Origin of the sequence: Rugosimonospora africana, from assembly GCF_016862975.1 — a bacterium.
GTDB lineage: Bacteria > Actinomycetota > Actinomycetes > Mycobacteriales > Micromonosporaceae > Rugosimonospora > Rugosimonospora africana.
In genome coordinates, this window is record NZ_BONZ01000009.1 from 114054 (window position 1) to 171268 (window position 57215).

The 57215-nt window shown below is 70.5% G+C and carries 52 protein-coding genes, 1 tRNA gene and 2 pseudogenes (2 of these 55 cut by a window edge); 31 read left to right on the top strand and 24 right to left on the bottom strand.

Annotated features, from left to right (window positions below; all coding sequences use genetic code 11):
* Window positions 1-655, bottom strand: the 5' portion of a protein-coding gene (locus tag Raf01_RS04435) for a GNAT family N-acetyltransferase (protein ID WP_203916415.1). 335 nt of this gene lie to the left of the window's left edge; only the first 655 of its 990 coding nucleotides appear in the window; it begins with the start codon at window positions 653-655; the stop codon falls past the left edge of the window.
* A gap of 82 nt (window positions 656-737) precedes the next feature.
* On the opposite strand from Raf01_RS04435, the gene fdxA reads away from it, so the two are divergent.
* The 3 genes from fdxA to Raf01_RS04445 all read left to right on the top strand — a co-directional run bounded on the left by fdxA (window position 738) and on the right by Raf01_RS04445 (window position 2915).
* Window positions 738-1064, top strand: a complete 327-nt coding sequence (fdxA, locus tag Raf01_RS49365) for a ferredoxin (protein ID WP_239133366.1) — start codon at window positions 738-740, stop codon at window positions 1062-1064.
* Window positions 1065-1162: 98 nt separating this feature from the next.
* Complete coding sequence (gene dapC / locus Raf01_RS04440; protein WP_239133375.1) at window positions 1163-2221, top strand: succinyldiaminopimelate transaminase; 1059 nt, start codon at window positions 1163-1165, stop codon at window positions 2219-2221.
* Window positions 2222-2231: 10 nt separating this feature from the next.
* Window positions 2232-2915, top strand: coding sequence for an SIMPL domain-containing protein (locus Raf01_RS04445; RefSeq protein ID WP_203916417.1), 684 nt, complete (start codon window positions 2232-2234; stop codon window positions 2913-2915).
* A 148-nt stretch (window positions 2916-3063) separates the two neighbouring features.
* Here the strand turns inward: Raf01_RS04445 and dapD are convergent, their stop codons facing one another.
* Window positions 3064-3993, bottom strand: a complete 930-nt coding sequence (gene dapD, locus Raf01_RS04450) for a 2,3,4,5-tetrahydropyridine-2,6-dicarboxylate N-succinyltransferase (RefSeq protein ID WP_203916479.1) — start codon at window positions 3991-3993, stop codon at window positions 3064-3066.
* Between the two features lie 59 nt (window positions 3994-4052).
* On the opposite strand from dapD, the gene dapE reads away from it, so the two are divergent.
* From dapE to nudC, 9 genes and pseudogenes are all read left to right on the top strand, one after another.
* A complete protein-coding gene (dapE, locus tag Raf01_RS04455) occupies window positions 4053-5132 on the top strand; it encodes a succinyl-diaminopimelate desuccinylase (RefSeq protein WP_203916480.1) in 1080 nt (359 codons plus the stop codon).
* 375 nt (window positions 5133-5507) lie between these two features.
* Window positions 5508-6329: an LOG family protein gene (locus tag Raf01_RS04460; protein WP_203916418.1), complete on the top strand. Its 822-nt coding sequence runs from the start codon at window positions 5508-5510 to the stop codon at window positions 6327-6329.
* Between the two features lie 160 nt (window positions 6330-6489).
* Window positions 6490-10086, top strand: a complete 3597-nt coding sequence (locus Raf01_RS04465; RefSeq protein ID WP_203916419.1) for an ATP-dependent helicase — start codon at window positions 6490-6492, stop codon at window positions 10084-10086.
* Window positions 10086-13589 carry an ATP-dependent helicase gene (locus Raf01_RS04470; RefSeq protein ID WP_203916420.1) on the top strand — a complete coding sequence of 1168 codons (3504 nt, stop codon included), beginning with the start codon at window positions 10086-10088 and terminating at the stop codon, window positions 13587-13589. The genes Raf01_RS04465 and Raf01_RS04470 overlap by 1 nt, the downstream gene beginning before the upstream one ends.
* A gap of 68 nt (window positions 13590-13657) precedes the next feature.
* A complete protein-coding gene (locus tag Raf01_RS04475) occupies window positions 13658-13828 on the top strand; it encodes a hypothetical protein (protein ID WP_203916421.1) in 171 nt (56 codons plus the stop codon).
* Complete coding sequence (locus Raf01_RS04480; protein ID WP_239133367.1) at window positions 13829-14800, top strand: hypothetical protein; 972 nt, start codon at window positions 13829-13831, stop codon at window positions 14798-14800.
* A 150-nt stretch (window positions 14801-14950) separates the two neighbouring features.
* The gene (locus tag Raf01_RS04485) at window positions 14951-16351 is read left to right on the top strand and encodes a M16 family metallopeptidase (protein ID WP_203916482.1); all 1401 of its coding nucleotides are present in this window, start codon (window positions 14951-14953) and stop codon (window positions 16349-16351) included.
* Window positions 16348-17655 (top strand): annotated as a pseudogene (locus Raf01_RS04490) (M16 family metallopeptidase); the annotation flags it as partial. The gene Raf01_RS04485 and the pseudogene Raf01_RS04490, both read left to right, overlap by 4 nt.
* A gap of 170 nt (window positions 17656-17825) precedes the next feature.
* Complete coding sequence (gene nudC, locus Raf01_RS04495; protein WP_203916483.1) at window positions 17826-18740, top strand: NAD(+) diphosphatase; 915 nt, start codon at window positions 17826-17828, stop codon at window positions 18738-18740.
* A gap of 86 nt (window positions 18741-18826) precedes the next feature.
* Here the strand turns inward: nudC and Raf01_RS04500 are convergent, their stop codons facing one another.
* Window positions 18827-19060 carry a hypothetical protein gene (locus Raf01_RS04500; protein ID WP_203916423.1) on the bottom strand — a complete coding sequence of 78 codons (234 nt, stop codon included), beginning with the start codon at window positions 19058-19060 and terminating at the stop codon, window positions 18827-18829.
* Between the two features lie 242 nt (window positions 19061-19302).
* Complete coding sequence (locus Raf01_RS04505; RefSeq protein WP_203916424.1) at window positions 19303-19542, bottom strand: mycoredoxin; 240 nt, start codon at window positions 19540-19542, stop codon at window positions 19303-19305.
* A gap of 69 nt (window positions 19543-19611) precedes the next feature.
* Here Raf01_RS04505 and Raf01_RS04510 point away from each other — a divergent pair, with 69 nt between their 5' ends.
* Window positions 19612-21756, top strand: a complete 2145-nt coding sequence (locus Raf01_RS04510) for an ATP-dependent DNA helicase UvrD2 (RefSeq protein ID WP_203916425.1) — start codon at window positions 19612-19614, stop codon at window positions 21754-21756.
* Between the two features lie 520 nt (window positions 21757-22276).
* A complete protein-coding gene (locus Raf01_RS04515) occupies window positions 22277-22621 on the top strand; it encodes a WhiB family transcriptional regulator (protein ID WP_203916426.1) in 345 nt (114 codons plus the stop codon).
* Between the two features lie 528 nt (window positions 22622-23149).
* Here Raf01_RS04515 and Raf01_RS04520 read toward each other — a convergent pair.
* From Raf01_RS04520 to Raf01_RS04530, 3 genes are all read right to left on the bottom strand, one after another.
* Window positions 23150-24496, bottom strand: coding sequence for an ABC1 kinase family protein (locus Raf01_RS04520; RefSeq protein WP_203916427.1), 1347 nt, complete (start codon window positions 24494-24496; stop codon window positions 23150-23152).
* 14 nt (window positions 24497-24510) lie between these two features.
* Window positions 24511-25587, bottom strand: a complete 1077-nt coding sequence (locus tag Raf01_RS04525; RefSeq protein ID WP_239133368.1) for a hypothetical protein — start codon at window positions 25585-25587, stop codon at window positions 24511-24513.
* A gap of 248 nt (window positions 25588-25835) precedes the next feature.
* The gene (locus Raf01_RS04530; RefSeq protein WP_203916429.1) at window positions 25836-25997 is read right to left on the bottom strand and encodes a DUF5679 domain-containing protein; all 162 of its coding nucleotides are present in this window, start codon (window positions 25995-25997) and stop codon (window positions 25836-25838) included.
* A gap of 300 nt (window positions 25998-26297) precedes the next feature.
* On the opposite strand from Raf01_RS04530, the gene Raf01_RS04535 reads away from it, so the two are divergent.
* Window positions 26298-26831 (top strand): M48 metallopeptidase family protein, encoded by a 534-nt coding sequence (locus Raf01_RS04535; protein WP_203916430.1) that lies wholly within the window; start codon window positions 26298-26300, stop codon window positions 26829-26831.
* 3 nt (window positions 26832-26834) lie between these two features.
* Window positions 26835-27443 carry a hypothetical protein gene (locus tag Raf01_RS04540; protein ID WP_203916431.1) on the top strand — a complete coding sequence of 203 codons (609 nt, stop codon included), beginning with the start codon at window positions 26835-26837 and terminating at the stop codon, window positions 27441-27443.
* A 421-nt stretch (window positions 27444-27864) separates the two neighbouring features.
* Here Raf01_RS04540 and Raf01_RS04545 read toward each other — a convergent pair whose 3' ends face one another.
* Window positions 27865-29181: a zinc-dependent metalloprotease gene (locus Raf01_RS04545; protein ID WP_505973661.1), complete on the bottom strand. Its 1317-nt coding sequence runs from the start codon at window positions 29179-29181 to the stop codon at window positions 27865-27867.
* Between the two features lie 200 nt (window positions 29182-29381).
* Between Raf01_RS04545 and Raf01_RS04550 the strand changes: the two genes are divergently transcribed.
* The 3 genes from Raf01_RS04550 to Raf01_RS04560 all read left to right on the top strand — a co-directional run bounded on the left by Raf01_RS04550 (window position 29382) and on the right by Raf01_RS04560 (window position 33672).
* On the top strand, window positions 29382-30410 hold the full coding sequence (locus Raf01_RS04550; RefSeq protein WP_203916433.1) for a YlbL family protein: 1029 nt from the start codon (window positions 29382-29384) through the stop codon (window positions 30408-30410).
* Between the two features lie 106 nt (window positions 30411-30516).
* A complete protein-coding gene (locus tag Raf01_RS04555) occupies window positions 30517-33474 on the top strand; it encodes a UPF0182 family membrane protein (RefSeq protein WP_203916484.1) in 2958 nt (985 codons plus the stop codon).
* A gap of 121 nt (window positions 33475-33595) precedes the next feature.
* Window positions 33596-33672 (top strand) — tRNA-Met (locus Raf01_RS04560).
* On the opposite strand, the gene Raf01_RS04565 is transcribed toward Raf01_RS04560, so the two are convergent.
* Window positions 33651-33812: a hypothetical protein gene (locus Raf01_RS04565; protein ID WP_203916434.1), complete on the bottom strand. Its 162-nt coding sequence runs from the start codon at window positions 33810-33812 to the stop codon at window positions 33651-33653. The two genes, Raf01_RS04560 and Raf01_RS04565, sit on opposite strands and share 22 nt — an antisense overlap.
* A 764-nt stretch (window positions 33813-34576) precedes the next feature.
* Between Raf01_RS04565 and Raf01_RS04570 the strand changes: the two genes are divergently transcribed.
* Complete coding sequence (locus Raf01_RS04570) at window positions 34577-35680, top strand: calcium:cation antiporter family protein (protein ID WP_239133369.1); 1104 nt, start codon at window positions 34577-34579, stop codon at window positions 35678-35680.
* Between the two features lie 247 nt (window positions 35681-35927).
* Here Raf01_RS04570 and Raf01_RS04575 read toward each other — a convergent pair whose 3' ends face one another.
* From Raf01_RS04575 to Raf01_RS04595, 5 genes are all read right to left on the bottom strand, one after another.
* On the bottom strand, window positions 35928-36911 hold the full coding sequence (locus Raf01_RS04575) for a CU044_5270 family protein (protein ID WP_203916435.1): 984 nt from the start codon (window positions 36909-36911) through the stop codon (window positions 35928-35930).
* Window positions 36908-37552 carry an RNA polymerase sigma factor gene (locus Raf01_RS04580; protein ID WP_203916436.1) on the bottom strand — a complete coding sequence of 215 codons (645 nt, stop codon included), beginning with the start codon at window positions 37550-37552 and terminating at the stop codon, window positions 36908-36910. Before Raf01_RS04580 ends, Raf01_RS04575 begins: the two co-directional genes overlap by 4 nt.
* A 261-nt stretch (window positions 37553-37813) precedes the next feature.
* On the bottom strand, window positions 37814-38746 hold the full coding sequence (locus tag Raf01_RS04585) for an NAD-dependent epimerase/dehydratase family protein (protein ID WP_203916437.1): 933 nt from the start codon (window positions 38744-38746) through the stop codon (window positions 37814-37816).
* Between the two features lie 611 nt (window positions 38747-39357).
* Window positions 39358-40044 (bottom strand): TIGR04222 domain-containing membrane protein, encoded by a 687-nt coding sequence (locus Raf01_RS04590; RefSeq protein ID WP_203916438.1) that lies wholly within the window; start codon window positions 40042-40044, stop codon window positions 39358-39360.
* 71 nt (window positions 40045-40115) lie between these two features.
* Window positions 40116-40661, bottom strand: a complete 546-nt coding sequence (locus Raf01_RS04595; protein WP_203916439.1) for a DinB family protein — start codon at window positions 40659-40661, stop codon at window positions 40116-40118.
* A gap of 184 nt (window positions 40662-40845) precedes the next feature.
* On the opposite strand from Raf01_RS04595, the gene Raf01_RS04600 reads away from it, so the two are divergent.
* On the top strand, window positions 40846-41463 hold the full coding sequence (locus tag Raf01_RS04600) for a DUF5317 family protein (RefSeq protein ID WP_203916440.1): 618 nt from the start codon (window positions 40846-40848) through the stop codon (window positions 41461-41463).
* 402 nt (window positions 41464-41865) lie between these two features.
* The gene (locus Raf01_RS04605) at window positions 41866-42129 is read left to right on the top strand and encodes a hypothetical protein (protein WP_203916441.1); all 264 of its coding nucleotides are present in this window, start codon (window positions 41866-41868) and stop codon (window positions 42127-42129) included.
* An 80-nt stretch (window positions 42130-42209) separates the two neighbouring features.
* On the opposite strand, the gene Raf01_RS04610 is transcribed toward Raf01_RS04605, so the two are convergent.
* From Raf01_RS04610 to Raf01_RS04625, 4 genes are all read right to left on the bottom strand, one after another.
* Window positions 42210-42398, bottom strand: a complete 189-nt coding sequence (locus Raf01_RS04610) for a hypothetical protein (RefSeq protein WP_203916442.1) — start codon at window positions 42396-42398, stop codon at window positions 42210-42212.
* 76 nt (window positions 42399-42474) lie between these two features.
* Complete coding sequence (locus tag Raf01_RS04615; RefSeq protein ID WP_239133370.1) at window positions 42475-43383, bottom strand: carbohydrate ABC transporter permease; 909 nt, start codon at window positions 43381-43383, stop codon at window positions 42475-42477.
* 1 nt (window position 43384) lies between these two features.
* Window positions 43385-44413: a carbohydrate ABC transporter permease gene (locus tag Raf01_RS04620; protein ID WP_203916443.1), complete on the bottom strand. Its 1029-nt coding sequence runs from the start codon at window positions 44411-44413 to the stop codon at window positions 43385-43387.
* Between the two features lie 99 nt (window positions 44414-44512).
* Window positions 44513-45793 carry an ABC transporter substrate-binding protein gene (locus Raf01_RS04625; RefSeq protein ID WP_203916444.1) on the bottom strand — a complete coding sequence of 427 codons (1281 nt, stop codon included), beginning with the start codon at window positions 45791-45793 and terminating at the stop codon, window positions 44513-44515.
* Window positions 45794-46108: 315 nt separating this feature from the next.
* Between Raf01_RS04625 and Raf01_RS04630 the strand changes: the two genes are divergently transcribed.
* Complete coding sequence (locus Raf01_RS04630; RefSeq protein WP_203916445.1) at window positions 46109-47161, top strand: LacI family DNA-binding transcriptional regulator; 1053 nt, start codon at window positions 46109-46111, stop codon at window positions 47159-47161.
* 18 nt (window positions 47162-47179) lie between these two features.
* Here the strand turns inward: Raf01_RS04630 and Raf01_RS04635 are convergent, their stop codons facing one another.
* Entirely contained in the window at window positions 47180-48064 is an 885-nt protein-coding gene (locus Raf01_RS04635; RefSeq protein ID WP_203916446.1) for a hypothetical protein, read from the bottom strand.
* Between the two features lie 18 nt (window positions 48065-48082).
* Window positions 48083-48883 carry a histidinol-phosphatase gene (hisN, locus tag Raf01_RS04640; RefSeq protein WP_203916447.1) on the bottom strand — a complete coding sequence of 267 codons (801 nt, stop codon included), beginning with the start codon at window positions 48881-48883 and terminating at the stop codon, window positions 48083-48085.
* A gap of 66 nt (window positions 48884-48949) precedes the next feature.
* Here hisN and Raf01_RS04645 point away from each other — a divergent pair, with 66 nt between their 5' ends.
* Window positions 48950-49489: a DUF2087 domain-containing protein gene (locus Raf01_RS04645; protein WP_239133371.1), complete on the top strand. Its 540-nt coding sequence runs from the start codon at window positions 48950-48952 to the stop codon at window positions 49487-49489.
* Between the two features lie 91 nt (window positions 49490-49580).
* Here Raf01_RS04645 and rsgA read toward each other — a convergent pair whose 3' ends face one another.
* Together rsgA and aroA are read right to left on the bottom strand one after the other, a co-directional pair.
* Window positions 49581-50603, bottom strand: coding sequence for a ribosome small subunit-dependent GTPase A (gene rsgA / locus Raf01_RS04650; protein ID WP_203916488.1), 1023 nt, complete (start codon window positions 50601-50603; stop codon window positions 49581-49583).
* A gap of 74 nt (window positions 50604-50677) precedes the next feature.
* Window positions 50678-51961: a 3-phosphoshikimate 1-carboxyvinyltransferase gene (aroA, locus tag Raf01_RS04655; RefSeq protein WP_239133377.1), complete on the bottom strand. Its 1284-nt coding sequence runs from the start codon at window positions 51959-51961 to the stop codon at window positions 50678-50680.
* Between the two features lie 112 nt (window positions 51962-52073).
* Here aroA and Raf01_RS04660 point away from each other — a divergent pair, with 112 nt between their 5' ends.
* From Raf01_RS04660 to rsrA, 5 genes and pseudogenes are all read left to right on the top strand, one after another.
* On the top strand, window positions 52074-52871 hold the full coding sequence (locus Raf01_RS04660; RefSeq protein ID WP_203916449.1) for an SOS response-associated peptidase: 798 nt from the start codon (window positions 52074-52076) through the stop codon (window positions 52869-52871).
* Window positions 52872-53027: 156 nt separating this feature from the next.
* Window positions 53028-53378: pseudogene (locus Raf01_RS50495) on the top strand (WhiB family transcriptional regulator); the annotation flags it as partial.
* 220 nt (window positions 53379-53598) lie between these two features.
* Window positions 53599-54210, top strand: coding sequence for an alpha/beta hydrolase family protein (locus tag Raf01_RS04670; protein WP_203916450.1), 612 nt, complete (start codon window positions 53599-53601; stop codon window positions 54208-54210).
* Between the two features lie 268 nt (window positions 54211-54478).
* Window positions 54479-55267: a sigma-70 family RNA polymerase sigma factor gene (locus Raf01_RS04675; protein WP_308442629.1), complete on the top strand. Its 789-nt coding sequence runs from the start codon at window positions 54479-54481 to the stop codon at window positions 55265-55267.
* A gap of 3 nt (window positions 55268-55270) precedes the next feature.
* Window positions 55271-55543 (top strand): mycothiol system anti-sigma-R factor, encoded by a 273-nt coding sequence (gene rsrA, locus Raf01_RS04680; RefSeq protein ID WP_203916451.1) that lies wholly within the window; start codon window positions 55271-55273, stop codon window positions 55541-55543.
* 74 nt (window positions 55544-55617) lie between these two features.
* On the opposite strand, the gene Raf01_RS50850 is transcribed toward rsrA, so the two are convergent.
* Window positions 55618-55692: a 50S ribosomal protein bL37 gene (locus Raf01_RS50850; protein WP_373319467.1), complete on the bottom strand. Its 75-nt coding sequence runs from the start codon at window positions 55690-55692 to the stop codon at window positions 55618-55620.
* Window positions 55693-55917: 225 nt separating this feature from the next.
* Between Raf01_RS50850 and Raf01_RS04685 the strand changes: the two genes are divergently transcribed.
* Both Raf01_RS04685 and Raf01_RS04690 read left to right on the top strand, forming a co-directional pair.
* On the top strand, window positions 55918-56139 hold the full coding sequence (locus Raf01_RS04685; protein WP_203916490.1) for a biotin/lipoyl-binding carrier protein: 222 nt from the start codon (window positions 55918-55920) through the stop codon (window positions 56137-56139).
* Window positions 56140-56197: 58 nt separating this feature from the next.
* Window positions 56198-56716, top strand: coding sequence for a GNAT family N-acetyltransferase (locus Raf01_RS04690; RefSeq protein WP_203916452.1), 519 nt, complete (start codon window positions 56198-56200; stop codon window positions 56714-56716).
* Between the two features lie 78 nt (window positions 56717-56794).
* Here the strand turns inward: Raf01_RS04690 and Raf01_RS04695 are convergent, their stop codons facing one another.
* Window positions 56795-57215 carry the 3' portion of a TetR/AcrR family transcriptional regulator gene (locus Raf01_RS04695; RefSeq protein WP_203916453.1) on the bottom strand. 188 nt of this gene lie beyond the right edge of the window, so 421 of the gene's 609 nt are visible here — the last part of the coding sequence; the start codon falls outside the window, past its right edge; the stop codon is at window positions 56795-56797.

Genomic DNA, 57215 nt, shown 5'->3' on the forward strand with positions numbered 1-57215 from the left:
GCACCCGCTCCGGGCCGGTGAGCAACTGGTACCCCTCGGGCGGCAGCCCACCCTTGCGGGCGGCCGCGACGGCCAGCCACTCCGGGGTCGGAGTGGGGTCGAGCCGCACCGGCGGCCCGTCCGCCGGAGTGTCGGCGGCGAGATCGGCCAGCCGGGCGGTCTGCACCAGCACCGGCGGCGACCGGTCCCACCCGCGCCCGTCCAGGGCCACGTCCACGGCCCGGGCGAGCGGCAGCGGCGCGTTGATCCGGGCCGGCAGGCCGCGTTCGGCGTACCACCGGCGTACGGCGTCGATCGCGTCCGGCAGGTCCATCCCCGGGTCGCCGATCGGCAGCGCGGAGTTGCCCCGCCCGGTCCACCCGCCGGCCGCCCGTAGCTGCCAGTCGCCGAGCCGGTCGACCTCCGGCGCCGGCCAGGCGAGGCTGGCAACCCGCTCCAGGGCGGCCGTACCGTACCTGCGTTCGGGTATCCGTTTCGCCGCGCTCACCCGGTCGAGCGGCACCCGCAGCGGTCCCTCGGACGTGGCCACGGTGAGCCCGTCGGAGCCGAATTCGAGGAGTTCGCCCAGCGTGTCGGAGTAGAGTGGACGATTGTCGCGAACGCCGACGATTCGTCTGACCACCACCCGGTGTCCCACATCTTCCGGCCCCAGCACGATCCCCTCCTCGCAAGACGAGATACTAGGCTCTAACCGCCGCGGAGGATCGCGGTGAAGTGCTGGTCGGAGAGGATTACCCGTGACGTACATCATCGCCGAGCCGTGCGTTGATCTGCTCGACAAGGCATGCATCGAGGAGTGCCCGGTCGACTGCATCTACGAGGGCAACCGGATGCTTTACATCCACCCCGACGAGTGTGTCGACTGCGGGGCGTGCGAGCCGGTCTGCCCGGTTGAGGCGATCTTCTACGAGGACGACGTCCCGGCTCAGTGGAAGGACTACGTCGGCGCCAACTACGAGTTCTTCGAGGACCTGGGTTCGCCCGGTGGCGCCTCGAAGGTCGGCAAGGTCGCCAAGGACGCGGCGTTCGTGGCGGCGCAGCCGCCGCGGGAGGCCGAACACTGAGCCCGCTCGACGATCCGGGCCCGGGCGCTGTCCCGGGTCCGCGGAATACCGCGCCTCGGCCCACCTCGGCGAACCCGGCGGTCCGGCTCTCCGCCGGGCTGCCCGACTTCCCGTGGGACCACCTGGAACCGGCCAAGGCGAAGGCCGCCGCCCACCCGGACGGCCTGGTCGACCTGTCCATCGGCACGCCGGTCGACCCGGTGCCGGACGTGATCCGGGCCGCCCTGTCCGGCGCGTCGAACTCGCCGGGGTACCCGCTGACCGCAGGCACCCCCGAGCTGCGCGCCGCGATCACCGCCTGGGTGGGCCGGGCCTGCTCGGCGGCGCCCGGCTTCGGCGTACTGCCCACGATCGGGTCCAAGGAACTGGTCGCCTGGCTGCCCACACTGCTGGGCGTCGGACCGGGCGACACCGTGGCGATCCCGTCCGTGTGCTACCCCACGTACGAGGTCGGTGCGCGGCTCGCCGGCGCGAACGTGATCCGGACCGACTCGCTGACCGCGATCGGCCCGGCGCCGGTGAAACTCATCTGGATCAACTCGCCGTCCAACCCGACCGGGCGGGTGCTCGGCGCCGATCACCTGCGCAAGGTGGTCGACTGGGCGCGTGAGCGTGGCGCGATCGTGGCCAGCGACGAGTGCTACCTGCCGTTGGGCTGGGACGAGACGCCCACCTCGGTGCTGTCGATCGCCGACTCGTACCGCGGGGTGCTGGCGGTGCACTCGCTGTCCAAGCGCTCCAACCTCGCCGGGTACCGGGCCGGATTCGTGGCGGGCGATCCGGAGCTGGTCACCGAGTTGCTGGCCGTACGCAAGCACGCTGGCATGATCGTTCCGCAGCCGGTACAGGCGGCGATGATCGCGGCGCTGGACGACGAGTCCCACGTGGACGCGCAGCGGGAGCGGTACCGTGCCCGCCGGGCGGCGCTGCGCGCGGCGCTGGAGAAGGCCGGCTTCACCGTGGAGCATTCGGAGGCCGGGCTCTACTTGTGGTCGACCCGCGACGAGGACTGCTGGTCCACCGTGGACTGGCTGGCCGAGCGCGGGATCCTGGCCGCACCCGGCACGTTCTACGGTCCGGCCGGGCACCGGCACGTCCGGGTCGCGTTGACCGCCACCGATGAACGGATCGATGCGGCGGTGTCCCGGCTGGCGTAGGTTACCGGCCATGGAACGGGATGCGAGCGCAACCGGCCCGGTGGTCGCCGTCCGCGGCGAGGTGTTCTACGAGGTACCGCCGGACATCGCCACCTTCTCGGTGACCGCCAGCGCGTTCTCGAAGGACCGCCAGGAAGTGCTGCAAGAGCTGACCGACCGGGTGGGGTCGCTGCGAGAGGTCCTGGACGCGTACGCGGACGCGATCTCCGAGCGGGCGACCGGCGGGATGTCGATGAACGTGGTGACCAAGCGGGATTCCGAGAAGGTGGGCGGCTACCGGGCGAGCGTCACCACGACCGTGACGGTGCACGACTTCACGGTGCTCGGCGACCTGATGCTCCGGCTCGGCGACCACGCGCGCACGGCCCTCAGCGGACCCTGGTGGGCGCTGCGCCCGGGCAGCCCGGTGCACCGCGAGGCTCGTACCGCCGCGGTTGGCGACGCGGTCGCCCGGGCCCGCGAATACGCCGAGGCGCTCGGCGCCCGGGTGGTCGGGCTCATCGAGCTGAGCGACATCGGGCTGGGCGGCCGACCCGACGCGATGCCCCGCGCGATGACCCTCGCCGGGCACTCCCAGTGGGAGAAGGAAACCCCGCAGCTCGACCTGGAGCCGCAGCGGCAGCAGGTGCGGACCGCGGTCGAGGCGCGCTTCCTGATCAGCGAGGCGACGGTGCTGAGCGAACCGCCGGCCTGACCGGCCGTGCGCCCCCGGCCGCGACCCGTGGGTCAGTGGTTGCTGTGTGGGACTGTGCTCGCCTCCGCCACAGTTCGGCTCCGGCTGCGCTCAGTCGTTGCTGCGTGGGACTGTGCTCGCCTCCGCCACAGTTCGGCTCCGGCTGCGCTCAGTCGTTGGCGTGCAGCGCGGCGTTCAGCGCCACCGAGCCGCCCTTGCGGGGCTTGGCCTCCAGCGCACCGGTCACCGAGTTGCGCCAGAACAGCAGGCCGTCGACGCCGGACAGGGCCGACGCCTTCACCGTCTCGCCGGACGGGAGGGTGATCTTCGAACCCGCGGTGATGTAACAGCCGGCCTCGACCACGCAGTCGTCACCGAGCGAGATGCCGATGCCGGCGTTCGCGCCGATGAGGCACCGCTCGCCGACCCGGATGATCTCCTTGCCGCCGCCCGAGAGAGTACCCATGATGGACGACCCGCCACCCACGTCGGAGCCGTCGCCGACCACCACGCCGGCCGACACCCGGCCCTCGATCATGGAGGCGCCCAGCGTGCCCGCGTTGAAGTTGACGAACCCCTCCTGCATGACCGTGGTGCCCGAGGCCAGGTGGGCGCCCAGCCGAACGCGGTCGGCGTCGGCGATGCGTACCCCGGTCGGGGTCACGTAGTCGGTCATCCGGGGGAACTTGTCCACCCCGTACACAGTGAGCATGCCGCCGGTGGCCCGGACCGCCAGGCGCAACTCGTCGACCCGGTCCGGCGGGCATGGCCCGGCCGAGGTCCACGCGACGTTCGCCAGGAACCCGAAGATGCCCTCCAGGTTGACCTGGTGCGGCTGGACGAACCGGTGCGAGAGCAGGTGCAGGCGCAGGTATACGTCGGCGGCGTCGGCGGGTGCCTCGGCCAGGTCGGAGATCACGGTGTGTACCGGCATCGTCCGCAGCCCGGCGGGGAGCCGGTCGCCGATCAGAGCCGGGTCGAAGCCGGCGTCCTCGGCGGGCGTTCCGAGCCCGAGCCGGCCGGCCGGGTACCACGCGTCGAGCAGCTGACCGTCGGCGGTCACGGTGGACAGGCCGATTCCCCACGCCGGGGAGGTGATGAATTCCCGCACGTGTGAACCCTACTAAGGTCGAGCGGGTGAACGTAGCGCACCCTGCAGTGTTGGAGTCCGACGTCCTGGCCGATCCGGTCGCGCTGACCCGGGCGCTGGTCGACATCGAGTCGGTGTCCGGCGATGAGGCGGAGATCACCGACGCGGTCGAGGTCGCGCTGCGCGGTGCCGGGCACCTGGACGTGCGGCGAGCCGGCAACACCCTGCTCGCCCGTACCGACCTGGGCCGGGACCGGCGGGTCGTGCTGGCCGGGCACCTGGACACGGTACCGGTGGCGGACAACCTGCCCTCCACTGTGGACGGTGACGTGCTGTGGGGCTGCGGTACCTCCGACATGAAGTCCGGCTCCGCCATCGCGCTCTGGTTGGCGCTGACCCAGACCGCGTCGCGCTACGACGTCAGCTACTTCTTCTACGACTGCGAAGAGGTCGAGGGGGCCCGCAACGGGCTGCGCAAGGTCGCCGACAGCAATCCGGAGTGGCTCACCGCCGACTTCGCGATCCTGCTCGAACCCACATACGGTCTGGTCGAGGCGGGCTGCCAGGGCACGATGCGGGTGATCGTGCACACCACCGGCAAGCGGGCCCACTCCGCCCGGTCGTGGCTCGGCCGCAACGCCATCCACGCCGCTGGCGAGGCGCTGCGCCGGCTCGACGGGTACCGGGCGCGCCGGGTCACCATCGACGGCTGCGAGTACCGCGAGGGGTTGAACGCCGTACGGATCAGCGGCGGCATCGCCGGGAATGTGATCCCGGACGCGTGCGACATCGAAGTGAACTACCGGTTCGCGCCGGATCGGTCGGTTCCCGAGGCGGAGGCGCACCTGCGCGAGGTGTTCGACGGCTTCGAGGTGAACGTCACCGACTCCGCCCCGGGTGCGCTCCCCGGTCTCACCTCGGTACCGGCCCAGGAGTTCCTGGCCAGGGTCGGCCAGCCGCCGGCGGCGAAGCTGGGCTGGACCGACGTGTCGCGCTTCGCCGGCCTGGGCATCCCGGCCCTGAACTTCGGTCCGGGCGATCCGAACGTGGCGCACGCCCGCGACGAGCGGGTCGAGATCCCGAAGATCCGCGAGGGCGCGCGTACGCTCGCCGACTGGTTGAGCCCGCCCCCGGGTGCCGCGTCCTGATTCCGCGCGCCGCACTGGTCCGCGCCGGGCCCGCGCCGTGTCCATGCCGCCCGGCGGCGCGGGCCTCCGCGACACGCGCCGTCGCGTTCCCGACAGGTCCGGCGTTTCCGACTGGTCTGGCTAGCGGCGCGCCACGACCCAGAGTTGTCGATCAGGCGGCCGGCATGCCAGTGGTGCCCTCGGTCACCGTGCGGGGCGGTTCCGTGATGTCCCCGCCCGCCGAAACGGTCCGCCTCTGGGCGAGCAATTCGCGGATCCGTCGCCTCATCTGGCGCTGCTCGCGCTGGTAGTCGCCGCGTGTCATACAACACCCCCGTGATTCCCTACTCCATATGACGCCCGCGACCCACCCCGAGGTTGACTACGGTGTGACACATGCGCAATTCGAACGGATCCGGCCAGCCCAACGAGCAACGGGAAGGTCCGGTAACCCTGCGACACAAGGCAATTCGCCACACCACCGCCGATCAACGCCTGCTCGACTCGCGGCTGCGCGCCGATTGGAAGACTAAGGACGCCTGGCGAGCGCTGCGGATCCTGTCGGAGTTCGTGGAGGGCTTCGACACGATGGCTGATCTGCCGCCCGCGGTGAGCGTGTTCGGCTCGGCGCGCAGCAAGCCGGGCAGCCCCGAGTGCGTGATGGCCGAGGAGTTGGGTGCGGCTCTCGCCCGGTCCGGGTACGCGGTGATCACCGGCGGCGGCCCGGGCGTCATGGAGGCAGCCAACAAGGGCGCGAGCGAGGCCGGTGGCCTGTCCATCGGGCTCGGCATCGAGTTGCCCTTCGAGCAGGGGCTCAACGAGTTCATCGACATCGGCATCGACTTCCGGTACTTCTTCGCGCGCAAGACCATGTTCGTCAAGTACGCGCAGGCGTTCGCGGTGCTTCCCGGTGGGTTCGGCACGATGGACGAACTGTTCGAGGCGCTGACGCTCGTGCAGACCCGGAAGGTCACCCGGTTCCCGGTCGTGCTGATGGGCCGCGACTACTGGCGGGGCCTGCTCGACTGGATGGAGAAGACCATGGCCGGGGGCGGGAAGATTAGCCCGCTGGACCTGGACCTGATCTGCCTGACCGACGACGTGTCGGAGGCGGTGCGGCACATCATTGAGGCGGATGCCGCGATCGTCGCCGAACAGGAGGCGGCCGAGCGGGCCGCCGCCGAGCGGCTGGCCAAAGACGCCGGTACGGGAGACTGATGGGCAACTGTTTGCGACCGGTCCGGCTCGTCGCGTCTCCTGCCGCGCGGCGACCCGGACCAGTCGTCGGGCATAACGGTCGGCACCGGGCATTACGGAGACGCCACGCCGCGGACACGCCGTACCGGAGGATGTCGGCCCTGCGTGTTTCGATGTCGGCGTGAGTTACCGGCTGTTGCGTCCGGCGCGTGTGACCCGCGACGGGGTTGCGCTCGACCAGCGGCAACGGCAGGTGGTCGAGCACCGGGCCGGTGCGTTGCTGGTGGTCGGGGGCCCGGGCACCGGCAAGACGACGACCCTGGTCGAGGCGGTCGCGGCACGGGTTGCCGAGGGCGTACCGCCGGATCACATCCTGGTGCTGACGTTCGGTCGTCGTTCGGCGGCCCGGTTGCGGGAGCGGATCGAGGCGCGGGTCGGCGTGGTCGGGCGGGCCACCGCCGAGCCGCTGGTGCGCACGTTCCACGCGTACGCGTTCGGGTTGCTGCGAGCGGCCGCCGCCGATCGGGGTGAACCGGCGCCCCGGCTGCTCACCGGCCCCGAGCAGGATCTGATCATCCGGGAGATGCTGGCCGGCCGCTCCGACGGCTGGCCGGCCGAGCTGCGCCCCGCGCTGCGCACCCGGGCCTTCGCCGCGCAACTGCGCGACCTGCTGCTGCGCAGCGCGGAGCGGGGCATCGGCCCGGTGGAGCTGGCCGCTCTCGGCACGCGGCACCATCGTCCCGACTGGGTGTCCGCGGCCGCGTTCCTGCGGGAATATGAGCAGGTCCTGGCGCTGCGCGACGCGACCGGCCGGGCCGGCGTGGCGTACGACAACGCGGAGCTGGTGCGGGCCGCCGCCGCGCTGCTGGAGCAGGACCCCGACCTGCTGGAGGCGGAGCGCCGCCGGCTGTCCTTCGTGTACGTCGACGAGCTGGCCGACACCGACCCGGCGCAGCTCGACCTGCTGAGGCTGGTCGCCGGGGAGGGTGCGCACCTGGTGGCGTTCGCCGACCCGGATTCCTCGACGTACGCATTCCGAGGCGCCGACCCCGGCGGCGTCCGCGACTTCCCGGAGCGGTTCGGCGCGGCGAGCCTGCTGCTGTCCCGTTCGTACCGGGCGGCCCCGGAGGTGCTGGCGGTCGGCGTCCGCATCGCCACCCGGCTGCGCGGCCCGGCCCGGCACCGCCTGATGACGGCCGCCGACCGGGCCGGCTCTGAGTCGGGCGCGAGTCTTGAATCGGGCGGTGGCTCTGAATCGGGCAGCGCCCTTGTATCGGGCGGCGGCCTTGTATCGGGCGGCGGCCTTGTATCGGGCGGCGGCCGTGTATCGGGCGGCGGCCGGGGGGAGTTCCGGGCCGGAGCCGAGGTGCACACGTTCCGGTCCGCGGCCAGCGAGGCGGCCTACGTCGCGCACCGGCTGCGCGAGGCCCACCTGCTCGATGGCATCCCGTGGGACCGGATGGCCGTAGTGGTCCGCTCGACCACGCTCGCGCTGCCCACCCTGCAACGCGCCCTCCAGCAGGCCGGCGTGCCGGTCACCACGCACGCCGAAGACCTGCCGCTGCGTTTCCAGCCGGCGCTCGCCCCGTTGCTGCTGGCGCTGCGCTGCGCGGTGGAGCCGGAGCACCTGGACGAGGAGACCGCGGTCGCTCTGCTGCACTCGCCGCTGGGTGGAGCCGATCCGCTCGCCGAGCGACGGCTCCGGCAGGGCTTGCGGGCGCTGGCCATGGCGGCGGGCGACGTGCGGCCGTCCGGCGTCCTGCTGGTGGAGGCGCTGCGCGATCCGGCTGAGCTGGCCGCCGTCGAGCGGCGGTGGGCCGCCCCGGCCCGCGCGGTGGCCCGGCTGCTGGCGACGGTGCGGGAGGCCGCAGCCCGGCCCGGGACCAGCGCGGAGGACGTGCTCTGGGCCCTGTGGCAGGGCAGCGGCCTCGCCGAGCGGTGGGCGATGGCCAGCATGCGAGGCGGGCACCGGGGCGAGGCGGCAGACCGCGACCTTGACTCGATCATGGTGCTCTTCGACGCGGTGGCGCGCTTCGCCGACCGGTTGCCCGGTGCGCGCATCGAGGTGTTCCTCGACCACGTACTCGGTCAGGAGCTGCCGGCCGACACCATCGCCCGCACCGCCGACCGTGGCGCCGCGGTACGCGTACTGACCGCCCACGCCGCCAAGGGGCTGGAGTGGGACGTGGTGATCGTGCCGGGCGTCCAGGAGGGCATCTGGCCGGACCTCAGGCTGCGCGGCAGCGTCCTGGGCTCGGAGCAGCTGGTCGACGCGCTGGCCGGGCGGGAGCTGACCGCGGTCGGTCGCACGTCGGCCCTGCTGGACGAGGAGCGGCGGCTGTTCTATGTGGCCGCCACCAGGGCCCGGCGCCGCCTGGTGGTCAGCGCCGTGGCCTCCGGCGACGGAGAGGAGCAACCGTCCCGATTCCTGGCGGAGCTGGGCCGCGCGGCGTCTGGCCCGGCGGGCCGGAATGGCGGTGGTCCGGACAGCGGCGGTCCCGATAGCGGCGGTCCAGCTGGCGGTGGTCCCGATAGCGGCGGTCCAGCTGGCGGTGGTCCGGATGGCGGCGATCGAGACGGCGGCGATCCGGATGGCGGCGATCCGGATGGCGGCGATCCGGATGGCGGCGATCCGGATGGCGGCGGGCACGAGGACCCGGAGGGGCCTCGGCCGCTGGAACTCGTCGACATATCCGATGCGTCGGAATCGGGGTCCGAGACCGGGCCGGAGTCCGGCGGACCCGAGACCGGGCCGCAGTCCGGCGGGGCGGACTCCGACGACGACGCCGACACGCCCGCCGCGACCCGGCTGCCCCGGGCGCTGACCCTTCCCGCGCTCGTCGCCGAACTGCGCTCGGCGCTGATCGACCCGGCCACGGCGGCCGGCCGTCGCGACGCCGCGGCGACCGCGCTGGCCCGGCTCGCGGCAGCGGGCGTTCCCGGCGCGGATCCCTCCGACTGGTGGGGACTGCCCCCGCTGTCCGACGACAGGCCGGTGACCGGCCCCGATGAGCCCGTCACGGTGACTCCGTCCACCGTGGAGAGCGTGCAGCGGTGCAGCCTGCGCTGGCTGCTGGAGCGGCACGGCGGCTCCAGCCGGCCGAGCCCCGAGCAGGGCGTGGGCAATCTGGTGCACGCCGCCGCCATGCTGGCCTCCGACGCCAGCGTCGACCGGGCCACCCTGATCGACTACGTCGCCGGCAGGTTCGATGAGATCGAACTGTCGGCGCGCTGGCTGGCCGGGCGCGAGCGGGAACGCGCCGAGCAGATGATCGACAAGCTGATCGGCTGGCTGGTCGCCAACCCGCGCCGGCTGGTCGCCATCGAGCAGGACTTCCTGGTCCAGCTCGACGACGTGGTACGGATCAAGGGGCGGGTCGACCGGCTGGAGGTCGACGACCAGGGGCGCCTGGTGGTGATCGACCTCAAGACCGGCAAGAGCACCTCGGTGACCGAGGCGGACCTGCCCACGCAGCCCCAGCTGGGCGCCTACCAGGCGGCGGTGGAGGCGGGCGCGTTCTCCGACGCGGGGGACGAGTCGGGTGGAGCGGCGCTGGTCCAACTCGGCAGCCACGCCGGCGTCAAGGAGCAGGACCAGCCGCCGTTGGCCGAGTCGCCGGAGCCGGCCTGGGCGGCCAGCATGGTCCGGCGGACCGCGGCCACCATGGCGGCGTCGACGTTCCAGGCGGTGGTCAATTCGAAGTGCCGTAGCTGCCCGGTGCGCACGTCCTGCCCGGTGTCCGGCAAGGGCCGGCAGGTGACCGGGGACGAGCCGTGATGGCCGGCGGGCGGCCGGGCGCGGACACCGGCGGGTACCGGCGGCTGGCCGGCCGGGCGGTCAGCGCGTCGGCCGGGCCGAGGTACACCCCGGTCGAGCTGTCCCGGCTGCTCGGCCTGCGCCACCCGCCCACTCCGGAGCAGGTGGCGATCATCTCGGCGCCGCTCACCCCGCTGCTCGTGGTGGCCGGTGCCGGATCGGGCAAGACCGAGACCATGGCGGCCCGCGTGGTGTGGTTGGTCGCCAACGGGTACGTGCGGCCGGAGCAGATCCTCGGGCTCACCTTCACCCGGAAGGCGGCCGGGGAGCTGGCCCACCGGGTACGGGCCCGGCTGTCCCAACTCGTCCGGCGGCTGGGCCGGGACGACCTGATCACCGGCGAGCCGGCGGTCGCCACGTACCACTCGTACGCCGCCCGGATCGTCACCGAGCACGGGCTGCGGGCCGGCTTCGAACCCACCAACCGGCTGCTCACCGAGGCCAGTTGCTGGCAGCTCGCCGACGCCGTGGTGCGCGCGTACGACGGCGACATGTCCGAGGTGGCCGCCGCACCCAGTACGGTCACCGACGCCGTCCTGCACCTCGCCGGGGATCTCGCCGAGCACCTGGTGCGCCCGGATCAGCTGGCCGGCTGGACCGGCCGGTTTCACGCCGAGGTCAATGCCGCGCCCGGCCGGGTGTACCGGGACGTCAGCGAGGCGCTCAAGCGCCAGCGCGCCCGGCTGCAACTGCTGCCCTTGGTCCGGGCGTACACCGAACGCAAGCGCGCGCTGGAGGCGATGGACTTCGGCGACCAGCTGGCCCGCGCCGCCCTGGTCGCGAGGGACCACCCGGAGGTCGGCGCGATCGAGCGCGACCGGTACCGGGTGGTGCTGCTCGACGAGTACCAGGACACCAGCCACGCCCAGGTCGTGCTGCTCCGCGCGCTGTACGGCGACGGCCACCCGGTGACCGCGGTCGGCGACCCTTGCCAGTCCATCTACGGCTGGCGCGGCGCCAGCGCCGGCACGCTCGACCGTTTCCGGAGCGAGTTTCCGCACGTCAGCGGCGAACCGGCGGCCCGGTTGCAGCTGTCCACCAGCTGGCGCAACCGTCCGGAGATCCTCCGGGTGGCCAACGCCCTGTCCGAGCCGCTGCGGGCGTTCGGGCACCAGGTGGCCCGGCTGTCCGCCGCACCGTCGGTGGCGAGCAGCGCCGGCGTGGCGACCGTACGCTGCGCCCTGCTGCCCACGTACGCGGACGAAGCGGAGTGGATCGCCGATCGCATCGTCGCCGCGTGGCATCACGCCGCCGGTTCGGCGGCCGACCCGGCCGAGATTCCGGTCGAGCGCAGGCCGACGTCGGCGGTACTGATCCGGGTCCGGGCGCAGATCCCGGCGATCGAGGCCGCGCTGCGCGCCCGCGGGCTGCCGGTGGACGTGGTGGGGCTCGGCGGCCTGCTCGACACGCCCGAGGTCCGCGACGTGGTGAGCACGCTGCGGATACTCGCCGATCCGGCGGAGGGCGCCGCCCTGCTGCGGCTGCTCACCGGGCCCCGGTGGCGGATCGGCGCCCGCGACCTGGTCGGGCTGTACCAGCGGGCCAGGATCCAGGCCGCCGGCCTGGATCGCCGGCCCGGACGGGACGCCGAGGAGCTGGTCACCGACCGGCTCGACGAGGCGACCCTGGCCGAGGCGCTGGACGACCTCGGCGACCCGGCCCGGTACTCGGCGGAGGGGCACCGCCGGTTCGCCGCCCTGGCCGCCGAGCTGCGGGCGCTGCGCCGCCGGCTGGACCAGCCGCTTCCGGACCTGATCGCGGACATCGAGCGGACCATCGGGCTGGACGTCGAGGTGGCCACCCGGCCGGGCGACGCCGGGCTGGCGCGGGCGCACCTGGACGCGTTCGGTGAGGTCGCGGCGCGGTTCGCCAGCGAGGCCGACGCCGCGACGCTCACCGGGTTCCTGGCCTACCTGGAGGCGGCCGAGTCCGAGGAGCGCGGCCTGCCCTCCGGCGAGGTGGAGGTGGTCGAGGGCGCGGTACAGATCCTGACCGGCCACGCCGCCAAGGGGCTGGAGTGGGACGTGGTCGCGGTGGCCGGGATGTCCGCCGGGATCTTCCCGGGCGGCGTCAAGTCCAGCGACCACTACCTCGGGGGCCTCGGGGTGCTGCCGTTTCCGCTGCGCGGCGACCGCAGCGGGCTGCCGGAGCTGCGGCTGTCCGAGGCCGCGAACCAGAAGGCGGTGGCCGGTGCGCTGACCGAGTTCGGTACCGACTGGCGGGCGCACGACGAACGGGAGGAACGGCGGCTGGCGTACGTCGCGGTCACCCGGCCGCGCCGGCTGCTGCTCTGTTCCGGGTACTGGTGGAGCGAGGGTACGAAGCGGCCACGCGGCCCGTCGCCGTTCCTCGAGGAGATCCGCGCCGTGTGCCTGGACGGCGCCGGGGTCGTCGACCTGTGGACCGCCCCACCCGAGCCGGACGAGACGAACCCGACCGCGGTCGAGGCGGTCAGTGCCAGCTGGCCGGCCGATCCGCTGGGAGCCCGCCGGCCGGCTCTGGAGCACGCCGCCGAGCTGGTCCGCGCCGCCTTGGGCCGCCAGGCCGGCCCGGTTTGTGGGTCGGCCGGTCAAGCGGCCGGGGAGAGTGGGTCGGCCCGCCAGGCCGGCCCGATTTCTGGGTCGGCCGGTCAAGCGGCCGAGGAGAGTGGATCGGCCCGCCAGGCGGGCCCGGTTTCCGGACCGGCCGGTCAAGCGGCCGCGGAGACCCAGTCCGGTCCGGAGGCGTCCGCCCCGCCCGAAACCGGCGACACGCCGAACGCCGCGGGCGGCGGCTGGGCGCACGAGGTGGATCTCCTGCTCGCCGAGCGGGCCCGGCTGACCCGCGACCCGAACGCGCCGGTCGACGTCACCCTGGCCGGTCACCTGACGGTGTCGCAGCTCGTCGCGCTGCGCCGCAGTCCCGAGTCGCTCGCCCGTACGCTTCGCCGGCCGCTGCCCGCCAGACCCGACCCGTACGCGCGGCGGGGCACCGCGTTCCACGCCTGGATGGAGCAGCGCTTCGGCGCCGACGAGCTGCTCGACCTCGATGAGCTGCCGGGGGCCGCCGACGAGGGCGCCGCCCCGGACGACGTCATGCTCGACCTCCGCAAGCGGTTCGAGGAGAGCGAGTGGGCCGACCGGCAGCCGCTCCGGGTCGAGGTGCCGTTCTCGGTCACCGTGGCCGGTGTGATCATCCGGGGCCGGATGGACGCGGTCTTCCAGGAGCCCGACGGGCGCTACGACGTCGTCGACTGGAAGACCGGACGCCGCCCGTCGGCTGGCCGGGATGCTGCCGCGGCGGCGGTGCAGCTGGCCGCGTACCGGATCGCGTGGGCCGAGCTGGCCGGGGTACCGGTCGACCGGGTCCGGGCCGCCTTCCACTATGTGGCGGAGGGGATAACGGTACGTCCGGCCGATCTTCTCGACCTGGAAGGCTTAAACGCCCTGCTCACGGCACTACCGGTCGGCGATCCGGAGACATGATTCCGACAACTCGCTGTTACTTCGCGTCCCGTGTCCACGATTCTGTCCCCGGGGGAAGGAGCGGGGCCGTGGGATCGGGAGTCGGAGTTCGGGAGTTGCTGGTGGTGGCGGGGCTGGCCACGGCCGGTCTGATCCTCGCCGCGGTCGCCGCGCTGTCGCCCTGGTACTCGGCGCCGCCGGCCACTCGTACCCCGATCGTGACCGTGATTGACCCGGGTGGTGTCGCAGACGGTCGCTGAGTGCGCGACACTGACTGTGGGATGTCCGATCAGCAGTCACCCTGGGCCAAGCCGGAGTCGGAAGAGTCATCGTCGCCGGTAGTCGTGGTGTACCCACCTCCGGCGTCATCGCCGGTGGCCGGCCACCACGAACGCGGCGGAAAGACCGAGTGGTCCCGCTCCGGCACCGTCACCCAGTTGCACAACGCGCCACCACCCGAACCGGATGTGATCCAGTTCGGCAAGCCGCGTGACCCGGCTGCCCGCCAGCGGCGGACGCTGCTCTGGTTCGGCGGCGCCGCCGGGGTCATCGTGGCGGTGGGCCTGGTGCTGCTGGTCGCGCTCACCATGACCGGCAACAGCCCGATCCAGCATCGCGCCAGCGGTCCCTCGGACTACCTGCCGCCGCTGGCCAAGGCGTGCCCGCCGCCTTCCGGAGACGCGCAGAACCTGCCGCCGGCCCCGCCCCCGCCGCCCGGCCCGCGTACGGTCGACACCCAGTCCGGCATCTCGTACGCCGCCCAGGGCAGCCCCTGGCAGCCGTGGACCGAGGTGTGGACGGCCGGCGACCTGCACGTGAAATACGGCGTGGGCCAGCACTTCATCACCGAGACCTACCCGGGCGGCAGCTACCATGCCTCGATCCTGTCCGGGTCCGTGCCGGCGACCGAGAATGACGCCCTGACCCTCGACCTGAAGTGCACGGGCCATCAGGTGCTGGCCGACGTCCGGTCGTCCTACTATCCGCAGCCGACCACGATGGACACCACCCGCGACGAGGTGACCACGCTCGGCGGCAGGCCGGCCTGGGTCAGCGAATTCCGCCTCCACTTCCACGCCGACGGGCTCAAGGCCAGCAGTGAGCTGGTCGGCCTGGCCCTGATCGACGTCGGGCGGCCCAACGCGGCGGTGCTCTACATCTCGATCCCGAACACGGTCAGCCAGTTCGACCCGGTGGTCGATCAGATCCTCGAGTCGGTCCGACCGACCTGAGGCCGACCGACACTGAAGCCGACCGAACACGTAGACCGACCGACGCGTAGGCCGGTCTACTCGTAGGCCGGGTCCGGTCGCAGTCCGGTCGACCCGATCCCGACCCCACCCCGGGCGCCGCCGGACCCGCGACGCGACCCTGAAACTGTGATGAACGGGCATGCGGTGCAGCCGGAGGCGGTCCGCCAGTCCACGGCTGCGCGGGAACGCGTTAAGGTCGCTCTCGTGTCTTCTCGTAGCGCCGCAGTCGACATCCCGGCCACCAACTACCCGATCGAGCGGTTCACCCTGCCCAATGGGCTCCGGGTGGTGCTAGCCCCCGATCGGTCCGCCCCGGTCATCGGGGTAGCCGTGGTGTACGACGTCGGCATCCGCTCCGAACCGGAGGGCCGCACCGGCTTCGCCCACCTGTTCGAGCATCTGATGTTCCAGGGTTCGCGGAACCTGGAGAAGCTGGCCCACTTCCGCTACGTCCAGGGCGCCGGGGGCACCTTCAACGGTTCCACGCACCTGGACTACACCGACTACTTCGAGACCCTGCCGGCCAACGCCCTGGAGCGCACGCTGTTCCTGGAGGCGGACCGGATGCGTGGGCCGCGGCTGACCGAGGAAAACCTGCGCAACCAGGTCGACGTGGTCAAAGAGGAGATCCGGGTCAACGTGCTCAACCGGCCGTACGGCGGCTTCCCCTGGCTGAAGCTGCCGCCGGTCATGTTCGACACGTTCCCCAACGCGCACGACGGGTACGGGTCGTTCGTCGACCTGGAGTCGGCCACGGTCGCCGACGCGCAGAGCTTCTTCGAGCGCTACTACGCCGCCGGCAACGCGGTGCTCACGGTCAGCGGAGACATCGACACGGCACGGGCGGCCCGGCTCATCGAGCAGCATTTCGGCGACGTGCCGGCCGGTGCCGCGCCGCAGCGGCCCGACTTCGACGAGCCCGACCTGACCGAGGAGCGCCGTTCGGCGTACGTGGACCGGCTGGCGCCGCTGCCGGCGGTGGCCAGCGCCTGGCGGGTACCGAACCCGATCGAGCAGTTCTCCGCCTACCTGCCGTACGTCGTGCTGGCCGAGGTGCTCACCGACGGCGACGCGTCCCGGCTGGTCCAGCGCCTGGTGATGCGGGACCGTACGGCCACCAGCATCGGCGGCTACCTCGGCTTCATGGGCGAGCCGTTCGAGACCCGGGATCCGACCGCCCTGCTGCTCCAGGCCCACCTGCCTCCGGGCGGCGACGTCGACAAGGTGCTGCGCACGATCGACGAGGAGACCGAGCGCATCGCGACCGACGGACTGGCCGACGGCGAGCTGGCGCGCACCGTGGCGCGGATGGGCACGCACCTGCTGCGGGACACCGACGCGGTACTCGGGCGGGCGCTGCGGATGGCCGTACTGGAGCAGCAACGCTCCGATCCCCGGCTGATAAACGAGCTACCCCGGTTACTCAGTCAGGTGACCGAGGAGCAGATCGTCGCCGCCGCCGGCCAGTTGCGCCCGCAACGGCGGGCCACCGTCGAGGTTCAGGTCGGCAACCCCGGAGGTGCCCAGTGACCAGGCCAGTTCCGCCGCTTGAGCCGACCCACGAGCTGAGCGTTCCGGAGACCGCCGAGCGCACGTTGGCCAACGGGCTGACCGTACTGGCCATCCAGCGGGCTTCGGTGCCGCTCGTCGAGCTGCGGCTGCGCGTCCCGTTCGCCGAGGCCGACCTGGCCGGGACGTCACTGCTGACGCAGACCCTGTTCTCCGGTACCGCCGACATGTCCACCGTGGACATCGCGGCCGAGCTCCAGTCGGTCGGCGGCGCGCTGGGTGCCGGGGCCGACCCCGACCGGCTGCTCGTCTCCGGCAACTCCCTGGCGGCCGGGCTGCCCCGGCTGCTGGACATCCTCGCCGACGTCCTGCAGCGGGCCACCTACCCGGCCGACGAGGTAGGCACCGAACGGGACCGGCTGGTCGACCGGATCCAGGTGGCCCAGAGCCAGCCCGCGCACCTGGCACGGGTGGCGCTGCTCAAGCGCGTGTACGGCAGTCACCCCTACGCGACCCAGACGCCGGAAGCCGCGGACGTCAAGGAGATCTCGCCCGAGCAACTGCGGAGCCTGCACGCCGATCGCCTCCGTGCCAACGGCGCCATCCTGGTGCTGGTCGGCGACGTGGCGCCGGACAAGATGCTGGAGGAAGCCGAGCGGGCACTGTCCACGTGGGACGGTGGTGGTCGCTCCGTCGAGCTGCCGCCCGCTCCCGCGCTGGTCCCCGGGGCGCTGACGCTGGTCGACCGGCCCGGCTCGGTGCAGTCGTCGCTGCGCATGGCGCTGCCCGGCGTGCCCCGCACCCATCCGGACCACGCCGCGCTTCAGTTGGCGAACCTCATCTTCGGCGGATACTTCTCCTCCCGGTGGGTGGAGAACATCCGCGAGGACAAGGGTTACACGTACGGTCCGCACTCGGTGGTCGAGCACTCCATCGCCGGTACCATGCTGAGCGTCTCCGCCGAGGTGGCCACCGAGGTGACCGGGCCGGCGCTACTGGAGACCTGGTACGAACTGGGCCGGCTGGCCAGCCTGCCGCCGAAGGACGCCGAGCTGGAGCAGGCCCGCCAGTACGCCCTGGGCACTCTGCAACTCGGCATGTCCACCCAATCCGGACTGGCTGGACTGGCCAGCACGTACGCCGGCTACGGCCTGCGCCTGGACTACCTCGCGGAACACGCCGCGAGGCTCGGCGCGGCCACCCTCGACGACGTGGCGGCCGCGGCGGCGAAATACCTGGCGCCGTCGGGCGGGGTCACCGTGGTCCTCGGCGACGCCGACAAGGTCGAGAGCGTTCTGGGCGTACTGGCCCCGGTACAGCGCGAGGGCGTGCGGCAGGCGACCGGGCTGGACGAGGTGGCCGAGGAGGCTCCGGCCGGCGGCGGCGTCGCGCCGGGCGCGGATCCGGCGGCCGGCGGATCGGCCGAAGGAGCGTGACCGGAGCGAACGGCAACCATCAGGTGACCGACGCTGCCGGCAACCACCGTACGGCCGGGCTGAGCCAAGAACCGTCGCGGGAGGCGGACGTCCCGCCGTTGTCCCGTACGGCCCTTCAGCGGGTGGCCCACCGGCGCACCGACTCCGACTGGCTCGCGGAAGCCTGGAAGCGAGCGAAGGTACTGGTCGTCGACGGCGTCAACGCGTTGTTCGCGGGCGGGCGCCTGGTGCTGCTGGACTCCGCCGACGCGCCGGACGGTGACCGGATCTTCCTCGGTGAGGACGAGGACGGCGCGGCATACTTCGCCGTCCTCGCGCCACTGGCCGACGTGGAGGGCGCGCGGCCGGCCACCATCCGCGAGATCGGGCACGAGTTGGACGCCCTCGAGGGCGGCCTGCTGATCACCGCCATCGCGCTGGCCAACTGGCACGGGAGGCACCAGTTCTCGCCGCGCGACGGGGAGCCGACGATCCCGACCGAGGCCGGTTGGGCGAGGGTCGGCAAGGGCGGCGACATGCACTGGCCGCGTACCGATCCGGCCGTCATCATGCTGGTCCACGACGGTACGCCCGGCGAGGAGGGCCGCTGCCTGCTCGGGCACAACGCGGCCTGGACCAGCCCCGGGTGGGTCCGTCGCTACTCCTGCCTGGCCGGTTTCGTGGAGGCCGGCGAGTCGGCCGAGGCGGCGGTGGTGCGCGAGGTCGGCGAGGAGGTCGGGGTACGGGTCACCCGGCTGCGGTACGTGGGCAGCCAGTCCTGGCCGTACCCGGGCTCGCTGATGCTGGGCTTCACCGCGCAGGCGGATCCGGAGGAGCCGGTACGGGTGGACGAGGACGAGATCGCGTCGGCCCGTTGGTTCACCAGGGCCGAGGTGCGCGGGGTACTGAACGGGGAGCGCAGCGACTTCGGCCTGCCCATGGCCTCGTCGATCGCGTACTTTCTGCTGAACGAGTGGCTGGCTGGCAACGCCTGAGCACAGCCGGAGCCGATCCGTGGCGGAGGCGAGCACAGGCCGAGACGGCAAACGCCTGACCTGCTCGCGGTCGAACGTCGGCCCTTCTACAGGCTGAGCCGGATGACCTTGACCCGCTGACGGCCGTTGCGCACCGAGCCGCAGGTGGACAGCGCCCGGGCCAGGTGCAACGCCGCATCGCGATTGTCCGCGGTCATGGTCTGCCGCCGGGTCTCCGGGCTCACGCTCTCGTCGCGCAGCCGGCTTCCGGCACTGACGGCAGCGAGAAGGTCGTCAGGCTCACTGGGACGGATGTCGGTTCGCACGATCAAGAACTGCATAGCTGACTCCGGGATGCCGCCGTTTTGCAACATGCAGATGCCAGCTGCCATGGTTATACGCAACTCGTCTCCGTGCAACCCTTCACGACGAAATCGTTCTTTATTTCTTGTGAAAGGTCCGTTTCGGGCATACCGGCGACGAGGCTGAGGCGGGGCCGGCGGTCGCGGCCCCGGAGACGATCGCGGTACCCCGGGGCCCGGGCGGAGCCCCGTGCTCCGGCCCGGGCCACTCCGGGGGGCGATCAGACCTGAGCCGCCAACCGCTGCTTGACCTGCACGATCGTCGGGTTGGTCAGCGCCGAACCGTCATCGAACCGCAGCGTCGGCACGGTCTGGTTACCACCGTTGACGCTCATCACGAACTCCGCGGCGGCCGGCTCCTGTTCGATGTCGACGACCGAATACTCGATGCCCTCGCGGTCCATCTGGCTCTTGAGCCGGCGGCAGTACCCGCACCAGGTGGTCGAATACATGGTCAACACGGCGGTCCTCCTCATGATTGGCCTAGGCAAGGACAAGAACGTCCGACCGGGCTGACATGATGCCGTTCTGTGGCGGGGAACTCAACCGAGGGGGCACGAGCGGGCGACAGGCCGGCGGCTCGGGTGCTGGCCGGCCTCGACGACGAGCAGCGGGCGGCGGTCACCGCCCCGGCCGGCCCGGTGTGCATCCTGGCCGGGGCCGGCACCGGGAAGACTCGCGCCATCACTCATCGCATCGCTTACCGGGCACTGACCGGCGAGATCGCGGCCCGGCATGTGCTGGCGGTCACGTTCACCGCTCGCGCCGCCGCCGAGATGCGCGCCCGGCTGGTGACGCTCGGCGTCGACGGAGTGCAGGCGCGGACGTTCCACGCCGCGGCGCTACGCCAGGTGCGCTACTTCGCGCCCCGGTTGCTCAGCGGCAAATCCATGCCGGAACTGGTGGAGAGCAAGGCCCGGCTGGTCACCCTGGCCGCCGCCCGCAGCGGCCTGCGGGCCGACCGGACCGTCGCCCGAGACCTCTCCAGCGAGATCGAGTGGGCGAAGTCGTCGCTCGTCGAGCCGGGTGAATACGAGGTAGCCGCGGCGAAAGGTGCCCGGGAGGTGCCGTTCGACGCGGCCCGGATCGGCCAGGTATACGCCGCCTACGAAGAAATCAAGCGGGCCAACGGCGTGATCGACTTCGAAGACCTGCTGCGTGCCGCGGTGTGGGCGGTGGAGGACCACCCGGACGTCGCCGAGCAGGTGCACGCGCAGTACAGGCACTTTGTCGTCGACGAATACCAGGACGTCAACCCGTTGCAGCAGCGGTTGCTGGATGCGTGGCTGGGTGGCCGGGGCGACCTGACCGTGGTCGGCGACGCCAGCCAGACGATCTATTCGTTCACCGGTGCGTCTTCGACCCACCTCATCGACTTCCCGCGCCGACACCCGGGCGCGACCGTGGTCCGGCTGGTCCGTGACTACCGGTCGACTCCTCAAGTGGTGGGTCTGGCCAACGCGATCATCCGGCAGGCCCGCGGCGCTGAGGCGCGGCTGCGCCTGGAACTGGTGGGGCAACGGCCGTCGGGCCCCGAGCCGGATGTCAACGCGCTGCCGGACGAACCGGCCGAGGCGACCGCGGTCGCCAGGCGGTGCGCCGAACTGATCGGTGCCGGCATCCCGGCCCGGGAGATCGCCGTACTGTTCCGGACCAACGCCCAGTCCGAGGTATACGAGGGTGCCCTGGCCGAGGCCGGTGTGCCCTACGTGGTGCAGGGCGCGGAACGGTTCTTCGAGCGTGCCGAGGTACGCCAGGCGATGGTGGCGCTGCGGGGTGCCGTCCGGTCCACGCCACCGGAGACCACGCTGCCCGACGCGGTGACGATGGCGCTGGAGGCGGTGGGGTGGCGGCCGAATGAACCACCGCCCGGCGGTGCCGCCCGGGAACGGTGGGAGGCGCTGGCCGCGCTGGCCGGTCTCGCCGACGAGATCGGCGGCACCCTGGAGGAGTTCTGCGCGGAGTTGACCCGGCGGGCCGCCGTACAGCACGCGCCGACCGTGGAAGGCGTCACGCTCGCCTCGCTGCATTCCGCCAAGGGGCTGGAGTGGGACGCGGTGTTCCTGGTCGGGTTGGCCGAGGGCACCCTTCCGACCACTTACGCGAAGACGCCGGAGGCGCTGGAGGAGGAGCGGCGGCTGCTCTATGTCGGCATCACCCGGGCCCGGCAATGGCTGTGGCTGTCCTATGCCAGCGCCCGGTCGCCGGGCGGGCGGCAGCGCAGGCCCAGCCGGTTCCTGCCCGCGGGCCAGCGTTCCGAACCGGTCGGGCGTCGCATCGGTTCGGCCGGCCAGCCGGTACGCCGCCGGGTGGTGAACGTCTCCTGCCGGGTGTGCGGCGCGGCGTTGCTGTCCGGTCCGGATCGCAAGCTGGGCCGGTGCGCGACCTGCCCGTCCGACATCGACGAGGAGCTGCTCGAGCGGTTGCAGGAGTGGCGCGCCCGGGTCGCGGCCGCCCAGAAGGTACCGGCGTACGTGGTTTTCACCGACGCGACGCTGACCGCACTCGCAGAGCGCCGGCCCGACCGTACCGAAGAATTGATCAGCATCGCTGGGATCGGCCCGCGCAAGGTCGGTCTGTACGGCGACGCCGTCCTCGCCCTGGTCAACGGCGTCGCGGTCGACGATCTTGTGGCGTCCGAGCCGCTCGAAAAAAATCCCACAACGGGTCCGTAAAATCGTTTGCCTCGCTTGCGGGCCTGGGAATAGCCTGCAAGCACACCACACGAGCGGCGGTAGTTCGGCTGCCCGCGAAAGTGTCGGAGTGGAGCGCAGGAGGGAGGTGGAGACCGTGAAGATCCTCGAAAACCGTTATGAGCGACCGTCGGTGTCCACCGTCGCGTGCGCTCCGGCCCACGAGTGGCTCGTGGGCCGCCTGGGTGTCCAGGACGCGGTGAAGAGGCCACGACTGGCGAAATTCCAGGATCAGCTGTCCCAGCGGAAGTCCGTCCAGCTACAGGGGACCCTGCCCCAGGCTCTGGGGACCAATGGGTCCACGGCCAAGGCCACCGGAATGGCCAAGTCGCCGGCTTCGGCCGGCGCCAACGCCAGCGGTGTTCCACCTCGAGGGAGACCGGTCTAACAGACCGAGCCGGCTCACCTCGAGGCCGCGGAACCCGTAAACCGGGATCCGCGGCCTCAGTTATTTCCAGCCCATGAAGTGCGGAAACACGACAGAAAGAGAGGTGACCGGGAGATGAGTCTGGCGTTGGCACCACTCGACACGATCGATGTCGAGGTGGGTGTGGATCTACCGTGCCGAAGGTTCGACCCTGATCTCTGGTTCTCCGACGCGCCGGCAGAGCTTGAACTGGCGAAGTCGCTGTGTGGCGACTGCCCGGTTCGGGTGGAGTGCTTGGCCGGTGCGGTCGAGCGGGCCGAGCCCTGGGGCGTCTGGGGTGGAGAGATCTTCGAGCGTGGCGCCGCGATTCCGCGCAAGCGGCCGCGGGGTCGTCCTCGCAAGGAGGACGTGGCTCGGGACGAGGCCCTTCGGGCCGAGGTGGCGACTCGCGTCGCGGCCGACATCCGGGTGGCGGCCTGACATGGGCGGCAACCGCAGGCACCAGATCCGCACAAGCGCCAGCCGACGGCAGCGCACCGCGCAGCCGACCCGGCCAACAGTTACACCGACCGGTACGGACCGACCGAGGAGCACCGACACAATGATCGCGACGTTACATCTCATGCACGAAGCACTGAGTCGCGCGCGAATGCGCCGGCCTCAGGACCACACGTCTGAGGCTTACCGCTCCGCCCGCCAGATCACGTTGAACGCCCGCCGCGAGCAGACCAGGCTCATGGGGCACCAGCACTGATCCGGTCTTCGGAATAGAAACACTTCACTCACGCGAGCGCCCGCCCCCTCCCCGGGGCGGGCGCTCGCAACGCGTCAAACGGGTGCCGGACTCAGGCAATCGCCGCGGTCGATGGCGCCGCGGCTGATGGTGCTGGGCTCAGGCGTTGCTCGCGTGGCCTGTGCTCGCCTCCGCCACAGGTCGGCTCCGGCTGCGCTCAGGCGTTGCCCGCGTGGCCTGTGCTCGCCTCCGCCACAGGTCGGCTCCGGCTGCGCTCAGGCGGCTGGCGCCTCGATCGCCTCCGGCCCGGCGAAGCCGGGCAGCCAGCGCTGCACCACCGCCCGGTACGGTGCGGTCGCCTCCAACTGGCACAGCACACCGATCGAGCCCAGAGTCACCCGGTGGATGAGCAGGTACGCCGGCGGCAGGTTGAGGTTCTTGCCGAGCTGGTACGCCGGGCCCCGCGGGTTGCCCAGCCGAGCCGCCTCGCCGCGCAGCCAGGCACGGGTGAAGTGGAACTCGGGTACCGCGATGGGTTCCAGGATCGGCCGCAGGTATCCGAGGATCGCCGGCGCGTCGACCTCGACGTCGGGCTTGACGAACCCTTCTTCGCGCAGACCCTCCAGAACGGCTTCGGCGTCACCCTCCAGCGCCAGCCTGGTCAGCCGGCCGATCGGCTCTGGGTGGCCGCCGGGCATCCGGGCCACCGCGCCGAAATCGATCACGCCGAGCCGGCCGTCCGGCAGGATCCGGAAGTTGCCCGGGTGCGGGTCGGCGTGCAGCAGGCCGGCACGGGTCGGCGCCGAGAAGTGCAGCACGGACAGCAGCAGGCCGGCGTGGTCGCGCTCCTCGGTGGTGCCTTCGGAGATCACTTTCGCCAGCGGCCTGCCCTCGATCCACTCCGTGATGAGCACGCGCGGAGCGGCCGCCACCACCTCCGGTACGTGGATCTGGTCGTCCCCCCGGTACGCGTCGGCGAACGCGCGCTGGGAGGTCGCCTCCAGTTCGTAGTCCAGTTCCTCGGTTATCCGGGCGCGCAGCTCGGCCAACAGCGGCTTGATGTCCAGCCCCGGCTGGAGCACCCGGAACAGCCCGGCGAGCCGGGACAACTGGGTCAGGTCGGAGAGCAGCGCGTCTCCGGCGCCCGGATATTGGACCTTGACCGCGACCGGGATGCCGCCGCGGCCCTTCTTCCACACCGCCCGGTGGACCTGTCCGATGCTGGCCGCGGCCGCGGGGGAGTCGTCGAACTCGCGGAACTTGGCCCGCCAGTCCGGGCCCAGCTGCTGCGCCAGAACCCGGTGCACGCTCGCCGCGGGTAGCGGTGGGGCCGACTCCTGGAGCTTGGTCAGCGCCTGCCGGTACGGGCCGGCCAGCTCCTCGGGCAGTGCCGCCTCGAAGATCGACAGGGCCTGGCCGAACTTCATGGCCCCGCCCTTGAGCTGGCCCAACACGCTGAACAGCTGCTCGGCGGTGCGTTGCTGAAGCTCGGCGGAGACGACCTCCGAGGCCATTCCGGTGACCCGCTTGCCGAGGCCGAGGGCGGCCCGACCTGCGAAGCCCAGCGGAAGCGACGCGAGCTTTGCGGTACGGGTCACAGCCCGTCGAGGGATGTCGCTCACCCGATCATTGTCCCTCATGGCGAGGGAAACCGGCGGCGCCGCGGATTCACCGGCTGTCCGGGGCGCCGAGCGCACCCGCACCTCGGGTGCGCGGGCCAGGTCCGCCGCCGCTCCCGACCCGGGCCGGCGATCTCGATCGTGGCGCCGATGGTCTGCGGGACGCCGCCGTCCAAAAACGTCAAAACCTCATCTGTGGCCCATCCGACGGCGATCAGGGCAGTGGTCACCGCACAGGGCTGGGCGGGTTCGCCGCCGGTCGACAGCTGGGCGGCCAACCCGGGCCAGACCGGGTCCCGGTCCCGCCGGTGCAGGTCGACGCAGTTGAGGCAGGGAGATCCGGCCGGTGGGACGAGGGGGCCGACCACCGCCAGGCCATCGCGCAGGTCGAGGGTCAGATGAGGTACCCGGCGGCGGGCGTGCGCGAGCGCGGTCAGCTCCGCCGGCCGCTGTGTCCCGGCGTGTACCACAAATGTCGCTGTGCTCTCCCGCAGCGGCCCCAGGTCGGTCGCCGGGGCGATCCGTACCACCGCGTCTCCCGCCGCGGACGAGCGCCAGCGGCCGGCGTCGGAGGGCAGGATTCCGCCCAGTCCGGTGTCGGCCGGCAGCACCCGGCCGGACAGCGCCGGGTCCACGTGCCCCACGCCGGCCTCGGCCAGCGCGGCGGCGATCGGTGCGGCGAGCCTGCCGTACCCGCTGACCAGCACGTGCGCGCCTGCCCGGCGGCGCAGCGTCTCGGCCGGGGTACGGCCGCCCGAACCCCTCAGAGCCAGCGCGGCGACCTCGGTCTCCAGCCGCCGACGCAGCGGTTCGGCAAGACCGTCTGGCAGCAGCGTGTGAACCCCGACCACCAGGCCGGCGCCGGTCAACACGGCCAGCAGCGCCTCGGCGGCCTCCGCCGGGACGCCCAGGCCGGCCGCGTCGCGAATGATCGCCCGTTCGGTACGGGTGCCGTCAAGCAGGTCGAGGACCCGGGCCGTGGCGGGGTCCACGAAGTCGAGCACCACCGCGCGTCGCGGGTCGACGCCGAGTTGGAGACTGTGTCTGTCGCGCCACAGCCGGCGCAGGCCGGGCAGCAGAGTGAGTCGGCTCATAGCCGGCCACGGTGTCACCATGAGCGACCATGACGCTCCGGGTTGTCCACAGCGAAATAGGACATCCGCTGCCTCGTCCACAGCGACACGCCGAGTTATCCACAGGCGACGGGGGAAGTTGTCGCCAGGTCGACATGACGCAATGTGTCGGGCGCGCGACTCTCGTCACACGGCACCGTCCGATCCAACGAGGCCGGCGGCGAACCGGATACGGCGCGGCGGAGGGCCGCGCCGTATCCGTCCCGGTATCAGGCTTTGCCGAGGATGCGGTTGACCGTGGTGCCGCAGACCGGACAAGGCCCCTTAGCCATTCGCATTCCGGTCTTAGAGATCTCTACGTTGCCCTGAAAATCGCGCTTCTCCTTGCATTTCACGCAGTAACCGTTGTATTTCTCGGCCGTCTCGGCCACGGTGCCCTCCTCTGCTCTCTTTCCATTTCCCGTCCTGTACCCAGTCGGGAGTGGAAGTCGACCTGGTGAAGTCTGCCTCGGGCGCGGCCTGGACAAGGTGCGTTCCGCCAGGACACGCCAGGCTTTTCGCACTAATGGCGTGTTGCTGGCAAGCGACCGAAGGAATTTTTCGGGCGATCAGCGATAACTTGGACCTTATCGGCGGCGGTCATCAAGTTGAGGCTTGCCTAGGGTAGGCGTCCGCCCGTTAGCGTGCCCACGTGACCCGATTCGTTGGTGCTTTGGTGATCTAGGCCGGTCATGGCCAGCATCCGGAAGCCGGTTGTCGAGGTGCGACGCAGCGAGCGCCGCCGCCGCACGGTGTCCGCATACCGGGACGGCGAGCGAGTGGTCGTGCTGATCCCGGACCAGTTCTCCCGTGCCGAGGAGCGGGAGTGGGTCGACCGGATGCTGGAACGGCTGGCGGCGCGTGACCAGCGGGGCCACCGCTCCGACGAGGAGTTGGCCGCCCGAGCGGCCCGCCTGGCCCACCGGTACCTGGCCGGCTACCCGGCGGCCGCCCGGCCGGCCAGCGTCCGCTGGGTGGGCAACCAGAACGGTCGCTGGGGCTCGTGCACCCCGGCCGACCGGTCGATCCGGATCTCGGATCGGATCATCGACATGCCCGACTGGGTGATCGACTACGTGATCTTGCATGAGCTGGCCCACCTGGTCGTGCCGAGCCACAGCTCGGCTTTCTGGACCTTGGTGGCCCGTTACCCGAAGGCCGAGCGGGCGCGCGGCTACCTGGAGGGGGTCTGTGCGGCCTCCGGGGAGCCCATCCATGAGGATTGACGGGTGACCAGCCCCTCGCCGTCCCGGCGCACCGTCGTCGTCCCGCTGTCCCCGCCGTCTTGGACGCCGCCCGGAGTCGACCCGGCGAACTGGCGCCGCGCGCTCGCCGAGGACGTGGTGGACCTGCTGGCGACGCTGGCCGAGGTGGAGCCCGCGGTCGCCGTCACGGCGGAGGACCGGGGGCTGGCGGACTCAGTGGTCTGGCCAACCATGCGGGTGTACGAATTGCCGGTACTCACCGCAAATGCGATCTTCAAGGCTGCCGGGGCGGACGGGTACGAGCAGGCGGCCGTTGTCGCGCCGGACGCCCCGGACCTGCCCGCGATGCTGATCGGCAAGCTGCTCCGGCCGCTGTCGAGCCGGCCGCTGGCGGTAGCGCCCGGCGCCACGGGTGGGCTGCTCGGCCTGGCCGCCCGGCTGCCGGTGCCCGGCTGGCTGCCGGAGATCGACCTGGCGGGCGAGGCGGCCGCGGTACGGGCGGCGGCCCCCGGCCCGGGGGACGTCTCGATCGTGCCGGGCTGGCACCGGCTGAGCGGCCCGGACGGGCTGGCCAGGCTGGACCCTGAACTGGAGGGCTGGGAGGCCACTCGCGCCCTGCTCAGCCCCGCCTAGACCGGTCAACGGCCGGGTTGAGCGGAGGTCCCGACCCGCCCGCGCGCCGGTGTGCCGCCTCGGTCCCGCCGGATAGGCCCGGTCGGACCGGTTTCAGGCGGTCCGGCCGGTTTCGGGTGGTCGGGCCGGGCAGGCCGTCAGGCCGTCGCGGTCGAGCCGCCGGGCCGGCGGACCTCGGGGGTCAGGCGGTCGGGCGGGTCTCAGGTCAGGCGTGACATCTCGGTCGGCTTGAGCTGGGCCGGGCCTCAGGCTGAGCGTGACGTCCCGGTCGGGCCGGATGGGCCGGGTCTCAGGCTGGGCACCCCGATCAACGGCCGGGCACCCCGATCAACGGCTGGGCACGCTGATCAACGGCCGGGCGCGCCGGCCCGCGGCCCGGTCGCGACGTCCGTCGCGTCCTCCGGGCCTGGTCGTGCGGGTGTCAGGACTGCAGCTGGGGGCCGGACCCGGCCTCGCCACCCTTGTCCTCTTCGCTCCCCGGCCCGCCGGTCCCGGGCTCGCCCCCGCCTTCGCCGGACTCCAGCGAACCGAAGTCGAACGAGTCGATGTCGCCGAGGTCGAGTTGGGACCGGGCAAACCCCTCCGGGTTCGCGAAGTCCTCTTCGCTGGGCAGCAGGTCGGGGTGGCCCCACAGGGCGTCGCGCCCGGCGATGCCGCGGTGTTCGGTCAGCGCCGACCACAACGCGGCGGCCTCGCGCAGCCGGCGCGGCCGCAGCTCCAGCCCGACCAGCGCGGCGAAGGTCTGCTCGGCCGGACCGCCCGCCGCCCGCCGGCGGCGGAACGCCTCCGCCAGCCGTACCACATCCGGCAGCCGGTCACCGGCGGCGCTGTCCACCACGTGGCAGACCCAGCCCTCGACCAGGGCCAGCGCGGTCTCCAGGCGGGCCAGCGCGGCCTTCTGCTGCGGGGTGTCGTCCGGCGTGAAGATGCCCTCGACGGACAGCTCCTGCATGGACTCCGGGTTGCCCGGATCGAGCCGGCCCATCGCTTCCTCGATGGCCTCCCGGTTGACTCGGATGCCGGCAGCGTATGTCTCGACCGCGGTCAGAACGTGGCCGCGCAGCCACGGAACGTGTCCGAACAGTCGCTGGTGGGCGGCTTCGCGCAGGGCGACATACAGCCGTACCTCGTCGGCGTCGAGTTCCAAGCCCTCGCCGTACGCGCTGATGTTCGCCGGCATGAGTGCGGCCGTGCCCGCCGGTCCCAGCGGCAGGCCGATGTCGCCGGCGGAGAGCACCTCGGCCGCGAGTGACCCCAGCGCCTGGCCCAGCTGGCCGCCGAACAGCGCGCCGCCGAGCGTGGCGACCATCGACTGCATCGGGCCGAGCTGGCCGCGCATCTCCTCCGGAACCAGGTCGCCCATGGCGCCGACCATCCGGCCGGCGACCGGGTCGCACAGCTTGCGCCACACCGGCAAGGTCCGGGTGATCCACTCGCCGCGCGACCATGCCTGGACGTTCTGGATGCCGGACGGCAGCGCCGACGCCGGTTCCAGCCACAGGTCGGCCAGCCGCAGCGCGTCGGTGACCGCCTGGTATTCGGCCTCGGTGACCCGCGGGTCGCCGGGTGGAGGCTCCGCGGCCTCCGCCTCGACCGCCGGGCTCAAGCCGAGCCCGCTCGCGATCGGGCCACCACCGGTCAGCGTCGCCTGCGCCACCTGACGAGCCAGATCCCAGTTGACCGGCCCGCCGCCAGAGCTGGAGAACAGCTGCTGCAACTGCCCGAGAAACTGCTGCATCTGGGCCGGGTCGTTAGGGTCCGGCGCGGCGCCGCCGGGAAGTCCGAAGCCGAAGGGCGTGTCAGGCACGATTCAACCGTACGCGTCGCGGGCGATAGAGTCCCGTGCCGGGCGTTCGCCTACGGGGGAAGTCAGGGAATATCAGCCCCGGACAGTAGGCAAGTCAGGGAATGTCAGTCCGAGACAGTAGGCTTCGCCGCATGAGACGCCGTGGCGCCACCCTTCTCGTGGGCGTGGTCGTGCTTGTTGCCCTGGTGTTGGGGTCCTTTGTCGGGATCTCTGTGCCCTATGTGGAAGAGGGGCCCGGCCCGACCTGGAACACTCTGGGCTCGGCCAGCGGCAAGCAGTTGATCTCGATCTCCGGCGGCGCCACGTCCAACTCCACGGGTCAGCTGCGGATGGTCACCGTGGGCGTGGAGGACCAGATCAGCCTGTGGCAGGCGATCCGGGGCTGGCTCGATCCTTCCGACGCGGTGGTGCCGCGCGAGGTGATCTACCCGCCCGACCAGACCACGCAGCAGGTCGACCAGGAAAACCAGCAGGAGTTCACGGATTCGCAGAATTCGGCCGTCACGGCGGCGCTGCGCAAGCTGGGCTTCCCGGTCCAGGTCGGGGTGCAGTCCGTGGTCGGTGGCGAGCCCGCCGATGGGCACCTGCGGGCCGGTGATCTGATCACCTCGGTCAACGGGCAGCAGGTCACGTCCGTGGAGAAGCTGACCTCGTTGATCAAGGCCAAGCCGGTGGGGACCGCGCTGAATATCGGGTACACGCGGGACGGTGCCGCGGCCACCACGACGATCACCTCCGACAAGGCGAGCGATGACACGCCGCAGATCGGGATCCACGTCTCGCAGAAGCAGCCCAGCCCCTTCACGATCAAGTTCAGCCTGGACGACGTGGGCGGTCCGAGTGCCGGCCTCATGTTCTCTCTCGGCATCGTCGACAAGCTCACGCCGACCGACCTGACCGGCGGAATGACCATCGCGGGCACCGGCACGATCGACGACGAGGGCAACGTGGGCCCGATCGGCGGCATCGCGCAGAAGATGCGGGGGGCGAAGCGCGACGGCGCGACCGTCTTCCTGTCGCCGGCGGACAACTGCCCGGAGGCGGCGGCGAATGCGGTGCCGGGCCTGGAACTGGTCAAGGTATCGACGCTCAGTGACGCCCTGACGGCCCTGGGGAAGCTGCGCGACCACCAGACCCCGACCGGATGCGGCGGGAGTTGACCGCTTCTCGCAGGCCGTCGCCGCTGGTCTCGGTCCGGCCACGGAAGGTGTCGCCCCGGGGTGACCCGCGTGATTGAGAATCACCTCGTACCCTGGTGCCGTGGTAATGCGAACCCCCCTGCCCCGGATGAGCCGCCGCGGCCGGATGACATTGATCGTGCTGGCCTGCGTCGTGGTCCTGTTCATCCTGCTGGGCTGGCTCGTGAACGCCTGGACCGACTACCTCTGGTTCTCCGAGGTGAGCTACACCGAGGTGTTCACCACGGTGTTGCGGACCCGGCTCGGGCTGTTCGCGATCTTCGGGGTCGGCATGGCGCTGGTCGTGTGGATCAACCTCTGGCTCGCGTTCCGGCTGCGGCCCATGCTCCGCATGCACTCCACCGAGCAGCAGTCGCTGGAGCGGTACCGGGGGATCATCTCGCCCCGGTTCGGGCTGTGGTCCGGGCTCCTGGCGGCGGTCGTCGGCCTGTTCGGCGGACTGTCCGCGCAGGGCCAGTGGAAGCAGTGGCTGCTGTTCTCCAACGCCCAGTCGTTCGGCACCAAGGACCCGCAGTTCGGCGTCGACCTCGGCTTCTACGTCTTCCAGTACCCGTTCTGGCGCTACCTGCTCGGGGTCGGCTTCACCCTGGTCGTGCTGTGCGTGCTCGGCGCGCTGGCGATGCACTACCTGTTCGGCGGGGTGCGCCTGCAGGGTGCCGGCGAGCGGATGACCGCCGCTGCGCGTGCGCACCTCACCACGCTGGTCGCGCTCTTCATCGTGCTCAAGGCGGTCGCCTACTTCCTCGACCAGCGCGGCCTGCTGCTCGCTCACAACGACGCCACGAACCTGTACGGCGCCGGCTACACGGACGTCAACGCGCTGCTGCCCGCCAAGGAGATCCTGGCCTGGATCTCGGTGGTGGTCGCCGTGGCGATTCTGGTGTTCTCCAACGCCTTCATCCGTAACCTGGTCTGGCCCGGAATCGCGATCGGTCTGCTCGCGCTGTCCGCCATCGCGGTCGGCGGCATCTACCCGGCCGCGGTCCAGACCTTCACCGTGAAGCCGAACCTCCGCGACAAGGAATCGGCGTACATCGAGCGCAGCATCGACGCGACCCGTGACGCCTTCGGCCTGGGCGACGTGCAGACCATGCAGTACCCGTCGTCCGCCGCGGTACCGCCGGAGTCCCTGCTGTCCGACACCGACACGGTGGCCAACATCCGGCTGCTCGACCCGTCGATCGTGTCCAACACGTACACCCAGCTGCAGCAGGTGCGTGGCTTCTACGACTTCACCCAGAAGCTGGACATCGACCGGTACACCACCGACGGCAACCCGCAGGACTACGTGGTCGGCGTCCGGGAACTGGACTACAACAACCTCACCCCGCAGCAGAGCAACTGGCAGAACCAGCACACCGTCTTCACACACGGGTACGGGTTCGTGGCCGCGCCGGCCAACCAGATCGTGTGCAACGGCCAGCCCGAATTCGTCTCCGGCTTCCTCGACTCCCAGACCGGCCAGACCAACTGCCAGTCCTCGAACGATCAGATCCCCGTCTCCCAGCCGCGGATCTACTACGGCGAGAACATGAACTCGTACGCGATCGTCGGGAAGGCTCAGAACGGCAAGGACGCCGAGTACGACCGGCCCAGCGGCTCCAACGACCAGTACGTGACCTACTCCGGCAGCGGGGGCGTGTCGGTCGGCTCGTACCTGCGGCGCGTGCTGTACGCCTACAAGTACAAGGAAACCAACTTCCTCATCTCCAGCGTCTTCAACGACAACTCGAAGATCCTGTACGTGCGCGATCCCCGCCAGCGGGTGCAGAAGGTCGCGCCGTTCCTGACTCTCGACGGCGACCCGTACCCGGCCGTCGTCAACGACCACGTCGTGTGGATCCTCGACGGCTACACGACGGCGTCGACGTACCCGTACTCGCAGCAGATCGACCTCCAGTCGGCCACCAGCGACACCCTTACCGGCGAAGGCAGCACCCGTCAGGCGCAGACCGACATCAACTACCTGCGCAACTCGGTGAAGGCCACGGTCGACGCGTACACCGGGAAGGTCACCCTGTATGCGTTCGGGCAGTCCGACCCGGTACTCAACGCGTGGAACAAGGCGTTCGGCGGCCACCTCATCCAGCCGAGTTCGGCGATCCCGACAGAGCTGGCCAAGCACTTCCGGTATCCGGAGGACCAGTTCAAGGTTCAGCGCGAACTGCTCACCCGGTTCCATGTGAAGGACCCGAGCCAGTTCTACTCGGGGCAGGACTTCTGGCAGGTACCGCAGGATCCCGCGCCCGGCACGGCGGCCAACCAGGCGCCGTACTACCTGCTGGCGAAGTTCCCCGGGCAGAGCCAGACCACGTTCCAGCTGACGTCGGCGATGACGCCCCGCGGCAGGCAGAACCTGGCCGCGTTGGTCACAGGCTCGTACGTGGACGGGAAACCGAAGCTGGAGATACTCCAGCTACCACCGGACACGCAGGTGTCCGGGCCGGGGCAGGCCGACCAGAAGATGACTAACGACAACTCGGTCAGGCCACAGATCAGCCTGTTGCAGAACAGTGCCACGGTCATCTACGGCAATCTGCTGTCACTGCCAGTAGGCGGCGGCATGCTGTATGTGGAACCGTTGTACGTACAGAGCAAGGCGCAGAACGCCTATCCGCAGCTGAAGTACGTGCTGGTGAACTTCGGCCAGTACGTCGGCTTCGCGGACAGCCTGCAGGGCGCACTGACGCAACTGCTGAATTCGGCGAAGTCGGCCGGCGCGACACCGCCTACCGGTCCGCCGCCGTCGAACGCCAACCAACCGCCGCCGGCACAGACGAACCCGGAAGTCGACGCGGCGACGCAGCGCATCGACAAGGCCCTGACAGACCTGAAGTCGGCTCAGCAGTCGGGTGACTTCACGAAGTACGGGCAGGCGCTACAGGAGCTGAACGACGCGATCACGGCGTACCAGCAGGCCCGCCAGTCGGCGAGCGCCACGCCGTCGCCGTCGGGTACGCCGTCGCCGAACTCGTCTGGGTCGCCGTCCCCGTCCGGTACGCCGTCGGCGCCGCCGTCCGGGTGAGCCGGGGCACTGGTGTCCGGGCCGGAACGCTCAGGTTCTGGCCCGGAAAACCGCCGGTGACGTGCGGATCCGGAACCGTTTTGCGGTCGGGGATAGCGGTGCGCTAAGGTTATCCAAGCGACGCGGGGTGGAGCAGCTCGGTAGCTCGCTGGGCTCATAACCCAGAGGTCACAGGTTCAAATCCTGTCCCCGCTACCACGGGAGAACGGCCCGCCGGAGATCATCCGGCGGGCCGTTCTCGTCATATTGCGAACGGATTCGCTAACGGCGTCGTCGGCCTGGTCCTCATCGCCGCCGAGGAACACCGCCGCGATCGTGCCGGCGACTTCCCGGTCCATGCCGGGTAGGACGTGTTGATAGACGCTGGCGGTGAACGCCTCGGAGGCGTGGCGAGTCTCGCGCTGACAATTTTGAGATGTACTCCGGCTTTGAGTGCGGCGGTGGCGTAGCTGTGCCGCATGTCGTGTAGCCGGATGTGGGGCAGCCCGCAGCGGAGTGACAGGCGGTTGAACCTCTGGCGGATCACGTCCGGGTGTACCGGGCGCCCGTCCTCCCATACGAAGACCTTGTTGGTCTCCTGATAGTCCCGGTCGAAGAAGGTCCGTTCCGATTGTTGTCGGGCTCGCCATTCGCGCAATCCAGGGCCGGCCAACGTAGCCCGCACAGTTCGCCACGACGCAGGCCGATGATCGCGGCGAGGAGGTAGAGCGGGTAGAACCGGTCCTCTCGTACGGAGGTGAGGAAGGTTCGGAGTTGGCCGGCGGTCCGGACGGTGGGCTTGCGGCGTCGCACCTTGGGTGGCTTGACGTGCTCGGCCACGTTCTCCATCACGTAGCGCCAGTTGACCGCGTTGGCCAAGGCAGTGTGCAGCATCACATGGATGTTCCGGACGGTCTTCGGTTGCAGCCCGGTCGACCGGGCTACGGGAACGGCGCGAGCGTCAAACGGCATAGCGCGTTGCAGTAACGGATGATCAGCGTCTGTCGATCACTGCGGTTGTTCCAAGACGCGACGCGCTCGCCGTCGCCTCAGATGCCGCTTTGAAGTTGCCGATTCTGGGACGATCGTTAGGTATCAAATGACGGGGCGGAGGTTCGCGGCGTTGATCGAACACCGGTCGCAGGGTGACCGGACGCTGACCGTATCGGACCTAGTGATCGTCGTTGGTGGGGTCGCCGCGGTCGTGGCTGCCGCGGCGGCCAGGTACGCACCTGCTCCAGCGCTCCTTACCTTTGTCTGGTCCGTCCTCGGTATCGCGCTCATGGCCGCGCTCATCGCCCGGGCGGTGGAGCAATTGGGTGACCGGCTCGGTGCTGGCGCCACGGGTGTCCTGCAGAGCGCCGTGGGTAACGTTCCTGGAATCGTCGTTTCCTACTTCGCGTTGCGTGACGGCCTGCTCCTCGTGGTGCAGTACACGATCATCGGCTCGATGGTGGCGAACCTGTTGCTCATATTGGGCGCCACCTTCCTTGTCGGAGGCTTGAAGAACCGGACCCAGAGGTTCAGGCAGGGCCGGGCTCTTGACTTGTCCGTGCTGCTGATCTTGTTTAGCGCCGCCGTGCTGCTGCCCAGCCTGGCGCGCCTGACACACATCCCGGTCGTGTCGCACGCGCGCCTACTGTCCGCCATAACGGCGGTGGTCCTCCTGATCATTTTCGCCTTGTCGCTGCCGAGGTCACTGAGCCGTCGGCCCCGCCGCCCCCTATCGGCCGAAGCCGCCGCGACCGGGGCCGTCCCCGGAGCGCCACGCTGGCCGCTCTGGCTCGCGATCAGCATGCTCATCGCGGCCGGCGCGATCTCCGTGACGGTCTCCGCCTGGTTTGTCGACGCGCTGACGCCCGGCGCCGCTGCGTTGCACATCTCCCAAAAGTTCGTCGGTCTAGTGATCATCGCGATCGCCGCCAACGCCATCCAGAACGCCGTCGGCCTCCAGTTGGCCTTTCGCAACCACGCGGATTACGCGCTGGCCGTAGTCACCCATAGCCCGCTGCAGGCCGCGCTTCTCGTCACGCCAGCGCTGGTGCTGCTTAGCTTCACCACAGCCACCACACTGACGCTGGTCTTTGCGCCGATGCTCGTCGTTGCCGTGTCAGTCGCCGTGGTGGTGACCGCCCTGGTCGTGTACGACGGCAAGTCAAGCTGGCTGTCGGGTCTGGGCCTGATAAGTCTGTACGCCGTGTTCACGGTGGTGGTCTGGTGGACCTGACCGGTTAGCGAGACCTGTTGAGACTCCGCGCTGGCTTCCCATAACCCAGAGGTCACAGGTTCAAATCCTGTCCCCGCTACCAGGGAAAATGGCCCGCCGGAGATCATCCGGCGGGCCATTTTCGTAGCCCGTGGACCGCACTCGTGACCCGCTGCCGCGCTATCCACCGACCTCGTCGTCCGCGCTAGCACGGCAGCGGGCCCTGGTGATGGTGCGGTCACCAGGGCTCCGCGCGGCTGCCGGCGCCCTACTTGGGCAGCGTGTCGGTCCACTCGGACGTGAGCGTGAAGTCGCCGCGCCCCGCAGCGAATTGGAGCGATCCGTCGGGCGAGACGATGAAGTCCGTCCGGCGCACCTGTGCGCTCGTGGGGTCGATGACGAGTCGGGCCGCCGGCAATTCGGCGAAGGTGATCCGTAGGCCCAGCCCGCCGTCAACTTGACCGAGGCTGGTCACGTTCGGGTAGGCGGCGATGGCCCGGAAGGCTGCGGCGCGCACCTTCTGCGGAGCGGGCAGCTGGGAGACAAGGGAAATGAGGCTTTCCAAGACGGCCTGCTGCTTCTGCTGCGCGGCGGTCAGATCCCCGCCGCTCGAGCGAACGTCACCGTTGCTGATGATCTGGTCGATGGACGCCTTGAGCGCAGCCGGCTCGGTCGGCAAAGCCTGAATCTGTTCGTAGCTGACCTTGGCCCCGCCGAGCACGAACGGATTCAGCTGCTCAAACTTGGTTACGGTGCCGGCGTTTTTCTCGCCCCTGAACCAGGTCTGTCCGTCTCGGCCGTTCCACATCTCAAACACGGATGGTTTGCCGTCGCCGCCGTCAGAGACCACCTTCAGGTACCAATAATTGCCGGCACCGTTGGGCAGGTGTTCCGCGGTAGTGGCGGCGGCGAGCAGGATCTGCTGGCCGGACAGGGACGTGGCCGCCGCCGTGTTGGAGGCGCCAGGGAGGGCGCGTGAGGTCGCCGTGCCGCCGATACCGCCCGCCGCGACCGCGACGCCGGCGATGGCTGCGGTCGCGGCCAGCGCCGAGGCCAGGTAAGCGACTCGGCGTCGCGATGCCCGTCGCGGTCGCTGCGGGGCGGGCCGCAGATCTTGCTGGATCTGGCTCATCACGAACTCCTGGATGTGTAGGTAGCGGTCGCTCGGCAGCTCCGACTCCGCCGGCTCCGGCAGCAGCCAGGCCAGGTCCTCATATTCGTGTGGGTTCGATGGGGTCGAGGTGGCGTTCATCGGGTGGTCTCCTGGGCGAACCGGACCGCGATCGTGCGGTCAGCTACTACCTGTCCGTGGCCGGCGGGTGGTCTCGAATTTTCTGGGGGCGGTCGGAGTTTTCCGGTGCCGACGAGCTTGCGTAGTCGCTCACGTGCCCGAGACAGCCGGGAGCGCACCGTGCTGGCCGGCACGCCGAGCGCTTCGCCCGCCTCCGCGTAGTCCAGCCCGGCACCGACGCATAACGCCAGCACCTCGCGTTCGGGCTTGCGCAGCGCCTGCATCGCGGTCTGCACCAGCGCCACCCGCTCTCGGTTGTCGATGCGGGCGGCCACCTCCTCGGCGAAGTCCGGCTCCACCGGCTGCCTGGGAAGCCGGGCCAGCGCGAGGTCGTGCCGACGGGCGGCGCGACGCATGTTATGCGCGACGTTCGTTGCGATGCCCAGCAACCACGGGCGAAGCGATCCGTCGATGCTGACATCGACCCGACCGCGCAGCCGCCATGCCTCCAAGAACGTCAACGACACCACGTCCTCGGCCGACGCCGAGTTCGCGGTCAGCCGGAAGGCGTGGTGGTACACCAACCGGGCGTACTCATCGAACAGTTCCCGGAACGCACTGGGATCTCCGTCGTGAACCCGGACACGGATGGTCTTCTCCACAGACACAAACTGTCCGGCCAAGCGGCAAGCTCTCAGTGACACGCGTCACACCCAAGCCGTGGAGCGCCCCTGCCGCGCTGCGCCACACCCGAAGGGAATGTCATCGGGGGAGGCCGTCCTGTAGCCAGATCTGTAGCCATGTCGAGCAGAGACGGGGTGATCGGGGTGAGACGGCGTGAGAGGGATTCGCGACATCCGGTCTCATGGCGGAGACGTCGGGCACGGCGCGCCCGCCCTCGCGGGACGGGCGCGCCGCTTCGATCAGTTGAGGTACGCGTCCAGGAGGCGCCGCTCCTCGTCGGCGGTGAACATCGGCTCGGCGGTCGTTGTCGCGTCCCGCACGGTGTCGGCCAGTGGCCGCACCGTCAGACCCGCGTCGAGCGCCCGTGTCACGTCGACCCGGTTGGCGGCCGCCCAACCCGGCGCGGCCACCCACATCGGTACACCCATCCACGGGTCGACCCCCGCGTCGAGCAGCCACCGGGTGGGCACCCAGACCAGATCGGCCGGCCCGCATGCCCGCAGCAGGTCGCCCATCGTCATGACCGGGCCGGCGACGTTGCACACGCCGCTCCGCTCGACGCCGGAAACGACGAACTCGGCCAGGTCGCGTACGTCGATGTACTGCACCGGATCGTCGGGCGCGCCCGGTGCCAGAACCTGTCCGCCGCGTGCGATGCGGCGAGGCCAGTAGGTGAACCGGTCCGTCGGATCGTGCGGACCGACGATCAGACCCGGCCGGGGGATGAAGGCCCGATCGCCGTACGCGTCGAGCACGATGCGTTCGCAGGCGGCCTTGCGGGCGCCGTACAACGAACCGGGGTCGAGTCCGCCGGTCAGTTCGATGACGGGGGCATCCTCGTGCTGGCCGTCGGTGGTGTTGTGGTCGGCGTACACGGAAAGGGTCGAGACCAGGACGTAGCGGTCGACCCGTTCGGCGAGCGCGCCCACCGTCGCGCGTACCGACTCGGGGCGGTAGGCGGCGACGTCGATGACCGCGTCCCACTCGCGTCCGGCCAGCGTGGACAGGTCCGCGTTCCGGTCGCCGTGCAGCGTCTCCACGTCCGGATAGAGGTCAGGGTTGGTGATGCCGCGGTTGAACAGGGTGAGGTGGTCCCCGGCGCGCAGAGCGGCGTCGACAACGGCGCGGCCCAGGAAGCGGGTACCGCCGAGAACCAGAATGGTGCGGGACAACGTGTTCTCCTCGGAAGAGAGAGATGGTCTTCCGGGGCTCGCGAGCGCTTGGGCGTCAGGCGGCGGCCGGAAGCAGGGCAGGGCGAACTTTCAGCGCTGATCCGCGCAATGTCCTCACCTGTCCTTCACGTGTCGCGCGCCGGTGATGGCGCCGGGTCAGGCTACCAGAGCCGGGATCCGGCTCGTCACGGATATTGATCGGGAGAGACGGCACGGATCATCCGGCGGAGCTGGGGCGCTGATGTGGTTGCCCCGCAGTCTTGCCCCGGTGTCGTAGCTTGCGCTCATGTCGCTGAACGACGCGGATCTCGCGAGGGTCCGCGGCACCGGGGCGTATCGGGTGGCCGTGTGGGTGGCCCGGCTGGCGTTCGTTCTGATGCCGCGCCCAGCCACTGGTCGCCGTACGGGCCGCCGGACGGCGCCTTGGCGTAGAGCCTGTACGACCCGGCGGCCAGCGGGCCCACGGTGACCCTGCCCTCGGCGCACCAGAACCTGACCCTGAACATCACGGTCGGCTGATTGCCGGCGCACCAACGTCGAGGGGGGCCACCGGCCGACCAACCCGATGGCCCCTCGACGCATCGAAGCGGGTCGTGCCGGTGATCGTGCCTTTAGCGCCACCGTCCCCGCCTCGCCTCGGGAAAGTCGAGCCGGCGCGTCCACTTTCCGCCGTCGAGCAACCCGGCGTCAGCGGCGAACGTGGGTAGGAAAGCCAGCAGTGCTGGCCGGCCAAACAGGGCCACGCCGAAGCCGACCTTGTCGGGGACCGCGCTGTACCCGGCGGCGGAACCATCACGGATCATCGTGGCCAGGCTTCTGTTCCGCGCCCGCAGCGCGTTCAGCGCCCGACTGCCGGACCAGGTTCGGCGAGGCAGAAACCAGAGGGCCAGTACGACGGATGCGAGGACCAGAGGAATCCCTACCTCCTGGCTGGCCGGCCGAGCCGCGACGCACGGCACCACGGTGAGAGAGGCTACTGGCAGCAGTATTCGGACCGACCGGGCCCGCAAGTAGCCCTGCCGCACCAGCCTCAACTCGACGTCCTTGACCACCTGCCGAACACGCGGTTGGTTGGCGAGCTCCCGCGCACCCATCGTGCCGTACAGGTCACTGAATAGTGCCCGCTCCAGCATGTGGTCGCCGGAGGGTGCCACGCCGGTACGCCGGATGCGTCCAGGCGGTCCGGCAATGAGCCGCCCACGAGCGGCCAGCATCGCCAATGCGGTTTGCGCCGCGGCCCACCGCCCACCACGCAGCAGGCCGATCTCGGTCGGCCCGAGTTGCTTGGCTTCCTTCACTCATCACATGGTGACCATTCACCGCAAGCCGGCCGGGTTCGGCCTGCTGGCAGCAGATTTGGTAAGAACCGCTACTGGCCGACCCTGCCGTCGATCCGCTCGCGCAGCACGTCGGCGTGGCCGAGGTGGCGTGCGTACTCCTCAACGCAGTGAATCAGCACCCAACGCAAGGACAGCGGTCCGCGCCACTCGTCGGGTACGGAGAGGCCGAAGTCAGCGCTTCGGACGAACCGGTCGGTGTACTCCGCCTCCTCCCGCCACGCGGCCCAGGCGGCGGCCACGACCTCCGGGTCCGGTACGGCACCGTCAAAGTCGCCGTCCGGGTCCTCCCGCGACGAATACAGCGAAGCCGTATCCTCCTGGGCGAGCCCGCCGCGGAACCAGCCCCGCTCCACATCGGTCAGATGGCGTACGAGCCCGAGCAGTGACAGCTTGGACGGCTCCAGCGAGCGGCGGGCCAGGTCTGCCGGCGTCAGGCCGGCGCACTTGAGTTCCAGCGTCGCGCGTTGCCATCGCAAGAACCCGAGGAGCGTGCTGCGCTCATCGGCCTGTCCGGGAGCGTCCACGCGTGGGTCGTCGTTGAGGTCTACGAACATGTCGGCGAATCGGCTGGCCATTCCGCCAGCATCGGGGCAGCCGATGCCCGGCGCCACCGATTTCTGATCACGCTGTCGCTGATTCGCCTATCCGACTGAGGCCGGTCTGAACCTCGACATCGTGGTTCCGCGTCGCCGGGGAGCGTCGGTACGGTTCGGGCGCTTGACACACCAGCCGATTACCGACGGGGGAGGTGAGGGCCCGATGTCCATCCGTGCGGCCTTGCTCTACTGCGTACCGCCGATCCTCGGTGTCGTGGTCGGCTACCTGCTGGGCGGCAGGCTGCGACGCCTCGCTGGCCTTCGGCTGCGGGCGCTGTGGCTGCTCTGGATCGCCGCCGCCGGCCAACTGCTGGCGTTGCGCCTGCTGACCGGCGTACCCGCCGGATTGGCGGTCACCGTCGCGTTCGGGGCGGCCGCCGTGTGTCTGGCGGTCAACCTCAGACATAGCCGCACGATTGCGCTGACCGGCTTGCTGGTGCTCACCGGTGCGGCCCTCAACGGGGTCGCGATTCTGCTCAACGGTGGGATGCCGTACTCGCCCGGCGCGGCGGTGCGGGCGGGTCTGCCGCCGGACGCCGAGACCGTGAAGAACGCCGCGGCACACGCGGGTACGCGCCTCGCACCGCTTGGCGACGTCATCGCGGTACCGCCGATGCACGCGGTCGTCAGCGTCGGAGATCTCCTCATCGCGCTCGGGATCGTGGCTCTGGTCGCGTCGTCGATGCGCCGCCGCGCGCTGTCTCCGGCCGGCTCGGGTCTCGACGCGCCGCCGTTCGTTGCTGGTTCCGTTTCCGGCATGCGAGGGGAGGTGACGACATGACCCTGACGCTGTTCGTGCGCCGCGCGGCTCTGGTGGCGCTCACGCTGGCTTCGCTTGCCATCGTGCTCTACACCCTCGGCGCTCCCTACGAACTCGGCGGCTGAACCGTCGGAACTGAGCTTGTTGCGAGGGGAGGTGACGACATGACTCTCACGCTGTTCGTGCGCCGCGCGGCTCTGGTGGCCTTCACCCTGGCTTCGCTTGCCATCGTGCTCTACACCCTCGGCGCTCCCTACGAGCACGGCGGCTGACCCAACCGGCCTGCCCGACGACTCCCTGTCGCCGCCAACGGCTTCGCATGGGTTCCGGTCAGCGTCACCGGGTGACTACTGTGGGCGTGCGGCGGCATGTCCCGCCGCACCGCTTCGCGACCGGCAGCCGACTGGGAGGGACGGAGCAACCATGGCCACTATCGAGGAAGTCAAGGCGGGCCTGGGGCACGCCGCGCAGGAAGCGGGCACGATCGCCGGGCAGGCGAACGCCGCGGCCGAGAGCGCCGACCGCATGGTCGCTCGGCTTCAGGCGGTCGCCCAGGGTACGAACCATCCGAAGGTCGCCGAGGCGGTGGCCCGCGCCCAACAGGCCAAGCAGCTTCTCGCCGAAGCGGTCGTGGCGGCGCAACAGGCGGCGCAGGCGGCCCACGAGTACATCGTGGTGCTGGGCTGAGGCGGTTCGTAGCCGATCTGCATCCAAGGGGTCAAGGCCGACGGCATGGGCCCGGGCTCCGCAGGGACCCGGGCCGGCCGTCAGCTCTTACGCCAGAAGTACACCGCCACCGCCAGGATCACCGCGAACCCCGCCAGTACCAGTGCCGGCCGCAGCGCAGGCTGGCCGCGGACCTCGGCCACCACGGTGACGATGAACGCCACCGCGGTGAAGAAACCGAGGATCCCGACGACCATCTCGAGCCGCTGCGCGCGGGCCCTGGGGTGCATGTGCCCTCCCTGTTTGGCCCGTCTTCCCGGGCCGCTTGACCGGCCCGCCCAGAAACCGGGCGGGAGTGGCCACGGCCTAACCCTTCACGCCGCCCGCCGTCAGGCCGGCCACGATGCGCCGTTGCAGCAGCAGCACCATGATGACCAGCGGTACGGTGACGATCGTGCCGGCGGCCATGACCGCCGTGTAGGGCTCCTGGTGCGGCTGGCTGCCGGTGAACTGAGCGACGGCGACCGTCACCGGCTGCGTCTTGTCGTTCGACAGCTCGCTGGCGAGCAGGAATTCGTTCCAGGACGAGATGAACGCCAGGATCGCCGTGGTGAACAGTCCCGGCGCGGCCAGCGGGAGGAGCACCTTCCGGAACGCCTGCCCCGGCGTGCAGCCGTCGACCACTGCCGCCTCTTCCAACTCCCACGGCAACTCGGCGAAGAAGGCCGTGAGCGTGTAGACGGTCAGCGGCAGGGCGAACGAGATGTCGGGGATGATGAGCGCCTGGTACCCGCCGATCCAGTGAACGTTCGTGAACAGCTGGAACAGCGGCGTCAGCAGCGCGACCCCGGGGAACATCGACGCGCCGAGCACCAGGCCCAGCACCAGATACTTGCCGCGGAAGTCCAGCCGCGCGATCGCGTACGCGGCGAAGCACCCGGCCGCCACCGCCAGGATGGTCGTGCACACGCCGATGATGAGGCTGTTGATGAGCGCTCGGCCGAAGTGGTTGCCCAGGCTGGTGGAGAACGCGGTCCTGAAGTTGTCCAGCGTGATGTGGGTGGGCCAGGGCGTCGTGTCGAAGGTGTACCCGACGTTCCGGAAGGCGGTCACCACCATCCAGTAGAACGGCGCCAGGCAGAAGACGACGATGATGACGATACCCAGGTAGCTGCGGGCCGCCGCGAACGTGAAGCGCCGGCGGGGGCGCATCGCGGGCCGGTCCGCTGCGGAGGCGAGGCCCCCGCGGCCACCCACCGCGGTTGTCGAGGCCATCTCAGATCGTTCCCTTCTGCTGCCGCTGCTGCGTCTGGACCACGTGGGCGCCGAGGAACTTCACGAAGATGAAGGCGACCAGGAAGATGAGCAGGAACGTCAGTGTGGACAGCGCCGCCGCGCTGTTGAAGCCGCCGCGGATCTGGTCGACCACGAGGATCGACAGGGTGGTGGTGGCGTGTCCGGTTCCCCCTCCGCCGCCGGTGAGGATCGCCGGCAGGTCGTAGATGCGCAGGGCGTCGAGGACGCGGAACAGGATGGCGACCATCAGCGCCGGGCGTACCAGCGGCAGCGTCACCTTGGTGAATCGCTGCCAGGAGTTCGCGCCGTCAACCCGGGCGGCCTCATAGGTCTCGGCCGGGATCACCTGGAGCCCGGCCAGGATGAGTAGCGCGATGAAGGGCGTGGTCTTCCAGACGTCCGCGATGATGATGGCGAACCGGGACGCCCACTCGCCGCCGGTCCACAGGATGTGGGTGTGTAGTACCCGGTTGGCGATGCCGTCGTACGCGAAGATGAAGTACCACAGCTTCGCGGTGATGGCCGTCGGGATCGCCCATGGCACCAGGACGCTGGCGCGCAGCAGTCCGCGGCCGCGGAACGCCCGGTTCATCACCACTGCCATCCACATGCCGAGAAGCACCTCGATGACGACTGTGGCGAGGGTGAACATGAACGTGGTGCCGACCGAGTCCCAGAACTCGGCGCCGAGAGTGCCGGGTGGGCAGGACGCGGTACCGCACCGCTGGAGGATCCAGTGGGTGTAGTTGGAAAAGCCGGCGTTGCCGCCGCTGACGAACATCCCGGTCGCCTTGTCCAGTCCGGGATCCTTCTGGAAGGACATCACGATGGCTTTGACCACCGGATATCCGATCACGGCGGCCAATAGGATGATGGTCGGGGCGACCAGGTAGATGCCGCGCCTACCCTCACCCCGGTGGAGCGAGGCACCCCGTTTACGTTCTGGAGCGGACGCCTGCGTTTGCTGCTCGGCCGTGTCGCCTGTGCTGACGCCGGAAGTGACGGACATGTATCCCTCCCTCTACGGGCATAAACGCCGGTCGCCCCCGGCGGTGGTGGTGATGATGCACGGTGGGGCCGGACCCTGACGGGTCCGGCCCCGAGAGCGTCAGGAACCGGCAGCCTTGATCGCCGCTTGCATGTCCTTCAGCGACTGGTCGACGGTCTTGTCACCCTTGATGGCCGCGTACGCGTTGGTCTCGATGGCCTCGGTGACGGCCGGGTAGAACGGCGTGACCGGGCGCGGTACGGCGTTGTTGAGGGATGCCTTCAGCGTCGGCAGGTACGGAAGCTGCTTGACGAGCGTCGGGTCGTCGTACAGGGACGAGATGACGGGCGCCAGCGATGCCTTGACGGCGAACGTCTTCTGCGTCTCCTCGCTCGTCAGGAACTTGATGAAGTCGAACGCGGTGGCCTTGTGCGCCGAGTACTGGCTGATCGCCGCGTCGTGGCCGCCGAGGCTGGACGCGCCGGGCTTGCTGGCGTCGATGCCGGGCAGCGGTGCGACAGCGAACTTGTCCTTGACGACCGAGCTTCCGTCCGTGGTCGCGAGGCTGTACGCGTACGGCCAGTTGCGCATGAACAGCAGCTTGCCCGCCTCGAACGACTGGCGGCCCTGCTCTTCCTGGTACGTGATGGCCTGCTGCGGGATGTTGCCGTTCTTGTACGCGTCGACGAGCATGGTCAGACCCTTGGCCGCCGCCGGGGTGTCGACGTCGGGGGTGCGCCCGTCGGACTTCACGATCTCACCGCCGGCCGTGTTGATCGCCTCGGCCGCGTTGACGGTCAGACCCTCGTACTTCGCGAACTGGCCGGCGTAGCAGTCCATCTTGTGAGCCTTGGCGATGGAGCAGTCACCCATCATCTCGTCCCACGTCTTCGGTGGGGTGGGGACGAGGTCCTTGCGGTAGTAGAGCAGGCCGCCGTCGGAGGACTGCGGCGCGGCGTACACCGTGTTGTTGTAGGTGCCGGTCTTGACCGTCGCCGGCAGGAACGGGGAGGCGTCCAGGGCGAACTGGCCGGTCAGCGGCTGCAGCCAACCCTTTGCCGCGAACTCGGCGACATACACCACGTCGACGTTGACCACGTCGTAGTTCGCGTCCTTGGCCTGGAAGTGCTGCACGAGGTCGTCGTGCTGCTGGTCGGCCTGATCGGACTGCTCCTTGAAGGTGACCTGCTCGTTGGGGTGGCTCGCGTTCCACTGCGCGATCAGCGGTCGGATGACGTTGTTGTTGTCCTTGCCCTGCACATAGGTGATCGGGCCGCGGGCGTTCGTGTTCTTGCTGGCGTTGTTGGAGTCGTCGCCTCCACAACCTGCCATCGCGACAACAAGTACGCCCGCGCCAAGCGACGCCATGGCGGCGGAGAAAACTCTGGTTCGTCTGATCACTGCTTACTCCTTCACGTGTCATACCGCTCGATGGAGCGGACGCATGGGGAGGGAGACTGGCGGCACCGCGGTGGGGTCGCCCGGCCGGTGTCACTCACGCGCTGCGGGTTAGCTGCCAACCAAAATCTGTGTCGAGTGTCGGGGGTGGGATCGTTCGTGCTGAATCGGATTAGCTGAGACTCCACCCGGTCAACCAGACATGTCAAGGGTGTTACGGACTCGTGACCTTGACCTAGACTGGAGGGGGTTTGCTCGTTCGATCCGTCGCGGTGGGGCCGTCCGTGCTGAGTGAATGTGAACGACGGAGGAGTCGGCATGCCTACGCCCAGGGTCACCCTTCTCGACGTCGCCCGCCGAGCGGGAGTGTCCAGAACTACCGCGTCCTTTGTCATGGCTGGACGCACGGACATGCGCATCTCCGCCGAGGCCGAGCACCGGGTGCTGCACGCGGCCCGGGAGCTCAACTACCGGCCAAACCTGATGGCGCGCGGCCTACGCACCAAGTTGACCCGCACCATCGGCCTGGTCTCGGACACCATCGCCAGCGAAGCCTTCGCGGGTGAGCTGATCCGTGGCAGCTTCTCCACCGCCCTTCTCCACCAGCACCTGCTGTTCGTTGGTGAAACCGAGGGCGACGATACCGTGGAGATGCAACTCCTGCAGGACATGCTTGACCGGGGCGTCGATGGATTCATCTATGCGAGCATGTACACGCGTCCGGCCCGACCTCCGTCCGCGCTACGTGGGCACCGCTTCGTGTTGTTGAACTGTGTCGCCGAGGACCATCGCGTCCCCGCGGTGCTGCCGGACGAGCGTGGCGCCGGCCGGACGGCGGCCGGGCTGCTGCTGGACGCGGGGCACCGGGAGCGCATCTTTCTGGTCGGGGAGACGCCCGAAGAGGTATATGCGGCCCGGGAGCGCCGGGCGGGCGTGGAGGAGGCGCTCGCGCAGGCCGGCAGTGCGCTGGCCGGCACGGTCGAGTGCCTGTGGTGGCCGGAGCCGGCATACCAGGCGGTACGCGAGTTCTTCGGTGGTGGCCCGCACGCCACAGCTCTGATCTGCCTGAACGATCGGGTCGCGTTCGGCGCCTACCAGGCGGCGGCCGAGGCCGGGCTCACGGTGCCGGACGACGTGTCGGTCGTGTCGTTCGACGACTCGTCGCTGGCCTCGTGGCTGCGTCCCGGGCTGACCAGCATCGCGATCCCCCACTTCGAGCTGGGCCGCTTGGCCGTGGAGCTACTGCTCGCCGAGGTACCCGCACACGACGTGCACCGGGTGACGATGCCGCTGCGCGAACGCGAGTCGGTCGCGGCGCCGCGCCCGGAGAAGGTGAATGGCCGGGCCGGCATGAATGTCCACAGTAGATAGACGGGGTCCGGAGACCGGTTAACGGCTGGGCGCCAGGCTCTCGGACACGCCCCTGGCGTGCTGGACCGAGTGACGATGCTGTGGCGTCGCGTACCGCGTCATGCCGAGCACCGCGGCGAGCGTGGCCAGGAAGCCGAGCGCGGCCAGCCACTGCCGGCCGGGCCAGATCTCGTCGCCGAGCACGAACAGTCCGATGAACGCGGCCGGAACCGCGGCCGCGGCGTCCATCGCGGCGACTGCCGCGGTCGTCGAACCGCGCTGCATGGCGAGGCCGAGCAGGAGCTGTCCGACCAGCGAGTGGGCGATCAGCAGGTACAGCAACGGTGCGGTGAGAAAACGCTCCCAGGTGTGGACCGAGGCCAACGGGCGCGAGGCCACCGCCGCGGCGCCGAAGCACAGCCCGGCCAGCGAACCCAGAGCCACCGAGCCGGGCGCTCCGTGCAGGCGTACCGCGAGACGCCCCAACGCCGCGATGGCGACCAGGGCGACCGCGATCCCGATTTCGGTCAGCGCGCCGACCGGACGGGACGGCGCGGGACGGGCCGCGATGACCAGGGCAGCGATGCCGAAACAGAGCAACCCGAGCAGAGCCAGTTCGGCGGGAGGCAACCGCCACTTGAGCATCAAAACGCCGAACACCGCGGTGACGCCCAGCCCGGCCGCCACGGACGCCTGTACCAGGAACAGCGGCAGGTCCCGACGAGCCAGGAAGGCGAGCACGAAACCGAGCATCTGGAATCCCACGCCCAGCAGATACGTGCGGTGCTCACACAGTCGCAGCAGCAGGCTCGGGTGAAGACTCTTCTCCTGACGGGTCCGCGAGACGGCCACCGACTGGAGCAGGTTGGCCATCCCGTACGCCACGATCATGGCCGTGAGGAACAGCCAACCCGAGGAACCCATTGACGCGACAATACTGGCTCAGCGGTCCAATGCAAGTCGATCCAGTATGTTGGCGTGAAGCCTACCGTTGGTGGCGACAGCGCTACCGCCGAAGGGTCCGGGCTCGCCGTTGAGATCGGTGAACGTGCCCCCGGCCTCAGTCACGATCGGCAACAGGGCGGCGAGGTCCCACAGCGCGAGTTCGGGCTCGACCATTACGTCCACGGCGCCCTCGGCGACGAGCATATATCCGTAAAAGTCGCCGTACGCGCGACTGCGCCAGCTGCCCCGCATGATGTCCAGCATCGCCGGTAGTCGCCCGGTCTCTTCCCAGGCGGGCAGGGACGCGTAGCAGAACGACGCGTCGGACAGCCGGGTCACCCCGGAGACCCGGATGGGCGTGGCCGCGGCGGTGTGCCGCCCGGCGTACGCGCCATGCCCGCGCGCGGCCCACCAGCGGCGGCCGAGCGCCGGCGCGGACACCAACCCGACCATCACCTGGTCGGCCTCCATGAGTGCGATCAGGGTGGCCCAGATCGGTACTCCGCGGACGAAGTTCTTCGTGCCGTCGATCGGGTCGATCACCCACTGCCGGGTGCCCGGGCCGGCCGCCGCCTGGCTGACGCCGAACTCCTCGCCGAGTACCGCGTCTCTCGGCCGGGTCCGGGACAGTGTCGCGCGCAGTGCCTTCTCGACCGCGGTGTCCGCGTCGGAGACCGGTGTCAGATCCGGCTTGCTCTCCACGTGCAGGTCCATCGCCCGGAACCGGGCCATGGAGATAGCGTCCGCGGTGTCCGCGAGAAGGTGCGCGAGGGAGAGGTCGTCCGCATAACCTGCCACACCGGGAACCTATCGGACGCGTTTTCCAGGAGCGAGCATGGGGATCGGCGAGTTATGTTCTTGGCCGTGCAACCAGATGCGCTGTGTGGACTCCTGGCCGAGAGTGACCGGCTCCGCAGTTACGCCGCCGTGGTGCTGGGCGCGGGTACTCCGGGTGAGGTGGCGGCGGCCACCGGCCTCGCCGGGCGGGACGTGGTCAAGGCACTGTTCCGGCTGGAAGAGGGCGGGCTGATCGTCACCGTGAACGGCCGGGTCGTGGCCGCGTCCGGGGCGTTCAAGGACGCGATCCGCGAACACTCGCCCGGGTCGATCCCGGAGGAGCCGCTCGACCCGGATCAGGAACGGGCGGCGGTGCTGCGCGCGTTCATGCGGGAGGGCCGGCTGGTGCAGATGCCCGCGGCGCGCGGCAAGCGGCGCATCGTGCTGGAGCACATCGTGACGGACTTCGAACCCGGCGTGCGGTACCCGGAGCGGGCGGTCAACGCGATGCTGCGCATCTGGTACGACGACTACGCGACGATCCGCCGGTACCTGGTGGACGAGGACCTGCTCTCCCGGGAGAACAACGTGTACTGGCGCAGCGGCGGCTACGTCGACACCGCCTGAGCACGAGCCCGGCGTGGGCCCGCCTGGGCGCGGTGTCCCTGAGCGCGGTGTCCCGGAGCATGGTGTCCACAATGGACATCGCGCCGCCCGGTCACTGGAATTCCTCCCCGGGCGCGGGCGCCCCCTCCTTCGAGGCGAGCAGTCGCCGGTAGGACGCCAGCCTCCGCGGGTCCGCGCCGCCGGCGGCCACCAGAGCGTCCAGCCCGCAGGTGCCCGCGCTGCCGGTGTGGTCGCAGTTCGGCGGGCAGTTGACCGACGCCTGCACCAGGTCGGGGAAGCCGTGCAGCAGGCTCTCCGCCGACACGTGCGCCAGGCCGAAGGACCGGATCCCCGGAGTGTCGATGATCCACCCGTCCACTCCGCCGTCCACTCCGCCGTCCACTCCGCCGTCCGAGCCCCGACCGGTGCGACCGCCCCGTCCGGTGCGGCCCGATCGGGCCGGCAGCGGCAGCGCCACCGCGCTCGTCGATGTGTGCCGCCCCTTGCCGATCGCGCTGACCAGACCGACCCGCCGGTCGGCGTCCGGTACCAGCCGGTTCACGAGCGTCGACTTGCCGACCCCGGAGTGCCCGACCATCACCGACACGAGCCCGGCCAGCCGCTCGTACAGCGGGCCGAGGTCGCCGTCCGGGCGGGTCAGCACGTACGGCAGGTCCAGTTCGGCGTAGTAGTCCAGGACCTCCTGCGGCCCGGCCAGGTCCGCCTTCGTGAGGCAGAGCAGCGGATCGATCTCCGCGTCGTACGCGGCGACGAGGCAGCGGTCGATGAACCCGGTGCGCGGCGGCGGATCGGCCAGGGCGCTGACGATGACGAGTTGGTCCGCGTTGGCCACCACGACCCGTTCCACCCGGCCCTCGGGCGTGGTGTCGTCGTCATCGGCGGTACGCATCAGCACGGAGCCACGCTCCTCGATACGTACGATGCGGGCCAGCGAGCCCGGCGCGCCGGAGACGTCACCGACCAGGGCCACCCGGTCGCCGACCACCACTCCGCGCCGGCCGAGTTCCCGGGCGCGCATCGCGGTGACCGGGCGGCCGGAGATGTCGATCGTGTACCGGCCGCGGTCCACCGCGACCACGAATCCCTCCTCGGCGCCCTCGTGCCGCGGCCGGATCCGGGTACGGGGGCGTGACGAACGGCCGGGACGGATCCGTACGTCGTCCTCGTCGTACTCGCGGCGTCGACCGGTCAGTGCGTGCCCTCCACGATCGAGGCCCACAACTCCGGGAACTCCGGCATCGTCTTGGACGTGCAGGAGACGTCGGACAGTCGCACGTCCGGTACGGCCAGCCCGACCACCGCGGCGGCGTGCGCCATCCGGTGGTCCTGGTACGTCTCGAACTCCCCGCCGTGCAGCCTGGCCGGCCGCACCTCGAGGCCGTCCCTCAGCTCCGTGACGTCGGCGCCGAGCGCGATCAGTTCCCGGGCCAGCGCGGCGATCCGGTCCGTCTCGTGGCCGCGAATGTGTTCCACGCCGGTCAGCCGGGACGGCGAGTCGGCCAGGGCGGCGAGCGCGGCGATCGTCGGGGTCAGCTCGCTGACGTCCGACAGGTCGGCGTTCAGCCCGTGCACCACCCCGGTACCGGTGACGGTGAGCCCTTTGTCGGTCAGCACGCACTCGCCGCCCATCGCGGTCAGCAACTCGCACAGGCGGTCGCCGGGCTGGAGCGACTCCCGGGGCAGGCCAGGGACGGTCACCCGCCCACCGGTCACCAGGGCCGCGGCCAGGAACGGGACGGCGCCGGACAGGTCCGGTTCGATGTCCCAGTCCCGCCCGGCCAGGGCGCCTGGCTCGACCGTCCACACGTCGGGCGTCGCGTCGTCCACCGTGGCTCCGGCCGCCCGCAGCATCCGCGCGGTCATCCGCAGGTGCGGTGCGGACGGCACCGGCGGTCCGACGTGACGTACCACGATCCCCTTGTCGAAGGCTGCCGCGGCCAGCAGCAGCCCGGACACGAACTGGCTGGACGCGGACGCGTCGATGGTGACCTCGCCACCGGTGACGCCGCCGGCGCCGTGCACGGTCAGCGGCAGGCCGCCGGAGGGTGCCGAGTCGATGCGTACCCCGAGCGCGCGCAGCGCCTCGACGATCGGACCGAGCGGGCGCTGCCGAGCGCGGGGGTCGCCGTCGAAGCTGACCGGTCCGTCGGCCAGGCCGGCGACCGGTGGTACGAACCGCATGACGGTGCCGGACAGCCCCACGTCGACGTGCGCCGGCCCGGCCAGCGGTCCCGGCCGGACCGCCCAGAGCCGGTCGTCCCCGCTGTCCACGCCGGCGCCCATGCCGGCCAGGCCGGCGGCCATCAGTTCGGTGTCGCGGGCACGCAGCGGGTACCGGAGGGTGGACGGGCCGGCCGCGAGGGCGGACAGCACGAGGGCGCGGGCGGTCATCGACTTGGAGCCGGGCAGCCGCACCTCGGCGCGCACGGGCGTGCCGGCGGTCGGCGCGACCCAGGAGACCGGGCCGGCCACCGAGCCGGGGACGGGGCCGGACTGGCGGGGCGGTGTCGGGGAGTTCGAAGCCACGGGTACAGTCTGCCGTCCCGCGGATCCGAACGTGGAACGGGTCGATAGGTTGGTTCGCATGTGCGGCCGTTATGCGACCACGCGCACCACCACGGACCTCGCCGCGCTCTTCGACGCGTCCGACGAGACCGAGGGCGCCCTGGCGCCGGACTACAACGTGGCGCCGACCGATCCGGTACCGATCGTGCGGTCCGGCCCGCAACGCCGGTTGAGTGTCGCCCGCTGGGGTCTCGTGCCCGCCTGGGCGGATGCTCCCGCCCGCGGTGCCCGGCCGGACGGGGGCGGACAGGCCCGGCGGACGCCGCTGATGATCAATGCCCGGGCCGAGACCGTCGCCACCAACGGCGCGTTCGCCCGCGCCTTCCGCCGGCACCGCTGCCTGGTGCCGGCCGACGGCTGGTACGAGTGGCGCCGCACCGAGGACGGCCGGGGCAAGCAGGCGTACTTCATGACCCCGCGGGACGGCGGCGTACTGGCGTTCGCCGGTGTGGCCGCGACATCGTCGGCCGGACAGCTCACCTGCAGCGTGGTCACCACCGCGTCGGTCGGCGACCTCGCGCTGGTGCACGACCGGATGCCGTTGGTGCTGCCGCCGGACCGGTGGGACCAATGGTTGTCCGCGCCGGTCGCTTCGCCGGAGAATGACGACGCTGCGCAATCGGATAAATACCAACCGCTTAATCCCGACGCACTGCTCGCATTGCCGCCGATCGAATTTCTGGACGCCTTGGAGATCCGTCCGGTGGGCCCCGCGGTCGGCGATGTTCGCAACGATGGGCCGGGTCTGACCGAGCGAGTGGCTGTGACGCCGTTGCGCGTTTTCGACGTGGAGCCGACAGATCTCACGCTCTTTTGAGTGATTCCGGCGCAATTGGCCAGCCCATTTTCCCACAGTCTCCGTTCGGCCACTTGTACCGATGCCCTTTAGTGCGGTAGAACACAGCGCCGGCAGCGGCGAATGCGAATCCATGCTCGCCGTTGAACAGTCCGGACCCACGGGGGAGGTGGGTAGATGACTCGGGCGCGTATGCCACGCCCACACGAGGTTGCCGCCGCACGGAGAGACCCGAGACTTCTTCGGGCTTTCAGCGAGCGGCAACAGGATGATGCCTGGCGTACCAGGGGGGTGTGCCAGAGCGTCGATCCAGAGACGTTCTTTCCCGCTCCAAGCGAGCCGGCCGACGCCGCGATCGCCCTCTGTCGCACCTGCGACGTGCAGGGCGCGTGCCTGGCCTGGGCGCTTGAGGTCGGCGACTGCCACGGGGTGTGGGGTGCCACCACGCCGCGCGAGCGGCGGGCCATGCTCGTCGCCTGGCGCACGGAGCCACGGGATCCGGAGCCGGTCGGGGCCGCCGCGCAGCTCGGTGCCGCGCAGCTCGCGTCCGGGCAACTCGCTCCCGGGCAGCGCGGGGCCGCGCAGCGCTCCGGTCCGCCCGGCCGATCCGACCAGGGTGCCGGGCCGGCCCTTCTGGACCGGGTCCTGGAGCTGGTGCCGGGGCATCGCACCCGGCTTCCGCTGCTGAGCGAACGGCGCGTCGAGCGGTGTGCCAACTCGGGCCTGGAGCGGGTGGCATCCTGATCGGGTGATCAGGGTCCCGACTCCGCACGGCGACGCGCAGATTGAGCTGGATCGCCCGGACCGACCGGTGAGCTTGCTCGTCCTCGGACACGGGGCGGGCGGCGGCATCGACGCACCCGATCTGGTCGCGGTGCGCGACGCCGCCGTCGCCGCGTCGGTGGCGGTCGCCCGGGTGCTCCAGCCCTACCGGGTGGCCGGGCGCAGGGCTCCTGCCCCGGCACGGCAACTCGATGCCGCGTGGACGGCGGTCGTCGCCGCGCTGCGCTCCGGCGGCAAGCGGTACCCGCCGGCCACCCTGCCGCTGATCGTCGGCGGGCGCTCCAGCGGCGCGCGGGTGGCCTGCCGTACCGCCCGGGAGATCGGGGCGGCCGGGATCGTCGCGCTGGCCTTTCCGTTGCACCCACCCGGCCGGCCCGAGCGTTCCCGGGCCGAGGAGTTGGTCACCGGGTTGCCGACTCTGGTGGTCAACGGCGACCGGGATCCGTTCGGGATCCCGGATCCCGGCCCCTCCGTGGAAGTCAGCGTGCGCCCCGGCGAGGTCCACGACCTGCGCCGCGATCCGGCCGCGGTGGGCGATTCCGTACTGGGCTGGATGGTCCGTCACGGCTGGGCGTGACCCTCGTTGGGTACGTCGAACCCGGATACCTGTGGGCTCACCGCAAGTCGTGAACCTCAGCGGTTCACAATTCTCCCAGGCCCTTCCCGGTCCCGCCCCAGCACGGGACCGGGAAGGTCAGAGCGGGTCCCGGTGAGCCGCCCGTCAGCGTGCGAGGTTGCTGGTCACGGTCGCCCGGCACGGGCCGTATGGCCGGAATGCGGGCCGGGTACCCGAGTGTTGTACGCCCCGGAGACGTGTGGCATAGGCACGTCCGGGAAGGGGAACCGTGAGCACGAACAGCAGCCTGGAGGAGAAGGACCAGGCTCGGCTCGTACGCCGGCTGTTGTACGCCCCGGAGTGGCCCGCCGACGTGGAGCAGAGCGCCGGCCCAGGATCCCTGGCCGCGGCACTCGGCGTATCCTCGGCGGGACGGGCAAGGGGGGCGGAACGGTTGGCACAGGCCGAACGGACGGATGAGCGGCGAGTCCGCTTCGAGCGAGACGCGTTGCCCTTCGTTGATCAGCTTTACGCGGCCGCGTTGCGGATGACCCGGAACCCGGCCGACGCGGAAGACCTGGTGCAGGAGACGTTCCTGAAGGCTTATGCCGCCTTTCACCAGTTTGAGGAGGGTACGAACCTCAAGGCGTGGTTGTACCGGATCCTCACCAACACGTACATCAACTCGTACCGCAAGCGGCAGCGCCAGCCTCAGCAGGCGCCGACCGAGGAGATCACCGACTGGCAGCTCGCCTCCGCGGAGTCGCACACGTCGTCGGGGCTCCGCTCGGCCGAGACCGAGGCGCTGGACCGGCTGCCGGACTCGGACGTCAAGGAAGCGCTCCAGTCGCTGCCCGAGGACTTCCGGCTCGCGGTGTACCTCGCCGACGTCGAGGGCTTTTCGTACAAGGAGATCGCGGACATCATGAATACCCCGATCGGTACCGTGATGTCGCGACTGCACCGTGGGCGGCGTAATCTCCGTCGGCTGCTGGAGGGTTACGCGGCCGATCGCGGGTTCGCCCGGGGCAGCACGTCAGCGGTGCCCGAGGGCACCCCGGTCGGGCGGGAGGTGTGACCCGTGAGCTGTGGTAAGCCGCACGAGACCGACTGCCGTGACGTGCTGGCGGAGGTCTACATGTACCTCGACCTGGAGTGCGACGAGTCACGCCGGAGCGTGATCAGCACCCATCTCGACGAGTGCACCCCGTGCCTGCGCGAGTACGGCATCGAGCAAGAGGTCAAGGCGCTGGTGGCGCGCTGCTGCGGCGCGGAGACCGCGCCGGCGTCACTGCGTGAGCGCCTGCGAGTCAAGCTCTCCGAGATCGTGGTCTTCGAGGGCCGCGAGCTGTAACCCGGCTCGCCGGCCAGGTGGCGGCGCCGACCCTGGGCGGGTGGCCGCCCGGGTCGAGAACGCTGCGACGGTGGTCAGGAGTTGGGGCGCTTGCCGTGGTTGGCGGCGCTCTTCCTCCGGGCCTTCTTCTTGCGGGACTTCTTAGCCATCGGGGCCTCCTGGCGACTGGCGGTAACGATCCCGTGAATGGTAGAAGGTCGGCCCGTGACGCCGTCAGCCGAGGTACCGGCCGATCCGCCGCACCCGGTCGGAGGGGTATGGGCCGCGTTCACCGATCATGGTTGGATACCACTCGGTCGGGCTGCGGATTGGGGCCGCGACGGATGGGCCGCCTGGGTGAGAATCGGCGAAGACCGCATGGTGCGCGAGAGGGGCTGGCGATGGCTGAGGAGATCCGTGCCGAGATGGTGGCCAACGTCTGGAAGGTGGTCGCGTCGACAGGCGACGACGTCGCCGAGGGCGACACGCTGGTCATCCTGGAGTCCATGAAGATGGAGATCCCGGTGATCGCGGAGTCTGACGGAACGGTCCAGCAGATTGCCGTGAACGAGGGCGACGTGGTGCAGGAGGGCGACCTGATCGCCGTCGTGGCATGAGCGGGCGCCGACTGAGCGGGCGTCAATCGAGCGGACGCCGACGGAGCGGGGATCCGGCATGAGCGAGCGGGGCATTCTGGTTCGAGTCGCCGATCCGGAGGAGTACCCCCAGATCGGCGCGCTGTCGGTCGATGCGTACCGCGCCGACGGGCAGCTCCCCGAGCACTACGCACCGTTCCTGTCAGACGTCGCGGCCCGAGCAGAGCACGGCACGATCCTGGCCGCGGTCGACGAGGAGACCGGTGCGGTCCTCGGCGCGGCGACCTTCGTCCTCCCCGGGTCTCCGCTCGCCGAGGTCTCGCGGGATGGGGAGGCGGAATTCCGTACGCTCGCCGTCGCGCCCGGCGCTCAGGGGCGTGGGATCGGAGCGGCGCTGGTCCGGGCCTGCCTGGATCGGGCCGCCGGCCTGGGCTGCCACGCCGTGGTGATCTGCACCAGGGACGTGGCGACGGCCGCCCAGCGGCTGTACGACAAGCTGGGCTTCCAGCGTGCCCCGGAACTGGACTGGTCACCCATCGCCGGCGTCAACCTGCTCGCGCTGCGCCACGAACTGGCGGTCTCCGCCACATCCGGCTGAACCGCCCCACCGGGCTGTCCGCCACGATCGGCCCGAGCCGCCCTACCGGGCTGTCCGCCACGATCGGCCCGAGCCGCCCTACCGGGCGGCGGCCTGCCCCACCGCGCCGCCGCCGGTCTGAGCGGGTGACTCGTCGCCCGGCTCGACGAGTTCCAGGGCCACCTGGATGGCCGCCGCGCGGCGCTCCGCGTCGGTGACCGACTCGTCCCGGAGCACGAACCAGGTCGCGTGCAGCGCGAAGATCGCCATGGAGCCCTTCAGCCGCACCGTGAGCGGGTCACCGGGCGAGCTCAGGATGTTGATGATCTCGAACATGCGTTCGCGCATCTGCTCGCTCTTCGGGTGGTCGCGCAGCGCCGTCTGGTTGCGTTCGAAGAACCGCATGATCTCGTGGTGCCGGTTCTCGTGCAGTTCGGCGGCGTACCGCTGGATGAACTCCCGGCGCCGGCCAGGGCCCGGCGCCTGGGTCCCGGCCCAGGCGATCAACTCTTCGAGCGCG

Coding starts and splice junctions, on each gene's coding strand:
- Raf01_RS04445 (WP_203916417.1), top strand. CDS start 2,232: ATGGAACGGGATGCGAGCGCAACCGGCCCGGTGGTCGCCGTCCGCGGC.
- Raf01_RS04460 (WP_203916418.1), top strand. CDS start 5,508: ATGCGCAATTCGAACGGATCCGGCCAGCCCAACGAGCAACGGGAAGGT.
- Raf01_RS04470 (WP_203916420.1), top strand. CDS start 10,086: ATGGCCGGCGGGCGGCCGGGCGCGGACACCGGCGGGTACCGGCGGCTG.
- Raf01_RS04485 (WP_203916482.1), top strand. CDS start 14,951: ATGAACGGGCATGCGGTGCAGCCGGAGGCGGTCCGCCAGTCCACGGCT.
- Raf01_RS04500 (WP_203916423.1), bottom strand. CDS start 19,060: ATGCAGTTCTTGATCGTGCGAACCGACATCCGTCCCAGTGAGCCTGAC.
- Raf01_RS04515 (WP_203916426.1), top strand. CDS start 22,277: ATGAGTCTGGCGTTGGCACCACTCGACACGATCGATGTCGAGGTGGGT.
- Raf01_RS04525 (WP_239133368.1), bottom strand. CDS start 25,587: ATGAGCCGACTCACTCTGCTGCCCGGCCTGCGCCGGCTGTGGCGCGAC.
- Raf01_RS04535 (WP_203916430.1), top strand. CDS start 26,298: ATGGCCAGCATCCGGAAGCCGGTTGTCGAGGTGCGACGCAGCGAGCGC.
- Raf01_RS04545 (WP_505973661.1), bottom strand. CDS start 29,181: ATGCAGCAGTTTCTCGGGCAGTTGCAGCAGCTGTTCTCCAGCTCTGGC.
- Raf01_RS04550 (WP_203916433.1), top strand. CDS start 29,382: ATGAGACGCCGTGGCGCCACCCTTCTCGTGGGCGTGGTCGTGCTTGTT.
- Raf01_RS04555 (WP_203916484.1), top strand. CDS start 30,517: ATGCGAACCCCCCTGCCCCGGATGAGCCGCCGCGGCCGGATGACATTG.
- Raf01_RS04565 (WP_203916434.1), bottom strand. CDS start 33,812: ATGGACCGGGAAGTCGCCGGCACGATCGCGGCGGTGTTCCTCGGCGGC.
- Raf01_RS04575 (WP_203916435.1), bottom strand. CDS start 36,911: ATGAACGCCACCTCGACCCCATCGAACCCACACGAATATGAGGACCTG.
- Raf01_RS04595 (WP_203916439.1), bottom strand. CDS start 40,661: ATGGCCAGCCGATTCGCCGACATGTTCGTAGACCTCAACGACGACCCA.
- Raf01_RS04600 (WP_203916440.1), top strand. CDS start 40,846: ATGTCCATCCGTGCGGCCTTGCTCTACTGCGTACCGCCGATCCTCGGT.
- Raf01_RS04605 (WP_203916441.1), top strand. CDS start 41,866: ATGGCCACTATCGAGGAAGTCAAGGCGGGCCTGGGGCACGCCGCGCAG.
- Raf01_RS04610 (WP_203916442.1), bottom strand. CDS start 42,398: ATGCACCCCAGGGCCCGCGCGCAGCGGCTCGAGATGGTCGTCGGGATC.
- Raf01_RS04615 (WP_239133370.1), bottom strand. CDS start 43,383: ATGGCCTCGACAACCGCGGTGGGTGGCCGCGGGGGCCTCGCCTCCGCA.
- Raf01_RS04620 (WP_203916443.1), bottom strand. CDS start 44,413: ATGTCCGTCACTTCCGGCGTCAGCACAGGCGACACGGCCGAGCAGCAA.
- Raf01_RS04630 (WP_203916445.1), top strand. CDS start 46,109: ATGCCTACGCCCAGGGTCACCCTTCTCGACGTCGCCCGCCGAGCGGGA.
- Raf01_RS04635 (WP_203916446.1), bottom strand. CDS start 48,064: ATGGGTTCCTCGGGTTGGCTGTTCCTCACGGCCATGATCGTGGCGTAC.
- Raf01_RS04660 (WP_203916449.1), top strand. CDS start 52,074: ATGTGCGGCCGTTATGCGACCACGCGCACCACCACGGACCTCGCCGCG.
- Raf01_RS04690 (WP_203916452.1), top strand. CDS start 56,198: ATGAGCGAGCGGGGCATTCTGGTTCGAGTCGCCGATCCGGAGGAGTAC.